The sequence below is a fragment of the Marinobacter iranensis genome, from assembly GCF_029207565.1.
Lineage (GTDB): Bacteria > Pseudomonadota > Gammaproteobacteria > Pseudomonadales > Oleiphilaceae > Marinobacter > Marinobacter iranensis.
This window is the reverse complement of record NZ_JANCMW010000002.1, coordinates 401,545-458,927: the sequence shown is the minus strand read 5'-3', so window position 1 is coordinate 458,927 and position 57,383 is coordinate 401,545. Positions and strand designations below refer to the sequence as shown.

General features: G+C 56.5%; 52 protein-coding genes and 3 pseudogenes (2 of these 55 only partly in view). 12 read left to right on the top strand and 43 right to left on the bottom strand.

Annotated features, from left to right (window positions below):
* The 4 genes from catC to NLU14_RS05340 form a co-directional block, all read right to left on the bottom strand.
* Positions 1-267, bottom strand: partial view of a muconolactone Delta-isomerase gene (gene catC / locus NLU14_RS05355; RefSeq protein WP_275705141.1) — the 5' portion only. The gene continues 15 nt to the left of window position 1, outside the view; 267 of the gene's 282 nt are visible here — the first part of the coding sequence; the start codon lies at positions 265-267; its stop codon lies beyond the left edge, outside the window.
* Between the two features lie 2 nt (positions 268-269).
* Positions 270-938 carry a 3-oxoacid CoA-transferase subunit B gene (locus tag NLU14_RS05350; RefSeq protein WP_275705140.1) on the bottom strand — a complete coding sequence of 223 codons (669 nt, stop codon included), beginning with the start codon at positions 936-938 and terminating at the stop codon, positions 270-272.
* 35 nt (positions 939-973) lie between these two features.
* Positions 974-1,636, bottom strand: coding sequence for a 3-oxoacid CoA-transferase subunit A (locus NLU14_RS05345; protein ID WP_275705139.1), 663 nt, complete (start codon positions 1,634-1,636; stop codon positions 974-976).
* A 200-nt stretch (positions 1,637-1,836) separates the two neighbouring features.
* Complete coding sequence (locus NLU14_RS05340) at positions 1,837-2,727, bottom strand: MBL fold metallo-hydrolase (RefSeq protein WP_275705138.1); 891 nt, start codon at positions 2,725-2,727, stop codon at positions 1,837-1,839.
* A gap of 377 nt (positions 2,728-3,104) precedes the next feature.
* Between NLU14_RS05340 and NLU14_RS05335 the strand changes: the two genes are divergently transcribed.
* Positions 3,105-4,001, top strand: coding sequence for a LysR family transcriptional regulator (locus NLU14_RS05335; protein ID WP_275705136.1), 897 nt, complete (start codon positions 3,105-3,107; stop codon positions 3,999-4,001).
* A 19-nt stretch (positions 4,002-4,020) separates the two neighbouring features.
* On the opposite strand, the gene NLU14_RS05330 is transcribed toward NLU14_RS05335, so the two are convergent.
* Genes NLU14_RS05330 through NLU14_RS05305 form a run of 6 tightly spaced genes read right to left on the bottom strand, consistent with a single transcriptional unit; the run spans position 4,021 to position 10,050 of the window.
* Positions 4,021-5,619 carry an AMP-binding protein gene (locus NLU14_RS05330; RefSeq protein ID WP_275705135.1) on the bottom strand — a complete coding sequence of 533 codons (1,599 nt, stop codon included), beginning with the start codon at positions 5,617-5,619 and terminating at the stop codon, positions 4,021-4,023.
* Positions 5,619-6,329, bottom strand: coding sequence for an ABC transporter ATP-binding protein (locus NLU14_RS05325; RefSeq protein WP_275705134.1), 711 nt, complete (start codon positions 6,327-6,329; stop codon positions 5,619-5,621). The genes NLU14_RS05330 and NLU14_RS05325 overlap by 1 nt, the downstream gene beginning before the upstream one ends.
* A 2-nt stretch (positions 6,330-6,331) precedes the next feature.
* A complete protein-coding gene (locus tag NLU14_RS05320) occupies positions 6,332-7,150 on the bottom strand; it encodes an ABC transporter ATP-binding protein (RefSeq protein WP_275705133.1) in 819 nt (272 codons plus the stop codon).
* On the bottom strand, positions 7,147-8,028 hold the full coding sequence (locus NLU14_RS05315) for a branched-chain amino acid ABC transporter permease (RefSeq protein WP_275705132.1): 882 nt from the start codon (positions 8,026-8,028) through the stop codon (positions 7,147-7,149). The genes NLU14_RS05320 and NLU14_RS05315 overlap by 4 nt, the downstream gene beginning before the upstream one ends.
* Positions 8,029-8,037: 9 nt before the next feature.
* Positions 8,038-8,910, bottom strand: coding sequence for a branched-chain amino acid ABC transporter permease (locus NLU14_RS05310; RefSeq protein WP_275705131.1), 873 nt, complete (start codon positions 8,908-8,910; stop codon positions 8,038-8,040).
* A 9-nt stretch (positions 8,911-8,919) separates the two neighbouring features.
* Entirely contained in the window at positions 8,920-10,050 is a 1,131-nt protein-coding gene (locus NLU14_RS05305) for an ABC transporter substrate-binding protein (RefSeq protein ID WP_275705130.1), read from the bottom strand.
* A 168-nt stretch (positions 10,051-10,218) separates the two neighbouring features.
* On the opposite strand from NLU14_RS05305, the gene NLU14_RS05300 reads away from it, so the two are divergent.
* Positions 10,219-11,202: an aldo/keto reductase gene (locus tag NLU14_RS05300; RefSeq protein ID WP_275705128.1), complete on the top strand. Its 984-nt coding sequence runs from the start codon at positions 10,219-10,221 to the stop codon at positions 11,200-11,202.
* A gap of 44 nt (positions 11,203-11,246) precedes the next feature.
* Here the strand turns inward: NLU14_RS05300 and NLU14_RS05295 are convergent, their stop codons facing one another.
* The 5 genes and pseudogenes from NLU14_RS05295 to NLU14_RS05275 all read right to left on the bottom strand — a co-directional run bounded on the left by NLU14_RS05295 (position 11,247) and on the right by NLU14_RS05275 (position 16,343).
* On the bottom strand, positions 11,247-12,578 hold the full coding sequence (locus NLU14_RS05295; RefSeq protein ID WP_275705127.1) for a hypothetical protein: 1,332 nt from the start codon (positions 12,576-12,578) through the stop codon (positions 11,247-11,249).
* 70 nt (positions 12,579-12,648) lie between these two features.
* Positions 12,649-12,822 (bottom strand): annotated as a pseudogene (locus NLU14_RS05290) (CoA-transferase); the annotation flags it as partial.
* Positions 12,823-12,837: 15 nt separating this feature from the next.
* Positions 12,838-13,056 (bottom strand): annotated as a pseudogene (locus tag NLU14_RS05285) (CoA-transferase); the annotation flags it as partial.
* Positions 13,057-13,151: 95 nt separating this feature from the next.
* Positions 13,152-15,008, bottom strand: coding sequence for a TRAP transporter permease (locus NLU14_RS05280; protein WP_275705368.1), 1,857 nt, complete (start codon positions 15,006-15,008; stop codon positions 13,152-13,154).
* 180 nt (positions 15,009-15,188) lie between these two features.
* Positions 15,189-16,343, bottom strand: coding sequence for a TAXI family TRAP transporter solute-binding subunit (locus NLU14_RS05275; RefSeq protein WP_275705126.1), 1,155 nt, complete (start codon positions 16,341-16,343; stop codon positions 15,189-15,191).
* 399 nt (positions 16,344-16,742) lie between these two features.
* Here NLU14_RS05275 and NLU14_RS05270 point away from each other — a divergent pair, with 399 nt between their 5' ends.
* From NLU14_RS05270 to NLU14_RS05260, 3 genes are read left to right on the top strand one after another with little or no spacing between them, the layout of a single operon-like run.
* The gene (locus NLU14_RS05270) at positions 16,743-17,426 is read left to right on the top strand and encodes a nitroreductase (RefSeq protein ID WP_275705125.1); all 684 of its coding nucleotides are present in this window, start codon (positions 16,743-16,745) and stop codon (positions 17,424-17,426) included.
* Between the two features lie 15 nt (positions 17,427-17,441).
* A complete protein-coding gene (locus NLU14_RS05265; RefSeq protein ID WP_275705124.1) occupies positions 17,442-18,869 on the top strand; it encodes a hypothetical protein in 1,428 nt (475 codons plus the stop codon).
* A gap of 35 nt (positions 18,870-18,904) precedes the next feature.
* On the top strand, positions 18,905-19,873 hold the full coding sequence (locus NLU14_RS05260; RefSeq protein ID WP_275705123.1) for an NAD(P)H-dependent flavin oxidoreductase: 969 nt from the start codon (positions 18,905-18,907) through the stop codon (positions 19,871-19,873).
* 48 nt (positions 19,874-19,921) lie between these two features.
* On the opposite strand, the gene NLU14_RS05255 is transcribed toward NLU14_RS05260, so the two are convergent.
* The 9 genes from NLU14_RS05255 to NLU14_RS05215 all read right to left on the bottom strand — a co-directional run bounded on the left by NLU14_RS05255 (position 19,922) and on the right by NLU14_RS05215 (position 29,613).
* Positions 19,922-20,704: an enoyl-CoA hydratase/isomerase family protein gene (locus NLU14_RS05255; RefSeq protein ID WP_275705122.1), complete on the bottom strand. Its 783-nt coding sequence runs from the start codon at positions 20,702-20,704 to the stop codon at positions 19,922-19,924.
* Positions 20,705-20,722: 18 nt separating this feature from the next.
* On the bottom strand, positions 20,723-21,805 hold the full coding sequence (locus NLU14_RS05250) for an acyl-CoA dehydrogenase family protein (RefSeq protein ID WP_275705121.1): 1,083 nt from the start codon (positions 21,803-21,805) through the stop codon (positions 20,723-20,725).
* Positions 21,806-21,855: 50 nt separating this feature from the next.
* Positions 21,856-23,016 (bottom strand): acyl-CoA dehydrogenase family protein, encoded by a 1,161-nt coding sequence (locus tag NLU14_RS05245; RefSeq protein ID WP_275705120.1) that lies wholly within the window; start codon positions 23,014-23,016, stop codon positions 21,856-21,858.
* Between the two features lie 43 nt (positions 23,017-23,059).
* Positions 23,060-24,631, bottom strand: a complete 1,572-nt coding sequence (locus tag NLU14_RS05240; protein WP_275705119.1) for an acyl-CoA synthetase — start codon at positions 24,629-24,631, stop codon at positions 23,060-23,062.
* 47 nt (positions 24,632-24,678) lie between these two features.
* The gene (locus NLU14_RS05235; RefSeq protein WP_275705118.1) at positions 24,679-26,025 is read right to left on the bottom strand and encodes a TRAP transporter large permease; all 1,347 of its coding nucleotides are present in this window, start codon (positions 26,023-26,025) and stop codon (positions 24,679-24,681) included.
* A complete protein-coding gene (locus NLU14_RS05230) occupies positions 26,025-26,624 on the bottom strand; it encodes a TRAP transporter small permease (RefSeq protein WP_275705117.1) in 600 nt (199 codons plus the stop codon). The genes NLU14_RS05235 and NLU14_RS05230 overlap by 1 nt, the downstream gene beginning before the upstream one ends.
* Positions 26,625-26,766: 142 nt before the next feature.
* The gene (locus tag NLU14_RS05225) at positions 26,767-27,843 is read right to left on the bottom strand and encodes a C4-dicarboxylate TRAP transporter substrate-binding protein (RefSeq protein WP_275705116.1); all 1,077 of its coding nucleotides are present in this window, start codon (positions 27,841-27,843) and stop codon (positions 26,767-26,769) included.
* A 108-nt stretch (positions 27,844-27,951) separates the two neighbouring features.
* Positions 27,952-29,019, bottom strand: a complete 1,068-nt coding sequence (locus NLU14_RS05220; RefSeq protein WP_275705115.1) for a C4-dicarboxylate TRAP transporter substrate-binding protein — start codon at positions 29,017-29,019, stop codon at positions 27,952-27,954.
* 147 nt (positions 29,020-29,166) lie between these two features.
* Positions 29,167-29,613, bottom strand: a complete 447-nt coding sequence (locus NLU14_RS05215) for a PaaI family thioesterase (protein WP_275705114.1) — start codon at positions 29,611-29,613, stop codon at positions 29,167-29,169.
* Positions 29,614-29,899: 286 nt separating this feature from the next.
* Here NLU14_RS05215 and NLU14_RS05210 point away from each other — a divergent pair, with 286 nt between their 5' ends.
* Complete coding sequence (locus tag NLU14_RS05210) at positions 29,900-30,679, top strand: enoyl-CoA hydratase/isomerase family protein (RefSeq protein WP_275705113.1); 780 nt, start codon at positions 29,900-29,902, stop codon at positions 30,677-30,679.
* A gap of 60 nt (positions 30,680-30,739) precedes the next feature.
* Here the strand turns inward: NLU14_RS05210 and NLU14_RS05205 are convergent, their stop codons facing one another.
* The 10 genes from NLU14_RS05205 to NLU14_RS05160 form a co-directional block, all read right to left on the bottom strand.
* Positions 30,740-32,293: an acyl-CoA synthetase gene (locus tag NLU14_RS05205; RefSeq protein ID WP_275705112.1), complete on the bottom strand. Its 1,554-nt coding sequence runs from the start codon at positions 32,291-32,293 to the stop codon at positions 30,740-30,742.
* Positions 32,294-32,333: 40 nt separating this feature from the next.
* Positions 32,334-33,128 carry an enoyl-CoA hydratase/isomerase family protein gene (locus tag NLU14_RS05200; RefSeq protein ID WP_275705111.1) on the bottom strand — a complete coding sequence of 265 codons (795 nt, stop codon included), beginning with the start codon at positions 33,126-33,128 and terminating at the stop codon, positions 32,334-32,336.
* Between the two features lie 45 nt (positions 33,129-33,173).
* Positions 33,174-34,304 carry a CaiB/BaiF CoA transferase family protein gene (locus NLU14_RS05195; RefSeq protein WP_275705110.1) on the bottom strand — a complete coding sequence of 377 codons (1,131 nt, stop codon included), beginning with the start codon at positions 34,302-34,304 and terminating at the stop codon, positions 33,174-33,176.
* Between the two features lie 55 nt (positions 34,305-34,359).
* Positions 34,360-35,583: a CoA transferase gene (locus NLU14_RS05190; protein ID WP_275705109.1), complete on the bottom strand. Its 1,224-nt coding sequence runs from the start codon at positions 35,581-35,583 to the stop codon at positions 34,360-34,362.
* Positions 35,583-36,440 (bottom strand): MaoC/PaaZ C-terminal domain-containing protein, encoded by an 858-nt coding sequence (locus tag NLU14_RS05185; RefSeq protein ID WP_275705108.1) that lies wholly within the window; start codon positions 36,438-36,440, stop codon positions 35,583-35,585. Before NLU14_RS05185 ends, NLU14_RS05190 begins: the two co-directional genes overlap by 1 nt.
* Positions 36,441-36,524: 84 nt before the next feature.
* Complete coding sequence (locus NLU14_RS05180) at positions 36,525-37,445, bottom strand: SDR family NAD(P)-dependent oxidoreductase (RefSeq protein ID WP_275705107.1); 921 nt, start codon at positions 37,443-37,445, stop codon at positions 36,525-36,527.
* A 62-nt stretch (positions 37,446-37,507) separates the two neighbouring features.
* Positions 37,508-39,175, bottom strand: coding sequence for an acyl-CoA dehydrogenase family protein (locus NLU14_RS05175; RefSeq protein ID WP_275705106.1), 1,668 nt, complete (start codon positions 39,173-39,175; stop codon positions 37,508-37,510).
* Positions 39,176-39,264: 89 nt separating this feature from the next.
* Positions 39,265-40,464, bottom strand: a complete 1,200-nt coding sequence (locus NLU14_RS05170) for an acetyl-CoA acetyltransferase (protein ID WP_275705105.1) — start codon at positions 40,462-40,464, stop codon at positions 39,265-39,267.
* Positions 40,465-40,492: 28 nt separating this feature from the next.
* A complete protein-coding gene (locus tag NLU14_RS05165) occupies positions 40,493-41,941 on the bottom strand; it encodes a 3-oxoacyl-[acyl-carrier-protein] synthase III C-terminal domain-containing protein (protein ID WP_275705104.1) in 1,449 nt (482 codons plus the stop codon).
* Positions 41,942-42,009: 68 nt separating this feature from the next.
* On the bottom strand, positions 42,010-43,149 hold the full coding sequence (locus NLU14_RS05160; protein WP_275705103.1) for an acyl-CoA dehydrogenase family protein: 1,140 nt from the start codon (positions 43,147-43,149) through the stop codon (positions 42,010-42,012).
* 202 nt (positions 43,150-43,351) lie between these two features.
* Between NLU14_RS05160 and NLU14_RS05155 the strand changes: the two genes are divergently transcribed.
* From NLU14_RS05155 to NLU14_RS05130, 5 genes and pseudogenes are all read left to right on the top strand, one after another.
* A complete protein-coding gene (locus NLU14_RS05155; RefSeq protein ID WP_275705102.1) occupies positions 43,352-44,353 on the top strand; it encodes a LysR family transcriptional regulator in 1,002 nt (333 codons plus the stop codon).
* A gap of 220 nt (positions 44,354-44,573) precedes the next feature.
* Positions 44,574-45,722 carry a DcaP family trimeric outer membrane transporter gene (locus NLU14_RS05150; protein WP_275705101.1) on the top strand — a complete coding sequence of 383 codons (1,149 nt, stop codon included), beginning with the start codon at positions 44,574-44,576 and terminating at the stop codon, positions 45,720-45,722.
* Between the two features lie 216 nt (positions 45,723-45,938).
* Positions 45,939-46,688 carry an electron transfer flavoprotein subunit beta/FixA family protein gene (locus tag NLU14_RS05145; RefSeq protein WP_275705100.1) on the top strand — a complete coding sequence of 250 codons (750 nt, stop codon included), beginning with the start codon at positions 45,939-45,941 and terminating at the stop codon, positions 46,686-46,688.
* On the top strand, positions 46,689-47,630 hold the full coding sequence (locus NLU14_RS05140; RefSeq protein ID WP_275705099.1) for an electron transfer flavoprotein subunit alpha/FixB family protein: 942 nt from the start codon (positions 46,689-46,691) through the stop codon (positions 47,628-47,630). It abuts the gene before it with no gap.
* A 329-nt stretch (positions 47,631-47,959) separates the two neighbouring features.
* Positions 47,960-48,028: pseudogene (locus NLU14_RS05130) on the top strand (4Fe-4S dicluster domain-containing protein); the annotation flags it as partial.
* Between the two features lie 38 nt (positions 48,029-48,066).
* On the opposite strand, the gene NLU14_RS05125 reads toward NLU14_RS05130, so the two are convergent.
* Together NLU14_RS05125 and NLU14_RS05120 are read right to left on the bottom strand one after the other, a co-directional pair.
* Positions 48,067-48,813, bottom strand: a complete 747-nt coding sequence (locus tag NLU14_RS05125) for an NYN domain-containing protein (protein WP_275705098.1) — start codon at positions 48,811-48,813, stop codon at positions 48,067-48,069.
* Between the two features lie 87 nt (positions 48,814-48,900).
* A complete protein-coding gene (locus NLU14_RS05120; protein WP_275705097.1) occupies positions 48,901-49,056 on the bottom strand; it encodes a hypothetical protein in 156 nt (51 codons plus the stop codon).
* 188 nt (positions 49,057-49,244) lie between these two features.
* On the opposite strand from NLU14_RS05120, the gene NLU14_RS05115 reads away from it, so the two are divergent.
* Entirely contained in the window at positions 49,245-50,213 is a 969-nt protein-coding gene (locus NLU14_RS05115; RefSeq protein ID WP_275705096.1) for a calcium/sodium antiporter, read from the top strand.
* 20 nt (positions 50,214-50,233) lie between these two features.
* Here NLU14_RS05115 and NLU14_RS05110 read toward each other — a convergent pair whose 3' ends face one another.
* The 7 genes from NLU14_RS05110 to NLU14_RS05080 all read right to left on the bottom strand — a co-directional run.
* Entirely contained in the window at positions 50,234-50,683 is a 450-nt protein-coding gene (locus NLU14_RS05110) for a DUF4124 domain-containing protein (protein ID WP_275705095.1), read from the bottom strand.
* Between the two features lie 82 nt (positions 50,684-50,765).
* Positions 50,766-51,974, bottom strand: a complete 1,209-nt coding sequence (gene glcF / locus NLU14_RS05105; RefSeq protein WP_275705094.1) for a glycolate oxidase subunit GlcF — start codon at positions 51,972-51,974, stop codon at positions 50,766-50,768.
* A 307-nt stretch (positions 51,975-52,281) separates the two neighbouring features.
* Entirely contained in the window at positions 52,282-53,346 is a 1,065-nt protein-coding gene (gene glcE / locus NLU14_RS05100; protein ID WP_275705093.1) for a glycolate oxidase subunit GlcE, read from the bottom strand.
* The gene (locus NLU14_RS05095; RefSeq protein WP_275705092.1) at positions 53,339-54,811 is read right to left on the bottom strand and encodes an FAD-linked oxidase C-terminal domain-containing protein; all 1,473 of its coding nucleotides are present in this window, start codon (positions 54,809-54,811) and stop codon (positions 53,339-53,341) included. Before NLU14_RS05095 ends, glcE begins: the two co-directional genes overlap by 8 nt.
* 39 nt (positions 54,812-54,850) lie before the next feature.
* The gene (locus NLU14_RS05090) at positions 54,851-55,276 is read right to left on the bottom strand and encodes a GlcG/HbpS family heme-binding protein (RefSeq protein WP_275705091.1); all 426 of its coding nucleotides are present in this window, start codon (positions 55,274-55,276) and stop codon (positions 54,851-54,853) included.
* Positions 55,277-55,296: 20 nt separating this feature from the next.
* Positions 55,297-56,835 carry a TRAP transporter large permease gene (locus NLU14_RS05085; RefSeq protein ID WP_275705090.1) on the bottom strand — a complete coding sequence of 513 codons (1,539 nt, stop codon included), beginning with the start codon at positions 56,833-56,835 and terminating at the stop codon, positions 55,297-55,299.
* Positions 56,832-57,383 carry the 3' portion of a TRAP transporter small permease subunit gene (locus tag NLU14_RS05080; RefSeq protein WP_275705088.1) on the bottom strand. It continues 162 nt past the right edge of the window, so the window shows 552 of its 714 coding nt (coding positions 163-714); its start codon lies off the right edge, out of view; the stop codon is at positions 56,832-56,834. The genes NLU14_RS05085 and NLU14_RS05080 overlap by 4 nt, the downstream gene beginning before the upstream one ends.

The window sequence follows — 57,383 nt, the reverse complement described above, 5'->3', positions numbered from 1 at the left end:
GCTTGGGTGCGTATTCATCGGAGTGACGCTCACCTCCATAAAGGGAAAGAGTGGCAGAGACGTCAACAGGTCGTGAAGCTCCTGGTTCGAGTCCACATCAAATACGCTTACGTTGGAATATTTGCCGGTTACCCGCCACAGGTGGGGCCACTTCCCCTGGCGTTGGATCTCCAAAGCGCGCTGCTTTTCTTCTTCCTTAATCCGCGCAAACTCGTCCGGAGCCAGGTGGGTGGGTGGGTTCACTTTCATCTGGACAAGAAATAGCATGGTTACTCTCCATGGGTTTTGTTGAGGGAGAAATCGATCTCGACTCCGGTCTGCCGCTGAACTTGCTCCTGGGTCAGCCCCGGAGCGATGTACAGAGCCTTCACTTTGCTTCCGTCCGGACTGGTTTCAAACGTTCCAATGTTGGTGTAGATGCGGGTCACACAGCCCAGCCCCGTCGGTGGATAGGTCAGCTCAGATACGATCTTGGGATTACCCTCCCGATCCACGTGATCCATCATCACGAAAGTCTGTCGGGCTCCGATGGCCAGATCCATGGCGCCACCAACCGCCGGCACTGCCTGGGGGTCACCGGTATGCCAGTTGGCCAGATCGCCACTGGCAGAAACCTGAAATGCTCCAAGTACACAAATGTCGAGATGACCACCACGCATCATCGAGAAGGAGTCTGCGTGGTGGAAAAAGGCCGCCCCGGGCAATAATTTGATGGGCACCTTGCCTGCATTAATCAAATCCGGATCCTGCTCACCTTCCGGCGCGTCTGTCCAGCGGCCCAGCACGCCATTTTCTGTGTGCAGTATGACCTCCTTCTCCTCGCCACCCAGGTGGTTGGCCACCAACGTGGGCAAACCGATACCCAGGTTCAGATAAGCACCTTCCGGTACGTCCGCAGCCACTCGCCCGGCCAGCGCCATTTTCTCTTCTGTATTCATTATTCACACCTTATACCGCTAACATGAAAGCGAGCTCAGACTTTGAAGAAATGATCCACATAGATACCCGGGGTCACGACAGCTTCCGGGTCCAGTTCACCTGCCGCCACCACATCACTGACTTCAACAATGGTGATATCCGCAGCCATGGCCATGACCGGTCCGAAGTTGCGAGCGGTCTTGTTGTAGGTGAGGTTACCGAATCGGTCTGCGGCCTTGGCCTTGATCAGGGCCACATCGACCTTTATCGGATGTTCCAGCACATAGTGAACACCCTCGATCTCGCGGGTTTCCTTTCCTTCGGCCAGGACTGTCCCATAACCAGTCGGAGTGAAAAATGCACCAATACCCGCACCTCTGGCGCGCAACCGTTCTGCCAGATTACCCTGAGGAACCAGTTCCAGTTCCAGCTTGCCACGACGATAGAGTTCCTCGAAAACCCAGGCATTCTTCATGCGGGGAAACGAGCAGACAATTTTGCTTACCTTGCCTGCCTTCAACAGCGCAGCAATGCCCTCTTCGTTCTGACCCGCATTGTTGCTGACTATCGTGAGGTTTTTTGCGTCACTGCGGGTAATCAGCGTATCGATCAGTACATTCGGAGAACCGGCCCCGCCAAAGCCCCCGATGGCTATGGTATTGCCATCCTTGATCCGGGAAATCGCTTCCCCCGGATCACTAATCTGTTTATTGATCATTGGTTGTCCTTTTCATTTCAAATAACAAATATTCAATTCAGAAGATTTATTTACTCAATTAACACTTAATTAACGATGTCAAAATGGTGCACAATCAACTCAGGGGCAGTTCAGGTATTTTACCGGGCCGCGAATATTGGCATACGCACTCAAAGTGGTGGCCCTATCCTGTTATTCAGGTTGGGTAATCCAGCGAGCGACTACCAGGTCGCCGGCTCAAACAGGAAGCCGTCACCCTGGCGACGTGCGTATCCGCAATACGGCGCGCCAAAGTGAACCGGCAGCAGCAGTGCAGACTGGTCAGCCGCTTCATTCAGCATTTTCAGACGGACTTCCCGTGCCTTTTCCGGCCAGATGCAATAACCAGAGTTGAATTCGGGCCGCATGATCTGCAGTGGGCTATGAAAAATATCACCACAAAATATTCCCACCTCACCCTTGGATTCCAGGCGGAAGGTTACCTGGCCCGGGCTATGACCTTCGGCAGGGTGCACTGTCAGACAGTCGGCGATTTCCTCGCCTGGACGCATCATTTTTGCCAGCCCCGCATCCACAACTGGCATTACGCTATCGAAAAAGGAGTCGCCAAACACGTCAATAACGCCTGGCTCTTTGTTCTTTCCTTCCTTGCAAAAGTTGAAATCATCCAGGGGAAAATAATAGGTCGCGTTTGGGAATGTGGGTACCCAGCGACCGTCCTGCCAAGTAGTGTTCCAGCCCACATGATCTGCATGCAGGTGGGTAATCACCACATGAGTGACCTCTTCAGGCGCTGCACCTGCCGCAACCAGCCACTCACGAACGAGGCCATTAAGCATATGCATGCGGGGGATACTTTCCCGGGGCTTGAAGTTACCTACGCCGGTATCGATTACAATAATGCTTGTGCCGGTCTGAACGATCCAGAATTGAATGGTGACTATCAGTTTACCCATATGGGGCACCCAATGGTTGGGCGCCATTTCACTCTCCAGCCGGTCGATATCGGCACGCTCTGCTTCTGGAAACAGAAAGGCTGGATCGTGGGTGGGACCTGAATACTCGATAACGTTGGTAACTTTGGCGTCACCGATCTTTCGAGTCTGAATCATAACTGTCACCTTTCATATTACTTGTAATAGTTATTTCAGTCGCTTAATTGAAATAACCACGAACATTCAATTAACGCTCAATATCTTTCAGCGGCAACAATTATGTCAATGCAAAAAAACCAAACCCACCCTTAACAATCCCTTAAAACGCCGACATTATGTCTTCAACATAATGCTATTAACCAAACATTAAAACTCACTAAACATATTATAAATAGACCACACCAGAAACTCTGATATTTTACTTTCGGTATCCCTCTACGAGGTCCAAACCTGAGCATCGGCACTTTCAACCCAGGGCCACGAGGACATTTTATGGCCAAACCCATCGAAATCCTTTAGCTTAACAATTGTGATTTCCGATAACCGGGGTAAAAATGGCTATAAAGTATGACCTGACGGATTTTCGGCTGTTCATCAAGATCGCCGAGTCCGAGAGCCTCTCCAGGGGCGCCGAGCAATGCCACATGTCTGTCCCCGCAGCCAGCAACCGCATCCGTAACCTGGAAGATCATCTCGGACTGAAGCTGCTACAACGAAATCCCCAGGGAGTGAAGCTTACCAACGAGGGTAAGGTCTACCTGCATCATGCGCGCAAAATCACCTCACAACTGGAAGTACTCAGTGGAGATCTCCAGGAATTTGCCCACGGCATCACCGGGCAGCTCAGGCTTCTCGCCAACACCACGGCCATCACCGAGTTGCTACCCAATATCCTGGGCGAGTACCTGCAGTCGCATCCCAACGTGCATGTTGAAATGAAAGAAAAGCTCAGCGAAGAGATCGTTCGTACGGTCAGGGAAGGCGGTGCAGATCTTGGCATTGTTTCAGGTAACGTTATAACCGCCGGCTTGCAAACCCTGCCTTTCGCCAGGAGCCGTCTGGTGGTGATCTGCCCAATGGATCATCCCATTGCCAAGTTCGACAATATTTGTTTTGAAGAATGCCTGCCCTATCCTCTGATCTCGCTACTGGAAGGCTCAGCCATTCACCAATTTCTGATGAAAGAAGCAGAAAAACTGCATGCAACGCTAAACATTCGTGTTCAGGTAGCGAGCTACGACGCCATCTATCGCATGGTGGCCGCCAACGTGGGTGTCGCGATTATTCCTGAGCTGGGATTTGCCCGCCACAAAGGCACCCGCAATATCAAACAGATCAAATTAACCGATAATTGGGCAGAGCGTAATTTCCAGCTCTGCGCGGAAAATTTCGAAGCCCTTCCAACTTTCGCCCGCGAATTCTGTGAAATCCTGCAGTCGCGATATCTGTAGACTGACGTTCAACATCAGATTAAGTGTTCACACTCCGGTCACGCCGGGCAGCCATTTCTCTCAGCTTCGCCCGTTGAATCTTGACGCCGTTGGCACTTTCAGTGACTGGGAAGGCGTCCAGGAACCAGATTCGTGCTGGCACCTTGAACGGGGCGATGATGTTCTTGAGCCAGGCAAGGACACCGTCAGCATCCACATTGCTATCCGGTTCAGCAATCACAAACGCCACACAGGACTGCACGCCGTCCACGTCCGACCCAATTACCTGAGCTTCGACAACACCCGGGCAGCCCCTCAACACATCTTCGATTTCTGACGGGTTTACCAGAAATCCACTCAGGCGGATCGCATCTCCCTGTCGGGTCTGGTAGACAAATGAACCATCTGTTCGCAGGTAGCCAATATCTCCGGTAGAGAAGAAACCATCCTGGTCGATGACCCCGGAGGTGGCACCCGGATCATTGAAATACCCCGAGAAATTACCTGTTGCGAGGATTTCCAGAATACCGTTCTGTTCCGATGCCAGTAACTCACCGGATTCGGTATCGCGAACCCTTAACTGTGCGTTCGGGTCGGCAGGAAATCCTCCCCCCCTGCACCGCTCCTGCGCGCTCTCTTGCCAAGCCTGTATTGAAAACAGGGCCTGTACCTCACTGGAGCCGTAGACACCTGCCAACGGGATGCCCCGGGCGTCTGCCAATCTGACAAGATCCTCTGCCCCCGTCTGGAACGCAGCAAAGCCACACACCTGGAGACTATCCAGCCTGGAGTCTTCAGGCATGGCATCAAGAATGCGCCGATACACCTCATCACTGCCAAACAAGTGGGTCAGTTGGTGTTTTCGGATAAGTTCAACGGCAGGTTTCGCTTCAAAGGTCTCCATTACCGCGATGGGTATGCCTGCCGCCAGCGCAGTAATCACCGGTACCAGCCCGAAGGTTCCGCAGAATGGCAGGGGAGCGAGCAGGCCAGCGCCGGGCTGATCGAACCGGAATGCCCGGGCCACGCAGTCAGCGTGGCTGGCAAGGGAACGCTGGGTGTGCATCACCAGTTTTGGCAGTTTCGTGGTGCCCGAGGTGGTGAACAGCATAGCCAGGTCGTTCTCGCTGGAGCTGTCAGCCATATCGGGCGCATTGGAGTCGTCCAGATCCGGGAACGGCAGCGTTGAACATCCGGCCAACTGCGGCATCTCTGCAGCTGGTTCAAGGACTGCAATGGCTTCGAGATCTGGTACGTCGCCCGACTCAACATCTTCCAGCAGGGTCTGAAAATCGATCTTCCGAAAGCGGGACTGCATGATCAGCATACGGGCTCCGGAAGCGGACAGGATATGCTGCAGTTCCGCCGTGCGGTAACGGGTATTCACCGCCACCAGTACCGCGCCGATGCGGGACAAACCCAGCATCAGCGCCAACCACTCCGGGCGGTTGACGAGCCATACTGCCACCCGGTCGCCTTGGCTAATCCCCTGCCCACGCAGCCAGGCAGCCGCTGAGCGCGCCATCCGATCCAACTCGGCATAGCTAATGTGACGATCACCCACCACCAGGGCACAAGCGTCTGGCGCCTGCTCCAGTTGCGTCGTCGTCAACGCGGTCAATGTCAGCTTCTTCGACATCAGTAGAGTTCCATCAGTTTCTTGTTGTCGCTCAGCTCATCCGGCAGGCCTTCCCACGTCATCTGCCCGGATTTCATCACCACTACCCGGTCGGAGATTTTCAGGGCTTCCTTGACGTTCTGTTCCACCAGCAGGATCGACATCCCGGTTTTCTGCTGCAGTTCGCGGATCGGACCGCAGAGATCCTGGAACAGCTTTGGCGCCAGGCCGATGGATGGCTCGTCCATCAACAAACAGCGAGGGCGACTGAGCAGCGCCCGGCCAATAGAGACCATCTGCTGCTGGCCACCCGACAAATTGCCGGCTCGGGTCCGATAAAACTTTTTCATAACCGGCAAAATCGACAGCACCCAATCGATTCTGTCCGTCCGATCTTTTTCCGGAACCCCGGCTGCCCACATGCCCAGGCTCATAGTTTCCTCCACGGTCATGTCGGGGAACACACCACGGCCTTCCGGCACCAGGGACATACCGGCCATGGTCATGGCCCGGGGCTCCGTGACTGCCGCCTTACCATTGAACACAATACGACCACCTTCGTGGGGCACCAGACCAAAAATGGATTTGAGCAGCGTGGATTTGCCCGCACCATTGTGACCGATCAGGCACAGCACTTCGTTGGCGTTGAGGTTAACATTGATGCCCGTCAGAACGGGGCGACCACCATAACCGACCACCAGATTCTCAACCTCGAGTATTTTGTCTGTCATGGTTATCTCTCCCCGAAGTAAATCGCGGCCAGAGCCGGGTCGTTCAGGATGGTTTCCGGCTCGCCATCCGCCAGCAATTTGCCCTGGTCGAGGAAAGCAATGCGGTCCGAAATGTTCACCACAATGTCCAGATTGTGCTCGATGATGCAGACGGTAATACCCTCTTTGACTTCTTCGCGAAGCAACCTCAGGAACAGGTTATAGGAGTTGGGATCAAGCCCGGATGCCGGCTCGTCCAGCAGCCACAAACGGGAATCCGTCGCCATGATCCGGGCAAGGCTCAGGAACTTGCGCTCCGCGTAGGCCAGGTCAAGCGCACGGGTGTGGCGCTTGTCAGTCAGCCCGGTTCTCTCGAGAATCTGGCTCACTTTGTCGTATCGCCTGGCCTTGCGGGATTTTCCACCCGGTTGCCAGAGCCAGGAACCCGGCTCCATCACGGTCAGGATGTTTTCTTCCACCGTCATGTGGGTAAACAGCCGAAGATCCTGAAAGGTCCTGGCAATCCCTTGCCTGGCAATTTTCCAGGGCGCCTTGCCAATGACCGATTCGCCCTGCCAGTGCACATTGCCTTCAGTGGGGGGGATATGCCCGGTAATCATATTGAACAGGGTGGTTTTACCGGCTCCGTTTGGGCCGACCAGAGTGGTGATGATGCCCGCCCGCAGATTCAGGGAAACATCATTAATTGCTTGCAGACCACCAAAGTTCTTACTCAGGTTACTGATCTCCAGCAACACATCCTGGTCATCCGTAGACCCTATAAAGCCGGAACCGGGAACAGGCTTTGCGGTCTCCTGAGCTATATTTAACTGCGTGCTCATTTGCTACCTCCCGGGTGTGAACTCACAATGCCGCCAGGGCGGAAAATCATCAGCAACACCATGGCCATGCCGTAAACCATCTGCTGAATGGACCCGATTTCGGTCTGAGGCAGGAATGACAAGTAAGTCAGGGCGCTGGGAATGAGCATCAGCAACGCCGCGCCCAACAGCGGACCTAGAATGGTGGCGGTGCCTCCAATAATGACCATAGCCATCACCAGCACCGAGGTATCCAGCATGAAGCTCTCGACATTGATAAAGCTCATGTAAAAGGCATAGAGTGCACCGGCAGCCGCTGCCAGCGACGAAGACAGTACAACGGAGAGAGTTTTGATCACCGTTATGTTCTTGCCAGACGCTAATGCGGCCGATTCACTGTCCCGCAATGCTTTGAGACTGCGGCCGAAGCTGGTGTGCACCAGAGTTCGGGTAATAACGATAATAGTTGCCAGGCAAATCAGGGACATCAGCAGGAACTGCCAGGGCTTATAAACCGGATAGCCAAACAGCTCCACAGCGGGAATCCCGATGACTCCACCAATACCCCCGGTAAAACTCTTCCATTCAGAGAACAGGGTGACGGCCAGCACCTGCAGCCCCAGGGAGGCTGCCACAAAGTATTCGCCCCGTACCCGCAGAGCGGGTAGCGCCAGCAGCAGGGACGTTACAGCGGCAGCACCCATGGCAACGGGTACTGCCACAAAAAACTCCGGGGTCACATTCATTGCCACCAGGGCTGCGGTATAGCCACCAATTCCAAAGAACACCGCATGCGCCAGAGAGAAGATACCGGCGTAGCCGATTATAAAATTCAGTGTGGTCGAAAGGATCGCGTAAACCGAGATCAGGACCAGCAAGTTCAGTATATAAGCCGTCATGTCAGCGCCTCACGAAACCGTCGCCCGCCCAAAGAAACCGGACGGTTTGAAAATGATGAAGAAGAACAGGATCGCGAAGGTCATGGCTTCGCTCCACTGGGTGCCCAGCTTCCACAACGCCAGGTTCTCTGCCACACCGATCAGCAGGCCGGCACAGGCAGCGCCACGGAGGCTGCCAATACCGCCTACAATGGTCGCGGCCAGGCTGATCAACATGACATGGTGGCCAACAGCCGGATTGATACCGGTACCAGCAGCCGTGAAGATGGCACCAGGCACCACCAGCAGGGAGCCAAGGGCAAAGGCGTAAGTGGACAGCCGACGGGGACTGAGCCCGAACATACGCACCAGCTCCGGATTCTCGCTCAGGGCTCGCAACCCCTTGCCCACAAAGGTACGGGTCAGGAAGAAATGCAGCGCCGCGAAGCAGACAATGGCAGACACGATGGCCAGCCCGTTGAGCGGCGACAGGTAGAGCCCCGGCATGACCTCCACAGAGTTGCTCAGGGGTGTGGCAACAGACATGAAGCCTCGCCCGAACACACTACCCAGCAGATTTTGCACCACAATACCGATACCAAAGGAGGCCACGAACACAGTGAAGAATGAACCTTCGTGGCGCTGAATCGGCGCGTACATCAAGCGATCCAGCAGCACACCGAACAGCACCGCACTGAATGCTGCCACCGCGACCGCAAAGGTCCAGTGCAAACCCAGCCCGGCCAACGCGAAGTGGAACAGGTACGCGGCAATAGCGAACGTGGCACCGTGGGCAAAATGGAATATCTTGGTAGAACCAAAGATCAGCGAAAAGCCGGCTGCTGTGAGGGCGTAGATCGCCCCCACCTGCAAACCGTTGGCAAGGAGTTGCAGAAACAGCATGACAGCCCCTTAGTCCGCAGCCTTGACAGAAACCACTTTCCCGCTGCCGGAGCCGTCCACCTTGAGCACCTGAATCGGTGCCAACAGGGTGCCATTCTCCTGGAAGGAAACCTCGCCACCGACCAGCTCAAAGGTATCTGTCGCCTTGCGCTGGGCCAGCAGATTGGCGCCCGTAATCTCTTTGCCCTGCTCCTCCAGAGCCTGAGCAAGAAGAGCAAACACTCTTACGGCGTTGTAGTAGTTGGCAATATAGGAGGTCGGGTTCTTGTTATGCTCCGCCCGGTAATCGTCTACAAAGCGTTTGGTGACCGGGTCTTCAGAGTCCCAGTCAATGCTCTGGGTCGTAAACAACGCCCCCTGGGCTTCTGCTTGCGCTTGCAGCTCAGGAACCGAGAACGCTGAGTAACTGGCAATCCGCGCCTTTACACCATTATCCCGCAACTGTTTAACGATCTGCAGTTGCTGGGATCCGTAGGAAGCCACATAGACCACATCCGGATTGCTGCTGCGAACCCGTGCCGCCACCCCGCTAAACTGTTGAGCTGAAGCAGCAATGGAATGAGACTCGACTAGCTCGGCACCCAGTGGAGGCAAGGTTTTTTCCAATTCGTTGAGAATCGACTCCCCAAGGGGATCGTCGACATACACCAGAGTAAACCGTTTATGACCCAGGTCTTCCACCGCATACCTGGCCAAGGCCCCCACTTCGTTGTTCGCCAGGGGAATAACGTTCCAGAAATAGTCACCCAACTCCGCCAGATCAGGGCCAACTCCACCACCATTTACCGCCACCGTCTGGCTGCGCCGGGCCAACGTGGAAATTGCCTTGGAGACCCCGGTGAAAGCCGAAAGCACATAGGGAACGCCCTCAACATTGACCAGCTTGTTCATCGCGACAACGCCCTGTTGGGGCAAGGCCTGGCTGTCCTCGTAAAGAATGTTCAGGTCACCTGTCAACACTCCGTCTTCGTTGACATGCCTGGCCGCCAACTCTGCGCCAGACATAAAAATGTCGCCGTAAGTGGCGTTAGGTCCACTGAGCGGAAAGACTGCACCTATTTCGATGCCATCTGCCTGAACTGACACAGCGGAAGCAAGCCCTATAGCGAAAGTAATGGAAAAAAGTGTCTTACGTAACATAAGCTGTCCTCGGAATTGTTGTTGTCCTGATCAAACCTACCACTGATTCAGCAACGCACAATTCGCCATTTATTAAGACCCCGTTAAGGCAATACAAATATGGGGCGGGCCCCAGTATCGACGCTTTCAGTTACTCTTGTCCGGGTCAGCTATTAAAGGAGCCAAATCATGAACTACCATCGCCTTGGAACCACTGGCATGAACGTCTCTGCACTGTGTCTCGGCACCATGACCTACGGCTCGCCGAAGTGGCGGGAATGGGTGTTGGACGAACAGGCCAGCCGGCCGTTTATAAAGCAGGCCCTGGATGCTGGCATCAACTTTTTTGATACCGCTGACATGTATTCGTTGGGGGAATCGGAGCGTGTTGTAGGCAAGGCATTACTGGATTACGCGTCGCGCGAAGACGTGGTTATTGCCACCAAGGTATTCAATCCCATGGGGAAAGGTCCTAACAACCGGGGCCTGTCGAGAAAACACATCATGGCCGCCATTGATAATTCACTGCAGCGCCTGGGAACCGACCACGTTGACCTCTATCAGATCCACCGCTGGGACTACCACACCCCCATCGAGGAAACCATGGAGGCGCTTCACGATATTGTGAAAGCTGGCAAGGCACGTTACATCGGCGCATCGTCCATGTTTGCCTGGCAATTTGCCAAGGCGCAGTTCACTGCCGAGAAGCATGGCTGGACCCGCTTTGTAACCATGCAGCCGATGTACAACCTGATCTATAGGGAAGAGGAGCGGGAAATGTTGCCGCAATGTGCCGACCAGGGCATCGGAGTGATTCCCTGGAGTCCGCTGGCCCGGGGTGTCCTGGCCGGAAAAACCGTCCAGGGCAAGGGCGGTAAAACCGCACGGGCGCGCACGGATGAGAATACCCGCAAATGGCACCTTGGCAGTGATGTTGACCAACCTGTCATCGCCGCCCTCCGTGAAGTGGCCGACAACCGCGGCACGTCCATGGCGCAGGTTGCGTTGGCGTGGGTACTAGCCAATCCCGTGGTCACTGCCCCCATCATCGGAGCCAGCACGCCGGGCCATATTGAAGAGGCACTTTCCGCTCTGGAACTGAAACTGAGCAAGGAAGAAAAAGCCTCTCTGGAGGCCCATTATGTGCCCCACAAGGTGGCCGGGCACGTCTGAAATAACGGCAAAGGCGGGAAATCCGAGTTCCCGTCGTCAGGCCATCACAACGGCAGCGTCAAAACCGCGCATACCAGACTGCTGGTCATCAGCGCCACCAGCGAGAACCTCAGGCTCCAGCCGTAGGACACCGTGTGAGCGTTGTAGCCCGTGCAACGCTCCAACAGCAGGGAGTTGGCGGAATACGGGGTGCCGGCAACGGTAATTCCCCAGCCGGTGACCATGCCCAGACCTAACCCCAACAACCCGTACACAGGCCAGATAGGCCCGAGAATGCTCCCTGACAAGGTTCCGGAAATAATAGGGTTAACGCCGATCGCACCACCGATAAAAAACAGCCAGGGTACGGCGATGGCTACCAACGGATAGGCCCAGACGGGCAGGCTGAAATCCATACCCAACCAGCTCAGGGCAAACGTCCCGATGATCCCACCCAGAAAAGACGAGCCTCCCATAATCACCAGCTCGTTATTCATGCCCGCCAGTGATGGCAATGACACCACACCATCGGCAACCCTGCGATAGAACAGACCAATGATGACGGCTGTCAGACAACTCAGAGTCACTGACTGGGAGTAGACCAGCCCCACCTTCGCGCTGAGCACAAACGCTCCCGCGCAGATCAGTGCAATAATGGCTACAAATCTGAACCAGGGAAACAACGCGGATTGTTCTGCCGTCGGAGCTATTGCCACATCCTCCAGGGGCGGTTCCTCCTCCCTAGTCAGGACACCGCTCACCAGGAACAAAATGGCGATTGGCAACCCCGCGGCGATCAACTTCCAGCTCGACAGGTCCGGCAAAAAGGTGACGGTCATCACAATGGATATCGACAGCGGTGAGGCCATGGGCGACGCACCGAAACCACGCACCACCGCACGTGCAGCATTACGAGCCAGGGCACTGTCGCCCTGCTCCTTAACCTGAACGCCGACCATGGTCGCCACCACCCCAACCGCCCCGAAGTTCAGTGGAACCGACAGCAATGCCGTACCGAAGGTCATACCCAGATAGCGAAACAGTGATTTACCGGCAAACAGGCTGCGGGAGATAACTTTCAGATCATTGGACTGCCCCAGAACGGCGGACAACAGCATCACCGTAATAATCAGGGCACCGATTCGTGCCATGTTGCCCGCGGCCTTGGGTAAAGCAGCAGGCTCATAAGACAAGGCCAACAGGGTAAAAACCAGGATCAAGAAGAACAACACCCGCCCTACGGCCCTCAGGTTTCCCCAGCCCAGCACAATCGAGAGACAGGCAAAAATGGTTGCTACAGCCGCATTGCCCGGAACGACGGTTGCTATACCGGTAAACAGAGTCAGATAGGCGAGAACGGAGCGCGATTGACTGTAACTGTCTGGATGGATAATCATGGGCGTTCAGGCTGGTGGCAACAACCGGGCACCAGTGAGCGCCTGCACGTCCGCAAAGGCGTTGTCTCTAGGTGGCATGGCGCATCACGACAAACAGCTTTCTGACGCCAACCGCGAGATCCATGGCGCCACCGACTGCAGGCGGGAACTTTTCATTGTCCGTCGCCCAATTGGCGATATCCCCGCCTGAAGAAACCTGGAAAGCACCCAGCACGACAATATCCAGATGACCGCCGCGCATCATCCCGACCTCGGCAATGGTTGTCTTCGCGGCCGACGCCATCATCGGATTAAAGTTCCTCGCCGCCGTGTTATAGGTCAGGTTCCCCCACGGATCCGCATATTCTGCCCGCACCAGTGCAAAATCAGCGTGCAACGGCATTTCAAGAACATAGCCCTTGCCATCAATAACCCGGGTTTCCTTCCCTTCTGCCAGGCTGGTGCCGTAACCGGTCGGCGTCAGGAACCCGCCGATCATAACGCTCACTCCATGCGGGATATCCGCAACAGCATCCCGGAAAGACGCTACCCGTTTATCAATCATCTTCACTCATCCTTTTACGGCTTTCAGGCTCAGTTCTTGTAAACGGGCGCCTTAGATGCTCCGAGAAAATGTTTGCCAAGATACATCACCGCTACCAACCCAAAACCAAGGACTTCAGTGACGATGTCCGGATAAATCATCAGTCCACCCGCAGCAAGTGCCATGATCCTCAAGGGCCAGCCAATAATTCCGACCCGATAAAGATAGCCTTCCATCGACGATGCAATTAACCAGATTGCAGCAATCGCGGTTCCTGCCGATAAGAGAATTCGCTCAATATCGCCTTGTAGAATAAGAGAAGGATTTACAACAAAGAGGAATGGCAGAATAAAAAGAATGCCCCCCAGCCGCATGGAATAGATGCCGGTCTTGGTCGCGTTGGAACCGGCCACCCCCGCAGCGGTTATAGCGGCAAGGGATACTGGTGGAGTGATATACGACAACATGCCCCAGTAAAGAATGAACAGGTGGCTGGCAATCGGGTTCAGGCCGGCTTCAACCAGAGCCGGTGCTAAAAGGATCGACAGGAAAATATAACAGGCACTAACAGTCATACCCATCCCAAGTATAAAGCTAGTGACTGCACCGGCAATCAACATCAGCGGTATACTGCCATCAGCGTAGAGCAGCAGCTCCCGCGAGAATGCGCCCGCCACTCCGGTGTAAGACAGCCCGCCAACAACCAACCCAATACCCGCCAGAATCGCCACCAGATTGGAAACATTGGTGGTCAAATCCCTAATAAAAGCTTTGGCACGAGTCCAGTTCAGGCGGTAGTCTCGCTTGAACAAGGCAACCCCGAACAGAACCAGCGAGGCATAGTAAGGCGCGTAGGCTTCAAGCCGCATCACCAGCAGCATATAGATCAGCATTATCAACGACAGTAGATAGGGCCAGCCCTCCTTCAGAGTTTCCTTAAGGGAAGGAATCTCGGATTCCGGCAAGCCCTTGAGGCCCCGGCGGGCGGCATAGTTATCGACCTGGAACAGTAGTGCCAGGTAAAAAAGCAAAGCCGGGAGGAAGGCTGCGATCATGATTTCCGCATAGGCCACACCAAGGAACGACGCCATGATAAAGGCAACCGCACCCATCACTGGCGGCATCAGAGTTCCCCCGGTGGATGCACACGCCTCCACCGCACCGGCATAGTGTGCCGGATAGCCGGTTTTTTTCATCGTCGGAATCGTGATGGGGCCGGTGGTAAGGATATTGGAAATAACACTGCCGGACAGACTGCCCAGAATGCCGCTGGACAACACCGATACCTTGGCCGGGCCGCCCCGGCTGCGTCCCATCAGCGCGGTAGCAAATTTCATGAAGAAGTCGCCTCCGCCGGTAATGGTGAGCATGGAGCCAAACACCACGAAGCCAATGACCAACTGCGCAACCACCTGCATGGGAATACCAATAATACTTTCCACGCCAATGACGTGAGCACGAAGAAGCTCCGGCAGCTCATACTGATTGCCCCAAAGAAAGCCGGGCATACTGTCTGCGTATAACGGATAGCTTCCAAAGAACAAAGACACGGCCAGCAGTGGCCACCCCCCGCAGCGACGCACCCCTTCAAGCACTAGCACCAGCAGAATGCCGGAGAATATCGTGGCTTCTATCGGTGCAAAATACTCCCAACCCATATTGATCATGGTCAGGCCGTGGTAGCCCAGATAGCCACAGGAGACCAGTGCCAACGTTGCAAGTCCCCAGTCGTACCAGGAGATCCGATTTCGGGCACCGGACCAAGCCGGAAAACAGAGGAAAGCCGCAGCCAGAAATATCCCGATCAGGTAATAAAGGTAGGAGTTTCCCAGTGGCTGGAAACCCAGAAACTTGAGATTAAAGGTCTGGTTGATCGCCATGAGCAACCCGATAGACCCAAGAGCCATTACTATCCAATATCCAACCCCACGCAGACGCCCCTTGCCAGAGCTTTGGGGTTGAGGAGTATTGTTTCGGGTATCAGCGCCTTGCGGAGAAGTCATGTTAGAAAATGCTCCGGAATTAAAATCGTGGGCAGCGGCACCTGCAAGGCACCGCCGCCCAAGTCATAACAAACAGCTAAACGATCAGAGCGCTCCGAGCGCTTTCTGGCGATGCTTTTCCCAGATCTTGGCAAACTCCTCGTCGCTCTTGCCTTCCCCTTCGGCAACGGCCTTCGGCCAAGCTTCCAGCAGCGCATTCAGGCGAGCAGTACGGGCATCGTTCCAGGCTTGATGCTCCTCCGTCCAGATGCCCTTCTCCTTCAGATAACGAATCGCACCCTCGTGGAAAGGCACATCAATGGCAGGAACACCCGACAGGTTGATATCCCAGCGAGGCATTGCCGCAGTGGCATCCTTGTACATCGGATAAGTCTCATCCACCGCCTTGAGCATGTTATACGCCTCATCGGCGGTAGTGTCGGCACGAACGGCGAGGACCGGATAACGGTAGGCCACGATGTTCACCGGGTTCTCCTTGCTAATGCCCGCACCGATGGTCTCGGTATAGGAGGCCATGAAGGGCGCCACTTCGCTGATTTTTTCCCAGGCTTCCTTGTCGTTCGGGTCCATGTTCAGCCAGCGAATCCCCCGCGGCGACTCGGCCAGCTCATAGACATGGCTCGGCGTGGTGGTGGTGCAGGAGGCGTCGGCCTCGTTTCGCGCCAGGGAGCTCATGGCGCTGGCGTAAGTGGGGAACATCACCGCATCCACGTCGTCCCGGGTCAGGCCGGCAAACGACAGGATGGCATCGCACTTCACGTTGATGGAGGGGTTACCCGCCACATAGGCGAAGCGGTGGCCTTTCAGTTCCTCCAGCGAATTGATATTGGCATCCTCGGCGGTAAAAATGCCGATGGACGAAGGCCGTCCGGCGATTGCCCGAAGGTTCTGCGGCCCCCAGCGGCGAGTCGAGAAATCATGCACCCCTTCCGCCGCAAAGAACGTTTCAGTCGCAAGAAAACCAACACTAGCACGGCCACTGAGCAAAGGCTGCAAGCGCCCTATCGCCGAACCGGAAGGCTGGATACGAATACGGGTGCCATACTCCTTGCCAAACGCATCCGCAATCGCAGAGGCTTCGGCATAACCGGCGGACCCGACATCATATGAGGACCAGGTCATGGTATCCGGAAGCTGGACATCAGCCGCATGAACAGAGGCGCTCACTCCTAATGCGAGAGCGGCGGAACACAGAGAAGCCGTCAGGGGCCGCACGAGACTTGCTGGACGAAAAATCATAGATGTCTCCCGATGTTATTGTTGTTTCGACGTTAACCTGCCAACACAAAAAAGCATCGACAGATGAGCTGCTATAAAAAATATATGCAGTTCGCATCAACCTAAACCCTCAACCAGAACAGGTCAACGATTTCCCTATTTGCTAGTAAACCATTATTTTATTGATGGTATGCCGTTTTTAGATACCTAGATTTGGCTAGGGTTTAGCGCCACCTGCTTCAGGAAACATACATCTTCATCCAATATTCGGCCCCCAATCAGATCCCCACTCCGAAGCGGTGTCGCACTGCAACCCTATACAATTAAGGTATAGATTCAATAGAAAATATGCTTTTCCATAAGAAGCACTAACTTGCTAACGTAGGCGCTCTACCGTTCAAGCGCTTTCCGGAGAACACCATGGTCCCTGCTAAACCTTCCATACCGCTGATCGACGCCGTCACCTCACGACGCTCTATCAGAGGCTTTCTTCCTGAGCCGGTGCCCAGGGAAATTCTTGAACATGTATTCGAGATAGCCCAGCAGGCTCCCTCGAACTGCAATACGCAACCCTGGAAGGCGTTTGTGGCTTCCGGCGAAACGAAAGAGAAGCTCCGCCAGAAATTTCTTGAACGTCAGAAAGACGCCGTTCCCGGCAACCCCGATTTCAGTTACGTTTCCCGCTTTGAAGGCGAGTACCGTACACGCCAGGTTGAATGCGCTGTTGCCCTGTATAACGAAATGGGCATCGCCAGGGACGACAAGGCGGGCCGGTTGCGGGCCGTCAGACGCAACTTCGAGCTCTTTGACGCTCCCCATATCGTCTTTCTCGGCATGGACCGGCAATTTGGCTCAACCATCGCACTGGATGTTGGCATTTACGCTCAGACCCTGATGCTCACCATGCAGGCATTCGGGATCAGCTCCTGCGCCATGGGCAGCATGCGCGCCTACCCTGACCTGGTGCGCGAAGCCTTTGAACTCGATGACCAGACGGGCATTCTGCTTGGCATCAGCTTCGGTTACGAAGACCCTGAGGTAGACGCCAACCGGACACGCACGACGCGGGAACTGATGGAAAATACCGTCACTTTTCGCGAGTAATCCGGAAGGATAACCGTGAGCACCATCGCGCTGAGTCGCCCCAGAACCACTGACATCACCCTGGTGAGCCGGAATCTGGCCACTGTGAGCCTGCTTACCATTTCGGCGTGCGCGATCATCAGGGAGCTATCTCCGGTTCAGTGGTCCAGCCCGGTGGCGGGTATCGCATTACTGTTGTTCGTGGTGCTGCAGTGGCCCCGGATCAACCTCACCTATCGGATATTTGCAATTCTCGCCCCGGCGCTCGCCACCAGTCTCTGGCTCGCGGAGATGATTGATGGCGCGACCGTGGCGGCGGGTTTGGACCGTGCGGCCTTTTTCACCTTCTTCCTGACCTCCCTGGCGGTATTGCGTGAATCAGCCAAGTCATCGTCTCTGGTTCGTCGTTGTGGCAGGGTACTGGTCAATCAGCCCCCGGGACGCCGATACCTGCTGATGTCCTTCGGCTCCCATCTGTTCAGTGTCATGTTGAACATCGGTGCCCTGAATGTGCTGGGCACGATGATTCGCCGTGCAATACGTCCGTCGTCCGACCCGGAAACCCAACGGATCGGAGGCATCCGCCGCCGCCGAATGCTTACGGCTACTCTGAGAGGTTTCTGCGGCGTTCCCTTGTGGGCTCCGACCTCTGTCACCATGCTGCTGGTCCTGTCCGGTATCCCCGACCTGACCTGGGAGCAATACGCTCCGCTGGGGTTACTCTGGACCCTGTTATTCATCCTCTGGGGAGCCATTCTTGACCGTTTCTCTTACCCCAAACCAAAGACTCACAGGGTCAGTGGCGGGGGGTTGGGTCAGCTGATCCCCCTGGTGTTCCTGGTGGCGCTGATTCCCGGGCTGGCCTATGTGCTGGCACAGATCACCGGCCTGCAGCTTTTCTCGACTCTGCTCATGTGCGCACCGGTTATCGGCATCATCTGGATCTGGGTCCAGTACCGGGGGCTCAGGACCAGGGTGAAAGGCGGGTTGCTGCTGCGTCGGGTGCGACGTTCCTTCCCGGAAACGTTTACCAACCAGCGCAATGAGGTTGTGCTGTTCACCTCCTCCGGTTTTATCGGGGTGATTCTGATTCCGTTAATTGATCCGGAAGCTGCCAGTGCTTTCCTCGTACAGGCGGACATCAGCAACGCCACACTGATGGTCTGCATATCCCTGATCATGCTTACGTTTTCGTTTATCGGCATCAATGCGATCATCACCGTTACGCTGATGCTCGGGGCACTCCAGCAGATACCCAATCTGGATATTTCCCCGTTGGTACAGGCATCCGTTATCGCCATTACCTGGGCCATTTTTGCGGGCGCCTCTCCGTTTACCGCGTCACTGCGTTTCATTTCCAGTTTCTCGGATGTCTCACCGATACGGTTTGGCATCGAATGGAATGGATGGTTCAGCGCCAGCGCGCTGGCCATCATGTATATAACCCTCTACGCCTTGCTATAACCCGGTGTGGACACAACATTCAGGAGCAATTTTCCATGGGTCTTCCAGACAACATCAAAGATAAGCTGACATTGCCAGTCCTGTGCTCTCCCATGTTCATTATCTCCAATCCGAAAATGGTGATCGAACAGTGCAAAAGCGGCGTTATCGGATCCTTCCCGGCACTGAATGCCCGCCCGGCCGAAAAGCTGGACGAGTGGCTAACGCAGATTGATGAGGAGCTGGCCGCGTACAAGGCCGCCAATCCCGACGCCAAGGTGGCGCCCTATGCGGTCAACCAGATTGCCCACCCCACCAATGACCGCCTTGAGCACGACACTCAGGTCTGCGTGAAACACAAGGTACCCATTATCATCACCAGCCTGCAGGCCAACCCGATGGTGATAGAAGCCGTTCACAGCTATGGCGGCCTGGTGTTCCACGACGTCACCAACATTCGTCACGCGAAAAAGGCCCTGAGCCTCGGCGTCGATGGCCTGATCCTGGTTACTGCCGGGGCCGGCGGGCACGCCGGCACCCTCAGTCCGTTCGCGCTGCTCTCGGAAATCCGCACCTTCTTCGACGGTCCGGTGATACTCGGCGGCGCCATTACCAAAGGCAACCATGTCCTCAGTGCCGAGGTCATGGGAGCGGACATGGCTTATATGGGGACTCGTTTCATCGCCACCGAAGAAGCCAATGCCGAGCCCTCCTACAAAGACATGATCCTCGAGTCATCCGCCTCCGACATCGTCTACACCAACCTCTTTACCGGGGTTCATGGCAACTACCTTCGCGGCAGCATAAAAAAGGCAGGGCTGGACCCTGATAACCTGCCCTCCTCAGACAAAAGCAAGATGAGCTTTGGCTCCGGAGGCGGCAGCAAGAGTAAAGCCTGGAAGGATATCTGGGGCGCAGGCCAGGGTGTTGGCGGGATTACCCAGTTAATGTCCGTGGCGGACACAGTCGGCAGGTTGCGTGATGAATACGAATCGGCCAAGGCACGGGTGACTGGAGAACAGTAAGCAGTTGGTTTGTCGGATTAGGCGAAGTCGTAATCCGACACCTAAAACTCAGGACCGCGTGAAGTTGCCCTCGCGGCGCTCTGTGACCGCTGCCATCCCTTCTTTATGGTCGTTGGTCCGGGCTAACCAGACTTGCTCGGCAAACTCGTGCTCCAGCCGGCTCTTGAGTTCCTCCACCAGCCCATGCCGCAGTGTTGCCCTGGTGGATTCCACCGCAAGGGGAGCACACTGGGCGATTTCTGTGGCCAGTGCGATGGCCTCCTCCCGCACCTGGTCCGCCGGTACCAGTAGGTCGGCCAGGCCGTACTCCAGCGCCTCCTCACCTTTGATCCGGCGACCGGTCAGCAGCATCAGATTGGCCCGTTGCTGGCCAATCAACCGAGGCAACACCAGGCTAATACCAAAGCCCGGGTGAATACCGAGTTTGACGAAGTTGGCAGCGAACCGTGTCTCCGGGCAAACCACACGAAAATCCGGCACCAGTGAAAGCCCCAGACCACCGCCAATCGCGGCGCCATGGATGGCACCCACCACCGGTTTTTTGCAAGCGTAAAGCCGCGCTGCGGCCTTATACAAAGTGATCGCACTGTTATCCGAATCCGCCTTGAACAGATCACTGCCGCTTGACGAAAAATCGGCGCCTGCGCAGAACGCTTTCCCCTGGGCTGCCAACACTATTGCACGGCATTGGCTGTCCTGCTCCAGAGACTCGAAGCATTCCGCAATGTGCTCTATCAGGCGGACATCAAAAAAATTCAAAGGTGGCCGGCGAATTTCCACCACGGCGACGTGGTCGTGCCACTCAATCGCAACATCATCAAACGATTTCATCGGTTCTCCCTGTCGTTTCTAACGGGACACAATATCCCAGACCTGACCAGCTTCCGCACGGCCATGACAGATGTCATTGGCCACACTCATGCCGATGCGTTCGGACCAGTAGAACTCCGACCCGTATTCCTCACGCCAGCTCCAGATGCGGCGGCTGTATTGCTGCAGCGGGTATTCAAAGCTGAAGCCCATGGCACCGTGGGACTGATGCGCCAATCGGGACACCGTAGCAGCGCCTTCAGAGGTCACCACCTTGGCGGTCGCCACTGGCAGAAAAGCCACGTTATCACCACTGAACGGTTCGTGGTGTTCCGACAGCATCCGGATCGCCTGCTCAACGGCGGCATTGGCCAGAGCGCATTCACCGGCGATGTCCGCCACTTTGTGCTGAATCGCCTGGAACTTGCCCAGGGGGCGACCAAACTGCTGCCGTTCCTTGACATACCCCACCGTCAACCCGGTTATCTTTTCAAAAGCGCCGGCGATCTGACTGGCTCGTACCAGGGCACAGAATTGCCTGAGTCCGTCTTCAGTCATGCCATCAACAACCGGGGAAAGCTGTACCGGGCTCGCACCCTCCATCGTCACCCTGGCCCGGGCCTCGCCTGCAAGGCTCTCACTTTCTTCTATGGCCAGATTATCGAAAGCAAACGTGGCAACCCTGACCAGCCCCTGGTCGGAAACGGGAACCACCAGCAGTGATCCGCTAACCACTCCCGGCGCATTGTTAACCACACCAGTGACAGTCCCGTTATCAACGACCGGCAGTTGACCACCGTCAAACACCAGGGCAGCCCAGGTGTCCGCTACCTCAAGCCCACTCTCGGCAAGCACAAGGTTGGCAACCATGGTGTCCACCAGCGGCACCGGAACGGCAAAGCTGGCAGCCTGACGAATCAGATTAAACCCCAGGGCGAGAGAGCCGCCCACACCACCGGCTTTCTCCGGTACCCAGGCCAATGGGAGGCCTGCCGCCATCACCGCATCATGCAATTTTCCCGGGGGCTCACCGATCTCCGCCTGGTTGACCACTTCGGCCCCACAATGATCGGAAAACAGCCTGTAGGCCGTATCAAGAATCAGTTGGTCTGTTTGCTCCATATCACATCCTCTGATTGATCATCAGTCATTCGGATTTTACGCAGGGTGGCTTACCTCAACCCCATGCCCCGGGCGACAATGCCCTTGAGCACCTCATTGGTTCCCCCGCGCAGGGTGAATGACGGTTGGCGCAACAGGCTATCGGAGAGGAGATACTGCAGCTCGTCACCGAAGTTCTGTTTTAGCTGGATTGGCCAGAACTCACGTAAACGCTCGATAATGTCCTGCTCCAGACGCGTCCCCAGGTCTTTCACCAGGGCCGCCTCCACATCGGGGGATTGCCCCTGCCCGAGCAAGGCCGCCACACCCAGTGACATTGCACGCAGTGCCCGGATACGGGCCAGTATGCTGCCGACAACCCTGGCCTGATGCCCTTCCATCGACGCAGCACCCTGCTGAATCGACTTTTCAAGGGCAACAAAGGTGCTCAGGAAACGTTCCGGCCCCGACCGTTCCAGCGCCAGTTCGCTGGTAATCTGCTTCCAGCCCTCACCGACCGAACCGAGTACGGCATCGTCGGCGACGAACACCTTCTCGAAATGACTTTCATTGAAGTGTTCCACGCCACTCATGTCGCGGATGCCGCGAACCGTTACTCCCGGGGAGTCCAACGGAACCAGGAATTGCGTCAGCCCCTCGTGACGCTTCTTTTCGTTCCGCTCTCCGGTGCGCGCCAATACCGTCATGTACTGGCAACTCTGGGCGCCGGAGGACCAGAGTTTGGTTCCCGTAATTTCCCAGCCACCTTCAACACGATGGGCACGGGTTCTAACCGAGGCGAGATCCGAACCGGATTCCGGCTCACTGAGCCCCAGTGCCACGAAACATTCGCCAGCGGCAATACGAGGCAGTATGGTCTGCTTCATTTCCTCGCTACCCGTTGCCAGGATCAGCGGACCGCTCTGACGATCGGCAATCCAGTGCGCATGGACCGGCGCGCCAGCAACCAGCAGCTCCTCGGTAATCACGTAACGGTGCAGTGCACTGAGTTCACGGCCACCATACTGTTTTGGCCATGTCACACCAATCCAGCCACGTTCTCCGAGTTTACGGCTGAATTCCGGATCGATACCCGCACACCAGCAGTCCGTGCCGGGGCGAAAGCTGCCATTGCGAATCTCTTCCTGCAGGAAAGAGCGGACATCCATACGAAGGCTATCGACACTGTCATCGATCGCGGGGGCGGGAAAGTTGAAACGGATACTGTCCATAATCACCACTCAGTTCACAGGAAATACGTCTTGAGAAGAAAGGTCACTCTGCGTCACCGGAAATCATTGTCCTGAGTTCCGATTTAAGGATCTTGTTGACTGCGGATACCGGGAGCGGCTGCTCCATAAAAGTCACGCCCGTGGGGCACTTGTAGTGGGCAATGCGCTCCCGGCAGTAACTGATAATATCGTCCTCACTCACCACCACATCATCGGTCAGCCTTACCACAGCGTGAACAGACTCCCCCCACTTTTCATGGGGCACACCGATAACGGCACATTCCCGGACATCAGGATGACGAGACAAGACATTCTCGATTTCTATCGGATAGACATTTTCCCCTCCGCTGACAATCATGTCCTTGATGCGGCCCACCAGGAACAAATAGCCGTCCTCATCCAGGTAACCACTGTCCCCGGTGTAGTACCAGCCATCCTGCAACACCGCCGCCGTCAACTCCGGCGCTCGCCAGTACCCTTTCATGATATTGGCGCCTTTTACGGCTATTTCTCCGACTTCACCCACACCGAGGGTCTGACGTTCCGCGTTTACGATCCGGACATGGTTATGGAAAACAGGCCGCCCGACGGACTCCAACCGTGGCAAACGGGTAGCCTCCAGGGAATGGTCATCACCGTTGAGCACCGTGACCACCGGAGAGGCTTCCGTCATACCATAGGACTGGGCGAAAGACACTCCGGGCAACCGCTTGAGCGCCCGCTCCAGTAGCGCTACCGGCATCGGCGCCGCACCGTAGGTGATCATCCGCAGGCTGGACAGATCGAACTCCGCAAATTGCGGGTGATCAACCATGAGTTGCAGCGTGGTGGGCACCAACTGCATGGTATTGATGCGGTATTGCTCCACCAACCCCATCATCTCCAGCACATCGAATTTGGAGAGGATGACCGTGTGGGTCCCCATCATGGTCGCGGTATAGACCCGCGAGCCGGCGGCAGTATGAAACATGGGGCCCGCGAGTAGATGCGTCTCCCTTTCAACCGTTTCATAGAGGGAAAGACCACCGAGCGCATTGGTGAACAGATTAATATGCGTCAGCATCACGCCCTTGGAACGCCCGGTCGTGCCGCCGGTGTAGAAGAGAATCAACGTATCGTCATTGCCACTGGGCTGCAGATCCGTCTTTTCTGAACTTGTCAGCAGGTCTTCATAGGACAGAAAACCATTCGGTGCATTGCCCTCTCCCGCATAGACAACGGCTTTCAACCAGGGACATTCCCGACTGATAGCCCTGGCCTGCTCAATGTGGTCACGGTCTGCCAACAGCACCGTTGGTTCTGCATCCTGAATACAATCGACCATCTCATCCACGGACAGGCGGAAGTTCACCGGCACCGTAATCGCACCGGCCATGGGGGAGGCGAAAAACAGCTCAAAGCACCAGTGGGAATTGAAACCAAGATAGGCCACCCGATGCCCCACACCGACACCCAAGCTTGCCAATGCCCAGGCCAGACACTGGCAACGTTTTTCAGTTTGTTCCCAGGTAAACGTCTGCCCTTCGTCAGTTACCGATGGACTGTCGGGCCACCGACCCGAAGCCTTCTCCAGCAGGCTTACCACGGACACCGCGTGGGCACTCTCAGATATCATAGTTCCACTTCCATTCATTCGTTGAAGACGAAACCGGTCAACCCTCATTACCCCATGCTGTTGGGAATCAGCAGGGAAATAATGGGGAACGAGACAAGCAGCCCCAGCACGATGAGATCCGCGACCAGGAACTTCATCACGCCGAAGAAAATGGTGTGAACCTTGATCTCCCTCGTCACCACGCTATTGATCACGAAGACATTCATACCCAGAGGCGGTGTCACCAGACCAATTTCCAGCAACTTGACCACAACCACGCCAAACCAGATCAGGTCCATACCCATGCCTTCCACCAGGGGGATCACAAAGGGCAGGGTCAGCAGCATGGTGCCAATGGAATCCAGGAACATGCCCAGTACCACATAAAGCAGCACGATGAAGAAGAGCACCATCCAGTTTTCCAGCCCGAGGCTCGCAACAAAGCCGACAAAGGCCCCGGTCACACCGGTAAGGGAGACAAAGGAGACAAAGATCTTGGCGCCAATGGCGATGAAGAACAGTGACGCGGACTGGAACGCCGTTTCCTTCATTGAGTTCAGGAAATCAGACCAGGTCAGGCGGCGTGACAGTACGCCAAACGACAGCGCAAACACCAGGCAAACCGCGGCTGCCTCAGTGGCGGTGAAAAAGCCGCCGTAGATACCACCGATGATGATGGTCATCAGCATCAGTGCCGGCCAGGCCTTGATTGCAGCTTTCAGCCGGTCACGACCGGTAAAGTTCAGATCTTTCGGGGCCGGGGCATCACCCGGTTTCAGCATGGCCCAGATAACGACCACAACAATAAAACCTGTAATCGTCAGGATGCCAGGCAAGACACCGGCCAGGAACAGCTTGTTTACCGACTGCTCCGTAAACATGCCATACAGAATAAACAGGACACTCGGAGGAATCAGGGAGCCCAAGGTGCCGCCCATGGCAACGGTTGAGGTTGCCAGTTGCTTGTTGTACCCAAAGCGCAGCATTTCAGGCACACAGATCCGTCCCATGGACGACGCGCAGGCAAGACTCGACCCGGTAATCGCGGAGAACCCGCCGCAACCAAACAATGACGCAATGGCCAGCCCTCCAGGCATTTTCGCCAGCCACACCCGGACCGCCTCATAAATATCGGTGGTAATTCTAGAGTGATAGGCAATGTGGCCGGCCGCAATAAAGAGCGGGATCATGCTCAGGGAGTAAGAGTGGATAAAGTCAAAGGCGTTGGACTCGATCAACGCCATCGCCGGGCGCAAACCGCGCTCGAGCATGAACTCACCACCGGGCCGCCAGGCATAGGCAATCAGCGAACACACGGAGGCCACACCAACCAGCACGTAGGCGATCGGCACCCGCATGATCATGAGACACAGTGCGGCAGCAAACCCCCAGCCACCGATTACGGATGCTTCCATCAGTCAGATACCTCATCAGTCATAACGATACGCCGGCTTTTGATCACCCCCAGGGCCTCGAGGGAATCGTAGATCGCCAGGTCAATCAGCCGGATGAAAAACAGGAAATACCCCAGGAAAAACATCGTATGTCCCGGCCATTTAGGCAGCTCCATCAAGCCGAAGAAATAGGCCCCTGATTCAAAGGCATCCACCATCGACAGGTATCCGGCATAGGTAATCGGGGCGACAGCAACCAGGCCGACCACTGCGGTTAATACATTAAGGATCTGCTGGAATTTAGGGCCAAGCCTCTGGGTAAAAATCTCCACCGAGATGAATCCACGACTGGCGGCGACAAACGCCAATGGCAGGATCAGCGCGCCTATCATCATTTCACCGACGATCACCACCTCATCCGGGATACCGGAAGTGGAGAACGTGCGTAACAGGACACTCGTGGTGATGATTGCGCACAGACCAAGAATGCAGATCACGCCGAACAGCAGGAATGCGTTTTCCAGCCAGGCCAGCGAACCTCTCGCGTAGCCCAGTGCCTTCCAGGAAACAGAAGACTGGTCGTGAAATGGCGTTCGTACAGTGCGCTCAGTGACGACCATGTACACCTCCGATAGGATTCCGCCCGTATCCGGGACAAATCCGTCTGATCAATGGGTTATTGTTGTTATCAGTTGAATTCAGGGGCAGGCACCTGCCGGCAGGCATGCTGACGGCAGGTTGCTCGCGGCCAATGTTGTGACATCAGCCCTTTTGCCAGGGATAGCCTTCCTCGTTGACTCTGGTTTGATATTTCTCCAGCAATCCCTGATATTCATCCCAGATAGCCTGGCCATCAAAGCCCGCTTTGTTCATATCCTCAATCCAGGCCTGGATATGCTTATCCGACTGGTCAAAGAGTTTGGCTCTCTCCTCATCGGACCACTCGATCACTTCCACCTTATTGCCCAGTTCCCCGGTGGGTAGCTTTTCAATCACTTCCTGACTTTCACTGATCACCGCCTGGGCATAGAAGTCGATCATGTTCGACCCGACCTGCCGGATCATGCTCTGCTGGTCAGCAGAAAGGTCATCCCACGTCCATTTATTCATGACCATCGCAAAGCCAGAAATCTGCCCCCAGTTCATCAGGGCGACACTGCTGGTGACCTCGGGGGTCTTGAATGCCTTCATGGCGTACAGATATCCGCCAGAGCAACTCACCAACCCTGTATCCAGCGCCTGATAAACCTCCGAGTAGGTGAAATTCACCAGATTGGCGCCGACATCATCGAGAATCTTCGCGTAGATCGCCGAAGCGCGAACTCTTTCCCCCTCGAAATCTTCCAGGGATTCCAGGCGCACGCCCTCAGTACACTCGAATTGCATCGGCGTGGTCGTGTAGTTTGTGATATACACAACGTCATTGTCAGAGAACGCCTGCTGTAGCTGCTGGTTAGTGGTCATCAGCTCGTACATGGCTCGCATGCCCACCCAGGGATCCGACTCAGGTACCGGGATGTCACCAACGCTCAACGCACGCATTTTCTGTGGTGCATAAGCTGCAAGCACGGTCCCCATATCCGCCGTACCGGCGGACACCCCGCCAAGAATGGCACTGTATTTCAGAAGTGCCCCACCCCAGTGAATGTCCAATGACATATCACCACCGGATGTCTCTTTCAGCTGATCGGCAAAATATTGCAACGCCTCGGCACGGGAACCACGGTTAGGCGTTGCCTCTGCGTACCGGAATGACATCTCGGCCACTGCCTGGCCGGCGGTCGCCAGCGAGAGCAGAGATCCAAAAGCGAAAGACTTCAGCATCTTGTTTACAAACATTTTATGTATCCTCTTTGCCTGCGCCGGGGTGACAGGGCCACCCTAGCGCTATCTACTGCAGCTGGGCACCGGAAGGTTCGACCAGATGCACCCCATATCCGAATCCGGTCAGCCCTCCCAGGGATAACCGCCTGTTTTGAGTTCATCCTGGTACTGTTTCAGCAACTCAATATATCTGGACCAGATCCTCTCACCGGAAAGCCCCATCTCATTTGCCTCGGCAATCCAGCTGTCGCGATACTTGAGTGTTGTATCCAGAATCTTCTGACGCTCTTCCTCAGCCATGCGGGTCACCGGGACCGTTTTGCCAAAGCTACCGTCGTTCAGTTTTCCCGCAACGTCATCGGATTCGGCAATCATGAGACGGGCGAAGTGATTGATCATATTGGAGCCGGCCTGCAGCATGATGTCCTGCTGCTCCTCGTTCAGTTCAGACCAGGTGTATTCATTCATTACGATGGCAAAGCCAAGGAGCTGCCCCCAGTCGACACGGGTGACTGTCTCAACCACTTCATAGGTCTTGTAGGCGCGCATGGTGTAGAAATAGCTGCCAAGACAATCCAGAAGCCCGGTATCGAGCCCCTGGTAGACCTCGCCAAAGGTCATTCCCACCATGTTGCCCCCGAGGTCCGCCAGCACATTGCTGTAGGTACCGGTGGCCCGAATACGCTTGCCCTCAATGTCATCAACCGTGCGGATCTGATTGCCCTCAGTGCATTCAAACTGAACGCCGGTGGTGCTGAAGTTACTCAGATAGACCAGGGATTTATCGGCGAGGGATTGTTTGAGCTCCGATTGGGTAGTCATCAGGTCGTACATCGCCCGCATGCCAACCCAGGGGTCGGAGTATTCGAGGGGAATATCACCGATGCCGAGCGCCTTGAGCTCCTGCGGCTCATAGGAAGACAGCACAGTGCCCAGATCGGCGCTGCCAGCGGACACGCCGTCCATCACGCCGCTCCATTTCAACAGAGCGCCGCCCCAGTGGATATCAATCTTGAGTTCACCAGAGGACAGCCGTTCGACTTCATCGGCAAAGAACTGGACAGCTGCCGCACGGGTGCCACGATTAGGCCCGCCCTCGGCGTATCGGAGTGTGATGTCGGCAGAGACTTGGGCGATACCAGCGAAGGTAAGAACTGATGCCGCCAGAAGTGACTTGATTGTAGATATCATTACATTGCTTCCCTATCCGGGTATTTGTTTTTGTTGGATTCAGCAACAGCAGCTGATTACCACAGCCCCAAACTAGCACCGGAAAGCAATATCAACAACGACCTATATTTTATACAACCTATACCCCAAATATATACCATGAAGCAGTCAGTCAGCTGGTACGCCCTCTTCCTTATCACCACCGAGCACATAACGAAGAGCACCCTGCCCAGTCGCTACAAGTCCCTCATCAGAGCTGATCCTGGCCTCTACAAAAAACATTTTCCGGCCGCGGCTGACCAGGTTGGCCTCAACCCTCAAACGCCCCTCTTTCACCGGGCTGATGAAGTGCGTGTTCATGGAAACCGTGATGCAACGTCGAACGTTGCCGGGAACCGAACAGTAAGTCCCGCACAGTCCCGCGGCGCTGTCCAGCAGAGACATGAAAACCCCACCGTGGACAAAACCATTACGGTTGAGATGTTTCTCGGTCATTTCCACATGAAGCACAGCCTTGTTGGGAGCCCATTCCGTCACGGTAAAACCAAGCACCTCACGGAAGCCGTTTATGCTTTCTGCTTCAAATTTCAGATTCTGGTTGTTGTTCGTAGTCATCAGCGCACCTGATCAGTCAAAGACATCTTTGGGCGGGATATTTCACCCTTTTATATACATTTGTTCATTCTGATAGTGATGGAGAATAGCAAACTAACCATCAGCCTACCGTGAACCCTCAAACTAACACCACGGATCTTTTGTAGCCTTTATATTTTGTCGATAGGCCCCATGCCGATCGGATATAAGGCATTTATGCAATCCATGGATATCCTGACAGTACCGCAGGCCAGCCCCAGACAGGGCCGGTTCTCTCAAGCCATCATTGTCAATAACGGGAATATCCATGGCGGACTTAATAAGTGAAATAACAAACCATGTTCTGATCATCACCCTGAATCGGCCAGACAAGCTGAACGCACTCAGCCCTGACATGCGTGAAGGACTCATCGGGTTACTTCAGGAACAGACGGACAATCCGTCCTGCCGGGCCGTTCTGATTCGTGGTAACGGTCGGGGCTTTTGCACCGGAGCCGATGTACAGCCGGAACAGATCCTCAAACGTCGCGAGCACATTGGTGAGGAGGTAGAAGCAGGGATTAATCGGATCATTCGTTTGATCACCAACCTTCCGGTACCGGTCATTGCAGCAGTGAACGGGCCAGCAGCGGGAGCCGGTGTCAGTCTTGCCCTGGCGGCAGACCTGATGCTGGTTAACCGGGACGCACGCTTCCATCTGTCGTTCGCCCGGATCGGCGCTGTCATGGACGGTGGTAGTTCGTGGTTTCTGACCCGCACCATTGGTGCCCGGCGAACAGCCTCCCTGGCCCTCACCGGAGGTAATTTCAATGCTGAACAGGCGCTGGAGTGGGGGCTGGCTTACCAGGTGGTGGATAATGATGAGCTACTGGACACAGCAACCACCCTGGCGCTGAAGCTGGCCTCCGGCCCGACTACAGCTCTGGCTCTGATCAAACACCAGATAGCGCAGGCGGAAACCCAGGATCTGGACAACACCCTCACTCTCGAGGCCCGATGCCAGCAGACTGCTTTCAATACGGATGACTTCGTTGAAGGCATCAGTGCACACCAGGAAAAGCGCAAGGCCAACTTTTGCGGCAATTGATCCCACTCCCCAAGGCAGGCCTTTTATGGGGCCTGCCTTGGGGGATCGAATGCTGGACAGTCAAATCTTTCGGCCCGCTTCCTGCCAATATTTATCACGCAGGCGACGCTTGAATATCTTGCCGGAGTCCTCCCGTGGCAGGTCTGAGCCGATTTCTATGGTTTTGGGCACCTTGAAGCCCGCCAGATGCTCACGGAGGTAGACCTTGACTTCCTCCACACAGATACCGTTAGCGCCTTCCGCTTCAACCACCGCCATCACCGATTCGCCAAACTCCTCGTCGGGAATCCCGAAGACCGCGCAATCCTTGATCCCAGGGTAGTTGTGCAGCACCGATTCGATTTCCGCCGGATAGATATTCACGCCACCGGAAATCACCATATCCTTGACCCGGTCGGCGATGAACAGGAAACCATCCTCATCCAGATAGCCCATGTCGCCCGAGGTAATGAAGCCATCCCGGTCGATTTCTGCCCGGGCTTCGGGTTTGCCGTGATAGGTGAAATCCAGCAACGGGAACCGGGAGTAGATCTCCCCCACGGTATTGGGGGGCAGGCGGTTGCCCTCTTCATCCAGTATCCGGATTTCCGCCTCCGGGACCGTCTTGCCCACACTGCCCGGTTTCGCGAGTGCTTGCTCAGAGTTACAGGCAACAACCGCACTGGATTCGGTGGAACCATAGAACTCGTTGATCACCGGCCCGAACCACTCGATCATCCTGCGTTTCACATCCGCCGGACAGGGCGCCGCCGCATGGATAATGAATTCCAGGGAGGACAGGTCATACCGGTTGCGCACCGTTTCAGGCAGTTTCAGCATGCGAATGAACATGATGGGGACCATAATGCCAGCCGTCAGTTTGTACTCCTCGATCAGCCCCAACACGCCCTCGGCGTCAAAGCGGGGAACGATCACTAACAGGTCACTGATCTTTGAAGCCTGCATGCTGTATCCGTTCGGTGCGCTGTGATAAAGCGGACCAGGCACCATACAGCGGGCGCTTGGCGCACAGCCGTAGACCCTGGAGCGAAAATCACGCATCTGTGCCGCGCCTTCCTGATCCAGCGTAACACGGCGCACGCCCTTGGGATGTCCAGTTGTGCCTGAGGTATACAGCATGGACGACGGCCCGGCCTGTGCCGGCTCGGCAATGGGCTCCTCGGCATCCAGCCAGGTCTGCCAGTCAGTCACGCCTTCCGGTACAGAGCACACGTCCGGTTCCAGACCAAACGCAGTCCGGATATCTTCGGGAGTTTCTACCACCAGGCACTGGACCTCACCAGGTATGGCATCATGGATCCGGCGCCACAGGTCGGCGTGGATCACGATCACCCTGGCACCGCAATCTTTGAGGATATATTCCAGCTCTTCCCCGGCCAGGTGCCAGTTAATAGGCACTCCGTAGGCTCCAACATAATTGGCTGCATGATTTGCCGTCAGGAAGGGAATATCATTGCGCATGAAAATGCCCACACAATCGCCCGGCTGCACGCCCATACGCTTGAAACCGTTGGCTGCCTGACGGATGTTGTGCTGGAACTGTTCATGAGTCAGGTGCCTGCTGCCGCAGACAATGCCTTTGAACGACGCCTTATCGATTGTTGTATTTGTCACTGCGTGTCTCCTGTGAACTTACTCGCTCCCCTTACCCGGCTCAGCGCCCGGTAAACTTCGGGGGTCTCTTTTCGTTGAATGCCCTGACACCCTCGACCCAGTCCTCGGCCATTGTGCTGTCGCCAAAGGTTTCGGCCTCCGACTGCAATTGTTCTTCCAGGGAATTGTCCGACGACTCCAGAATCAGCTTTTTGATGTTGCCGTAGGCCCGGGTAGGCCCCCTGGCCAGGCGCTCTGCCAGAGCCCGGGTTTCGGATTGCAGCTCTTCGGTAGCAACGACCCGGTTGATCAGGCCCATATCCAGGGCCTGCCCGGAGGTGAACCGGTCCCCGAGCAGCGCAATTTCCATAGCCTTCTTGGTGCCGACCAAACGTGGCAGATAATAGGAGGCGCCACCATCGGGACTACTGGCGATGTGGGAATAAGCCAGAGTAAAAAACGCATCCTCGGCGGCCACCACCAGATCACAACACAGCGCCAGGCTGACGCCGGCGCCGGCCGCCGCCCCGCGAACACTGGCAATAATGGGTTTGCGCAGGCGCCGCATGGTATACATGATGGCGTTGAGACCATGGATACGATTCACGAAGGTGAGTCGCCGCTCTTCCGGGGTAAGTTCGGTAAACCCCATGAACGATTTCACATCGCCACCGGCCAGGAAATGGTCACCAGCCCCCCGGAGGACCACGCAGCGCACATTGGTATCCGCCTCCATGGCCTGGAGCGTTTCAAGCAGTTGCTGCCGCATCTCGATCGAGAGCGCATTCCGGGCTTCCGGACGGTTCATGGTCAGATAGGCAACGTTGTTTTCTACTTCGTAGAGCAAGTGGGTCATTTTGTTATTGTCCTCCTGAGCAGGCTTTCCCGGTCCGACGGATCATCAACCGCACGCCGACTGCGCCCGCATTTCGTCAAGTTGATCAGAGCTGTACCCCACTTCGGCCAGTACCGTATCGGTATCGGCGCCGTAAGGTCGGGCAGCATGCTGAACAGCGGGAGCTGTGCGGCTGAACCTGGGCGCTGGCGCCGGCTGTTTGATACCGCCTACCTCCACGTAGGTCTGCCGCGCCAGGTTGTGGGGGTGATTCTGGGCTTCCTTCAGGTCAAGGACCGGTGCGAAGCAGATATCGGTCCCCTCCATCAGCTCACACCACTCATCCCGGGTTTTCTGCAGGAACACTTCCGCAATGGCCTGCTTGAGTTCGGGCCAGCGTGATCGGTCCATCTGCTGTGCAAACTCCTCACGTGGCAGTTCTGCCACTTCAAGCAGCTGATTGTAGAACTGGGGCTCGATGGATCCGATGGAGATGTATTTGCCGTCGCGGGTTTCATAGGTGTCGTAAAAGTGGGCGCCACCATCAAGACGGTTAGTGCCTCGCTCAAGGGAGTGGCGCCCCATCTCATAGGCCGTATTGAACATCGACATCAGCACGGCTGAGCCGTCGGTCATGGCGGCGTCGATGACCTGGCCCTTGCCCGAGGTCCTGGCTTCAAGTATCCCCGACACGATGCCCAATGCCAGGAACATACCGCCACCACCAAAGTCACCGACCAGATTAAGTGGCGGCACCGGCTTCTCTCCCGGACGGCCTATGGCGTGAAGCGCTCCGGTGAGGGAGATGTAGTTGATATCATGCCCGGCCGCCTGCGACATCGGGCCATACTGCCCCCACCCGGTCATCCGCCCGAATATCAGCTTCGGGTTACGCTCCAGGCACTGCTCGGGACCGATACCCAGTTTCTCGACCACCCCGGGGCGGAATCCTTCTAACAGGGCATCGGCACTTTCCACCAGTTTCAACAGGGCCTCGACACCGGCCTTGCTCTTGAGATTGAGGGAAATGGATCGTTTCCCCCTGCGACTGCAGTCCAGTGCAGGCTTTTCCGCTTTGGCACCCATACGTTCCACGCTGATGACTTCAGCGCCCAGATCTGCCAACACCATGCCGCAGAACGGACCAGGGCCGATGCCGGCCAATTCAATAATACGGACTCCATGTAGCGGTCCCATACAACACCTCCCACGCCACCCCCGGCAACCATGCCGGTCGATGATCTTGTTATGTTTAGTCAGACCCGGCCACAACCTTCTGGTCAAACAGCTTCGCGATCTCCGGCGCGGACAGGCCCAGGGTGTCGGCAAGAATTTCTTCAGTATGTTCACCCAGTTTTGGAGCCCGGCGTACCGGCTCCCGCTCCAGTGAGGTGAAATTCAGCGGGTGATCCGGCATCAGGTACTCCCCGATACCTGGCTGCTCCACCATCTGGAACAAAGGGTTGTCCGTCGAACAGTCAATATCCGATTCCACGGCTTCCTTGATGCTCTGGTACTTACCCCAACACGCACCGGCATTGTCCAGTTCATTTGCCACCTGACTGAATGGACGCTGTGCAAACCAGGGCTGGAACAGCTTGGTAATCTGCTCCCGCCCCTGATAACGGTCCCCTTCCTTGCGGAAATCGAGCCCCATCCGGGTTTGCAGTTCGTTGATTTCAGTTGCGGTGCCGGTCACCTCGACAAGCGCATGCCACTGGTTCGGGCTCACCCCGACCACCATCACCCGGTCGCCATCCTGACAGGCGAAATCGTGACCATAGGTACCGTAGATATCGTTGCCGATAGCGTCACGCTCGGTTCCATTGATCATCGCCTCGGCGATGTAACCGAGGTTGCCCAGCGTTGCCAGGGCAACATCCGCCAGGGCGATCGTCACCAACTGCCCCTCTCCGGTTTTCAGCCGATGACGCTCAGCCGTCAACAACCCCAGGGCAATCTGCTGTCCTGTGATCACGTCCCAGGCCGGCAATGGATTGTTCAACGGGGGAATCGACTTGCTCTTGCCCACACCGGTGATGGATGGAAAGCCCACCTTGCAGTTGACGGTATAATCCAAGGCCCCCTTCCCGTGACGGTCTCCCTTCAGGTTCAGGTAAATCAGATCATCCCGATAAGCCTTCAACCGCTCATAGGACAACCACCCCTTGGCCGGAAAGTTGGTCAGGAACATGCCAGCGTCTTCCCCCGGGGCGGTAATCAGCCGGGTCAATATTTCCTGGCCTTCCGGACGCCGGAAGTCCACGGCAATGGAACGTTTACCTTTATTCAGGCTGTGCCAGTAAAGACTTTTCTGGTCAGCGGTCACCGGCCAGCGGTTATAGTCAATGCCGCCACCAATAGGGTCGAAGCGGATGACATCGGCCCCCAGCTGTGCCAGCGTCATCCCACCTGATGGGGCTGCAACAAACGCGCTGCCTTCAACAACGCGGAATCCTGAAAGTATGCTCTGCATCAGCTGACCTCGGCATAGCCATTGTTGATCACCACCACATCGCGCTCGACGACACGACAGCGGAAGGCCACCTCATCACCGTTGCGCCAGATTTCCGTGCGAATGGTTTCACCGGGATAGACCGGTGATGAAAAACGCAGGCGGATGCGATGGAACCTGGCCGGATCGTAATCGCACAACGTCTTGAGAATGGCGTGTGTTGCTACACCGAAGGTACACAGGCCATGCAGTATGGGCGCCTTGAATCCGGCAGCCCTGGCCACTTCGGGTGAAGCATGCAAGGGGTTAAAGTCGCCGGATAATCGATAGATCAGTGCGGCCTGGGCGAGCGTGGGCAGCTCACACACCCGGTCTGGCTCTCGCTCGGGAATCGGGTCCGGCTTGGGAGATGCAACCGCCGGGCCGCCAAAACCGCCATCGCCACGGGCCAGGGTCGTGCTGACCAGCGTGCAAAGATCCTCTCCGGTGGCACTGTCACGCACCGTGCGCTCGGAAATGATCAACGCGCCCTTGCCTTCACCCTTGTCAATAATATCGGTGATTTTGGTGGTTGCCTCTACCTGCCCTGAGGCTGGCAGCGGCTTGTGCATGATCATTTCCTGACCGGCGTGCAGGATCTTGACCCAGTCAATACCGGTATCCGGTTCCTTCGCCCAGAACCCCGGATACGCCAACACATTGGCCTGGCTGGGAAGTGCCTTGAGGCCATCTTCATAAACAAATTTCAGGCAATCCTCATCCAGGGGATCAATACCCAGACCCACACCCAGTGCATAGAGAATCGTGTCCTTCTCGGTGTACTGATGCTTGAGGCATTCAAACTTACGATTCATCAGTTTGTCGTAATCAATGGCCACCGTTGCTCTCCTTTCCTGTTGCTATCGTTCCGCCCCTGCTCCAATCGGCAGATCAGAACAGGGTCTCTGGCGAGTTCAGCCGGATCAGAACGGATCCCAGTTGAAGACATCAGCGGAACGGCTCAATGGATAGAAATCGGCTTCAAAGGCCGGCAGCACACGATCCAGAACAGTTTCCGGAGTCCACCCCTCGGAGGTGTGGGCGGAACGGAACGGGCGCGGCTGACTGAACAGGAAGATCTCGTTGTTGCGAACACCAAAGATCTGGCCGGTAACGTTCTTCGCCTGGTCGCTGCACAGGGACACAGCCAGGGTAGCGATCTTGTCCGGAGTCATCTGCTGAATCTTGGCCACCCGGGCTTTCTGCTCTTCGCTGTCGGTCGGGATACTGCCGATCAGACGGCTCCAGGCAAAAGGTGCGATGCAGTTGGAGGTCACACCAAAACGCTGCATGTCCAGCGCCATGGATTTGGACAGGCCAACAACGCCCATCTTGGCCGCTGCATAGTTAGCCTGGCCGAAGTTACCGATCAGCCCGGAGGTGGAGGTCATATTGACGAAGGTACCACTGCCCTGCTCACGGAAGATTGGCGCCGCGGCGCGGCTGACGTTGAAAGTGCCCTTAAGGTGCACGGCCAGGACCGCATCGAAGTCTTCCTCGGTCATCTTGTGGAAGATCACGTCGCGGAGGTTACCGGCGTTGTTGATCACACCGTCAATGCGACCAAACGTATCAATGGCGGACTGGATGATCTTCTGACCGCCTTCCCATTCGGTCACACTGTCAAAGTTGGCGACCGCATCACCGCCAGCCGCCTTGATTTCGTCGACCACTTCCTGAGCCGGTGCGGCATCGTTACCGGAACCGTCAGCACTGCCGCCGATGTCGTTAACCACAACCTTCGCCCCGCTTTGCGCCAGCATCAGCGACGTTGCACGCCCAATACCACGGCCCGCGCCGGTGACGACGATGACTTTCCCTTCCAGAAGTTTACTGTTGCTCATGACACCCTCCTACAGGTCTCTTGTTTGATTCATCAATGTTGTTAAATACAATTTGCCGGCGTTCAGGCGTTAGCCACCAGGTTCCTGGCAATGACTTTCAGGGCCAGGGTCTCCTCCGCACCTTCGAAAATCGACAGCACGCGGGCATCCACGAAATAACGGCTGACGTCCGATTCTTCCGCGTACCCCATGCCGCCGTGAATCTGCATGGCTTCCCGGGTCACCCATTCCGCAGCCCGGCAGGTGAACAGCTTCACCAGACTGGCCTCCATCTGGCCCGCCCCTTCATCCATCATCCGAGCCACCGAGTAACTGAACTGGCGTGAGGCCGTCAGCGTGGCCATCATGCGACCCAGCTTCACCCGGGTCAGCTGGTAGTCACCCACGGCGTTTCCAAAGACCTTGCGCTCTCGGGAATAATCCAGAGCCTTCTCGAACGCGGCCTGCATCACCCCCGTGGCCCGGGCGGCGGTCTGGATGCGTCCGCCGGCAAAACCGGCCATGGTGAAATAGAAGCCCTTGCCCCGGCCCGCTTCCTCGCCAATCAGGTGATCGGACGGCACGAAGTAGTCCTCGAAGAACACGTCGTAGGAATGCATACCGCGGTAACCCAGAGTGGCAATGGCCTTGCCCGAGATGGTGCCGCCTCCGGGCTGGCGATGATCAAACCGGTGGCCCGGCGTTGCGGGCTTTTCCACCAGGAACAGACTCAGCCCCTTGTGCCCCAATGCCGGGTCGGGCTCGGTGCGAGCCATGGTGACCAACAGGCTGGCTTTGCCGGCGAAGGTGCACCAGGTCTTGCTGCCATTGAGAACCCAGCCACCATCGACCGGCGTCGCTTTCAGACCCAGCGAGGCCACATCGGACCCGTAGTTGGGCTCGGTAATGGCAATGGCGCAGAGTGTCTCGCCGGAGGCGATTCGGGGAAGCCAGGTCCCCTGCTGGGCCTGGGTACCCCCCTGCAGCAGGGCCTTGGCGGCAATTTCCGGGCGGGTGATCAGAGAACCGGCGCCACCCAGGGAGGCCTTGGACAACTCCTCCGTCACCACGATCATGCCGAGGCTGTCATCCCGGTCGTCCGGCTGCAGGCCGCCAAACCGTTCCGGAATGCTGATTCCGAAACAGCCCAGTTCAGCCGCTTGGTGGAGGATTTCATCCGGGATATCCAGGTCTTCCCGGTGGATTTTCTCGGCCAGGGGCGCAACAACGTCCGCACCAAAGCGGGCGAACATGTCACGCACCATTTCCTTGTCTTCGTTGAGCAGGGTCGGCAAGCGGGTGCTGCGGCGTTCGATGACCGTGGCGCCCACCGATGCCAGGAACTCGCCACTGCCATACACAGAGCGCAGTTCACGGATGTCGCTGTCAGCGTAGAGTGCCGACAGTTCCGCGATTTCCAGCCCCATATCGCCGGCACGGGCGATCAGCCGCTGGATCACGGAACTGACCGCTTCCGCGGAAAAGGCCAGCGCGGTGCTGACGGCAAACTCGTCTTCAGTCGCCGCGTCCGCTGCATAGCGGCACACCGCATCGGAAGCAGCGAGTTCCGCGGTACAGAAAGCCAGCTCGTAGCAGCTCAACTGGTGCTTATCCAACAGGTCGGAATCCAGCTTGCCGTTAACCATGGAAAACGACTTGAGGTTCTTCAGGCCCTGCTGAACATACGCCCGAACCTGACTGACACATCGGCCCGTCTGCTCCAGAGCTGCAACCTGTTCACTGACACTCATTACGACACCTTTCCGAATCTGGTTATTGAGGGACTGATCAAAGGGGCTCACCGGTGTGACCGGACACCCGGCCACACACCGGCACCTGCTTATTCGTAGCGACCTATGATGGAAATGCTGCAAATGTTCTGGTGAGGAAAGCCACCCAGGTTATGGTTCAGGGCAAGTCGGGGATCCTTGAGCTGACGGTCTCCGGCCCGACCCTGGAACTGCAGGTAGTTCTCATAGATCATTCGCATGCCCGAGGCGCCGATGGGGTGACCAAAGCATTTCAGGCCACCGTCAATCTGGCAGGGAATCCGGCCGTCGGCATCGAAGTCACCGTTAAGGACATCCCGAACTGCCTGTCCCTCATCGGACAATTGCAGATCTTCCATGGTGACCAGCTCGGTGATGGAGAAGCAGTCATGCACTTCGGTCATGCTGATTTCTTCCCGGGGCTTCCTGATACCCGCCTCGTCGTAGGCGCGCTGGGCCGCGATGCGCGTGGTCTTGATGTGCGAGCCGTCCCAGGTTTTGAAACCGGCTTCCTCGCCATTGGACACCGCCAATTGCAGGGCCTTGACCGACACCAGGTCTGCCTTGCCCAGGCGTTTGGCGATCTCCGGCGTGGTCACGATGGCGCAGGCAGCACCGTCACTGACGCCACAGCAATCGAACAGACCGATGGGCTCGGCAATATACGGCGCATTAATGGCCTGCTCTTCGGTGATCTCGCGCTGCAGGTGGGCCTTGGGGTTCTTGGCGCCATTGGCATGACTTTTCACGGAAACATGCGCCATGGCACGCTTCAGGTCAGCCTTGTCGACACCGTGCTTGGCGCGGTAACCGCTGGCCAGTTGGGCGAATGCCCCGGGTGCGGACAGGTTCGGCCAGTACATGTCGTTCTCAACACCGCGAGTACGCTGTGGCAGGCCGCCGTAACCCACGTCCTTGAGCTTCTCGACACCCAGCGCCAGCGCAATGTCACAGGCTCCGGAAGCGACCGCATAAACCGCACCACGAAAGGCTTCGGTACCGGTAGCGCACATATTCTCCACTTTAGTAGCGGGGATATTCGGCAACCGCAGGGCGATCGACAGCGGCATGGCGCTGGAGCCAACGTTGAATGCATCAATACCGGCGCCAAACCAGGCCATCTGGATCTGGTTTTTGTCGATGCCCGCGTCTGCCAGACCTTCCTCAAATGCCTCAACCATCAGATCCGCAGGGCTTGTGTCCCAGCGCTCACCGAACTTGCTGCAGCCCATTCCAAGGATCGCTACTTTATCTTTGATTCCACTAGCCATTGTCATTCACCTGTCTTAGCTGCGTAAGTTATTGCTGGACCGGAGTGGCTTTCCAGAAGTACTTCCGGAAGCCCCGCTGGTTATCGAACTGACGGATACGGAAATGCATCGACACCGGTACGCCGGTATCGATAGAGCCCGGCTCCACCTCGGTGAAGTCCATCATCAGACGACCACCGCCCTCGAACTCAACCAGGCCGAAATACGCAGGTGGGTTCCAGTCAAACGTCAGACGGTCAGCGGTCCAGGTCTTGACGCGGCCCTGTACGGCAGACATTGGATAATCGTCCTGACTGTCCAGTTCGCCGCATTCGGGGTTAACGCAATAGTTTTCCTTGGGGATCTGAATGGTGCCGCAGCTACGACATTGGCCACCCACGAAGCCAGTCAGCAAATCCTTGCGGCGGTACATGGCAGCGAGGTAGCTTTGCTTGTCCGTCTCACCACGCTTGCCGACCTCACGCTCTACCAGGTTGTTAAAGCTCAGGAAGCGGTTGTAGTTGGCGTCTTCACGGCGACGCGCCAGGGCGCCGGCAAAGCCGGTCTTCGGCTGTTTGTCTTTGATCTTGTCGGTGGCACGGAACAGAACCGCGTCGGTGCCCTGACCAAACCCGGTCACCAGGATAAGATCACCGGCAGCCGCTTTTTCCAGCGCGGCGGCCAGCAACAGGATCGGGTGAGCCACACCGGATACCCCCACGCTACCGATATGGTTGTCCACCAACGCTTCGGCAGAGATCCCCATCTTTTTGGCAACAGCGGCCGGCGTTTTGGCCTGATCCGACGCCAACACAAAGTGAGCAATGTCGGCGGTTTTCACACCCGTCTTTTCAAGCAGGCGGGACACCGCCTGGGGTACGCTCTTCATGTAACCTTCATCACGAATCCAGCGCTCTTCCCATTCATAATCGAGGGTCGAGTCCTCACCGCGGTAATGGTCGACGAAGTCAGTCACATAGGTTTCGCTGCCCAGGTATTCGGCAATAACTTCCTCGGCACCAACACCGAGTGCTGCAGCGCCATCACCCCAGAGCATTTCGGCACGCGAACCGCATTTGCTGCGCCGATGCTCCGACGCCACCAACAGCGCATTGCCGCTACCGCTGGCACCGGACTCCAGCATCGAGATCAACGCCGAGGTTCCCGCTCTCTGGGAGGCGGCAACATCCATCGTACGAAGCTGATCACCCAGATTCAGAGCCTGACTCACAACCACCGAGTTCTGGCGATCCAGGAACGGCAGAGTGGTAGACGCCAGGTACAGCGTATTGACGGATCCGGCATCCAGCGTTGACAGGCAGTCCTGACCAGCCTCGACAGCCATGGTGATGGTGTCCTCATCCCAGTTACAGACGCTGCGCTCGCCCTTGGCAAGGCCGCGAAGGCTGGGGTCAAACCAGTCGTTGGCATCGGCAATAGCCGCCTTGGACAAGCGGGTTCTGGGAATGTAGGCACCGTAGGCGGTTATACCAAACATGTGAATTCCTTCCTTTAGTTGTGCAATCTCAACAATCGTTGGTGGTGATCAAGAAGCTCTGCTGGCCGTTAAAGCGAGCGCCCGATCACCAGCTTCATGATTTCGGAGGTGCCGCCATAGATCCGACGGACGCGGGCATCCACAAACATGCGGGAAATCGGGTATTCGCGCATGTAGCCGTAGCCACCGAACAACTGCAGGCACTTATCGACAACCACCCCTTCGTTTTCGGTGGTCCAGAGCTTTGCCATGGCCCCCTCTTCCGGGGTCAACACACCTTCGTCACACTTCTTGATGCACTGATCGAGGTAGGCCCAACCCACTTCCAGATTGGTTTTCATATCGGCGAGCGTGAACTGGGTGTTCTGGAACTCGAAAATCGCCTTTCCGAACGCCTTGCGCTCCTTGACATAGCCCGTGGTGATGTCGAAAGCACGCTGGGCTTCGGCCTGTGCGCGACAGGCAATGGTGATTCGCTCACGGGGCAATTCCCGCATCATGATCCTGAAACCCTCACCTTCCTCGCCCACCAGGTTGCTGATGGGAACACGCACATCCTGGAAGAACATTTCAGAGGTATCGGCCGCCTTCTGACCGATCTTGTCGAGGTTGCGACCGCGGGAGAAACCGGCGCGGTCCGTTTCGACGATAATCAGGCTGATGCCACGGCCACCGGCACTGGGGTCCGTGGTACAGGCCACCAGGACAAAGTCACAGTTCTGGCCGTTGGTGATAAAGGTCTTCTGACCATTGATGACGTATTCATCGCCATCCCTGACGGCCGTGGTGCGAAGATTCTTCAGGTCGCTGCCAACTCCGGGCTCGGTCATACCGATGGCAGCAATTTTCTCCGCTGTCACCATCTTCGGCAGCCAGTACTTTTTCTGCTCTTCCGCACCGGCGCTCATCAAGTAATAGGCAACAATATCGGCCTGAACGGAGAAGCCGACACTGGCACCACCAACGGCGTAACCAGTTTCCTCGGAAAGCACCATGTTGTAGAGAAAGTCCGCACCCGGACCGCCGTACTCCTCCGGCACGCCACAACACAGAAAGCCGTTCTCCGCAGCCTTCTCCCAGAGACTGCGTGGCACCACACCCTCTTCTTCCCATTGCTCGATGTTGGGCTCCAGCTCAGCACGGAAAAAGCGGCGGACATTGTCACGAAACAGCTCATGGTCGCTGTTGTAGATTGATCGGTTCTGCATAATTTTATCCTCTTGGTGCAACAGGAAACCGTTGATGCAACCAACCGTAGCAGCAAGGGAAAACTACAACAATTATATACTTTTTATATGAGCCATCTTATAAAGGCATAGCTATAGTTAAAGGATAGCCACCAAGACTATTCCACAAATGTGGTATAGAGTATGACCAAGAGATACTTAATTGTTATGGAAGAGGGATAGCATGCCTTTCAACCTGAATATTGACTTGCGTCAACTGAATACCTTTCTTACGGTCGCCGACACTGGGAGTTTCAGCCGCGCATCCGAGAAGCTTTTCGTGGCACAACCAGCGCTGAGCCGACAGATCAGAATGCTCGAGGAGGCGCTGAACGTTGAGGTATTTGTCCGACACGGTCGGGGCGTGGTATTGACCGCCGCCGGCGAGCTACTTTACGAACGAGCCCGTGCCCTGCTGCAGAGCCTGGAAAGAACTCAGGCTGATGTGACTGCAGTAGCCGGCGAGGTTACCGGCCAGGTGACACTGGGGCTTTTGCCCACCGTGGCCCATACTTTTTCCGGGGCCACCATTGAGGAGTATCGCAAACGCTTCCCCCAGGTCACTCTTGCTGTAAAATCCGCCATGAGTGGCACACTGCAACAGATGGTGATGCAACACCGACTCAATCTTGCCATTACCTACAGCCACCACGGCAGCCAGAAGAATCTGCGCTACAGACCGTTGATCGAAGAGCGCTTCTACCTGATCTCCCCGCCTGACACCAAAGTCTCCAAACTCTCCGAGATCACGCTGGATGAGGTGATGGATCTGCCACTCGTGCTACCGGAGGAAAAACATGGATTGCGCGTACGAATGGAAAAAGAAGCGGCGGAGCGAAACAAAACCCTGAACCTGGCACTGGAAGTCAGCGCCTGGCCTATGCTGACGGATATGGTGAGGCGGGGACTGGGCTACACCATCCTTTCTTCAGCTGCGGTACACGACATGACAGAAAGATCCGAAGTCGTCGCTATCCCCATCACCTCCCCGGAGATCAGCAGAACCCTGGCGATCGTTACTCCAATGGATCTTCCCTCTTCCGTGGCCACTCTCAAGCTGGCGGAGATCATCATGCAGCAAGTGGCCATACAGGTGCAGACCGGAATCTGGAACGGAAAGTTGTTATTCGATCCAAAGGAGATTGGCAACACCCATAAAAGCCCGATACTGCAGGAGGATAGATAGAAAAACTGGATAGATAGAGCCTGACAATATCAGAACCCAGACAACAAGAATACAAAAAAGGCATAGGTAATATCGAATATAGATAATTGTTGAAGCGAATATCTACTGTTACTTTTCAAGCGCTACCTGACGTACAAGGATAATTTCAAGAAGGCGTCTGTCAGGGTACGCCTGTGTAGAACGTCGATATTCCAACAATAATCTTTGGAGATGAAGCCCTATGCCCAATAACAAATTATTCACAGCCATCAAACTGACTACAGCCACTGTAGCGCTGGGTGTCGCCGGACAAGCGGCCGCCATCGGATTTAACGCTGGCGATACAACCGTCGATATTTACGGCTATGCACGGCTCAACGCCTCCTACGATATTGATGAAGATATCAGCCGATCTAGTGGCACCCGTTCAGGTGATTTCAGTAAAGTGAACACTGGAGCAGCAGAGGACGATGAAGTTTCCGGCCATTTCGGCGCCGATGCCGTGCAGTCACGGCTGGGTGTTCGTACCACGCTCCCAAATGATTTAAAAATCACCGTTGAAGGTGATTTCCGGACCAGTACCAGCACTGTTCGCTTGCGCCATGCCTTCGGCCAGTACAAGAACTGGATTCTGGGTCAGACCTGGTCGAACCACACAGCCTTTACGGGTGCCACCTCAGTGTTGGAATTTGACGGCGTGGCAGGTAACGCAGGCCTTTACAGCCGCTCTACCCAGGTACGTTACACTACTGGCGGTTTGTCACTGTCAGCCGAAGACTCCAAGGCAAGCATTACTGACGGTACTGCGGCTGTAGGGACCAAACAAAGCATTCCGACCTTTACCGCACGCTACACTGGCAAGTCCGGGCCTCTGGCCTTTTCCACATCTGCCCTTATGCAGCAGGTTGGTTATGATACAGGAACCGAAGACGACGCGGCCATGGGCTTTGCTGTCTTCGGTTCCGCCAAATTCAATGTCACCGATACGGTCAGCATTCAGGGCAACGTCAACTATACCGACGGCGCCAACGGCTACCTGTGGCGCTCAGGCACCAACTACTATGGTGAAGATGCCTACCTGGACGCCGATGGCAATGTAGAAACCATTACCGGCTACAGTGCCAACCTGGGCACCAGCATCAAGGCCGGTCCGGGTACATTTAACGCTGTTTATGGCATGACCACCATGGACTGGGATGATGCAGTCGATGATGGCCTGGCCGTGGGTGACAAGCACGAAACCAACACCAACGCTTTCGTTAACTACCAGTGGAGCCCGGTGCAAAGCGTCAATCTTGGCGTTCAGTATGGGTACTTCGAAGTGGAGAAAGTAAACGGTGACGAAGGCGATGCAAGCCGGGTAATGTTCGCGGCCCAGTACAACTTCTGAGCAAGTAGCTGAAGAGAAACCACCCGGGCCCGACGGACCCGGGTACTGCAAACGCTGTACGGTTACCGGTCCCTCCGCAGTCCGAATTCCCCCTGACGTTACTGGAACCCGATTTATACCGTCAGTCGCAATGGCCGACCGCTTGAGTCTGCATCCGTACGGGAGCTCACCTGACTCTCTGCACACGAAACCGGCACCTGAAAACTGGAGAATTGGATGAAAGTTCTGGTCGCTGTAAAACGAGTTATCGACTACAACGTAAAGGTGCGCGTCAAGCCGGACAATACCGGCGTTGATCTCGCCAACGTCAAAATGGCAATGAACCCATTCTGCGAAATCGCTGTTGAAGAAGCGGTTCGTCTGAAGGAGAAGGGCGTTGCCAGTGAAATCGTGGTGGTCTCCATCGGCCCGAAGGCCTGCCAGGAGCAAATCCGTACAGCCCTGGCACTGGGTGCCGACCGTGGTATCCACATCGAAACCGACGAAGAGGTTCAGTCTCTCGAAGCGGCCAAGCTGCTCAAGAGCGTGGTCGAGAAGGAAGAGCCCAAGCTGGTCATTCTCGGCAAACAGTCCATCGATTCCGACAACAACCAGACCGGCCAGATGCTGGCTGCGCTGACTGGCATGGGCCAGGGCACCTTCGCTTCCGAGGTGGTTGTTGAGGGCGACAAGGTTAACGTGACCCGCGAAGTCGACGGCGGCCTGATGACCGTGGCCCTGAACCTGCCGGCGGTGGTGACCACCGACCTTCGCCTGAACGAGCCGCGTTACGCTTCTCTGCCAAACATCATGAAGGCCAAGAAGAAGCAGTTGGACTCCATGACCCCGGCTGACCTGGGTGTTGAGCTGGCTCCGCGCCTTTCTACCCTGAAGGTAGAGGCCCCGGCCTCTCGCCAGGCGGGCGTGAAGGTTGCTGATGTAGCTGAGCTGGTCGACAAACTGAAGAACGAAGCGAAGGTGATCTAAATGAGCATCCTTGTAATTGCTGAACATGACAACAGCGAGCTGAAGCAGGCCACCCTGAACGTTGTGGCCGCTGCCAAGGCCATCGGTGGCGACATCGACGTACTGGTTGCCGGCGAAAACTGCGGTGCCGTAGGCGAAGCAGCGGCGAAGGCCGAAGGTGTGAACAAGGTACTGGTTGCCGACAACGCCGTATATGGCCACTTCCTGGGTGAGAACCTGGGTGAGCTGGTTGCCGAGGTAGGTAAGAGCTATAGCCATATCCTGGCCGCCGCCGGCACCGTGGGTAAAGACTTCATGCCGCGCGTTGCTGCGCTGCTGGACGTTGCCCAGGTATCCGACATCATGCGTGTGGAGTCCGAAGACACCTTCGTTCGCCCGATCTACGCCGGTAACGCCATTGCCACGGTGAAATCCACCGACAGCATCAAGGTGATCACGGTTCGCCCGACGGCCTTTGATCCGGTGGCCGGTGAAGGCGGCTCCGCTGCGGTTGAGCAGTTGGACGTGGTCAAGGACGCGGGCCTGTCCGCCTTCGTGAACGAAGAGCTGGCCAAGTCTGACCGTCCGGACCTGGGAAGCGCGGGTATCGTGGTTTCCGGTGGTCGCGGTATGCAGAACGGCGACAACTTCAAGATGCTGGAGCAGGTGGCTGATCTGCTGGGTGCCGCTGTGGGTGCCTCCCGTGCCGCTGTCGATGCCGGCTTCGTGCCCAACGACATGCAGGTTGGCCAAACCGGTAAGATCGTTGCACCGCAACTGTACATCGCTGTTGGCATCTCCGGTGCCATCCAGCACCTGGCCGGTATGTCTGACTCCAAGGTGATCGTTGCGATCAACAAGGATGAGGAAGCGCCAATCTTCCAGGTGGCCGATTACGGCCTGGTTGCGGACCTGTTTGAAGCGGTTCCGCAGCTTGAGGAAGAGCTTCGAAAGGTCAAATAGCTGCTACCGATGCTAGATAGTGTTGTCGCTGCACAATTGTACGTCTGAGTTGACTCCACTGGTCACTCATTGTTGTGACCCCTTGGCCCTCTTCATCGAGGGCATTTTTTTAGTAGGAGTATTTGTTATGGAACGCGAATCGATGGAATTTGATGTTCTGACCGTCCGCGTCGCTGAGAAAGGTCCCGAACGCCTTTATGCCGAAGAACATGCACAACCACGGCAACTACATCATCAGCCTGGGCAAGCGCCTGATCCAGGATTTCAAGCTGGACGAAGGCAAGGATCCCCAGCACTACGGCATCGGCATCAAGAAACTGTGGGACATCGACCCGGCCCAGAACATTACCTGGGTAACGCCGGAAGGTGGCGGTGGTCCGAATTATCCGAATATGTAAATTTCCGCGGACACGATTAGAACTCTGTTATTGCCGCCCTACTTTTGCTCCACCGGCTTATAAGCCCGATACCCCTGCCCGCTTGCCCCCTTCTTCACCGTAAAATACTCAGACCTGTCGACCAGTAAATCAGAGAATTTCTTGGCCCCATAAGTTCTCGGATCAAAATCCGGGCGTGTGCGCTTGAGGAATGAGCCTGCGGCGGAGAAGGTTGCCCATCCCTGGTCGTCCTGGGTTTGCTCCCAGGCCCGTTTTAACAGTGCTACTTCCTCGGGGAGCTTTTCCTGCCTTTTCCGTGGGGTTTCAGATTTAGCGACCTCATCGGGCACGACTTCTTCCGGGTACTCCAGGTTCTCGGTAAACAGAAAATCGTCACAGGCGCTTCTAAACGAAACCGGCGTCTTTTTCTCGCCGAACCCGAATACGTATATCTCGGCCTCCCTGAGCCGGGAGGCCAGTTTGGTGAAGTCGCTGTCGCTGGAGACCAGGGCGAACGCATCGAACTTGGAAGAATAAAGCAGGTCCATCGCATCAATAATCATTGATGCATCAGTGGCGTTCTTGCCTTTGGTATAGGCAAATTGCTGGATGGGCTGGATCGCCAGTTCGTTGAGAACGGTTTTCCAGTTTTTGAGGCTGTCTATGGACCAGTCACCGTAGGCCCGCTTTACAACCACGTGGCCATGGGAAGAGAGCTCTTCAATGATAAGCGGCAACTTTGATAACTGGGCGTTGTCCGCATCGATCAATACCGCAATCTTCTTGTGTTGCTCAAGATCCTTCATGCAATTCGTCCCTGTCTACCAGCAAGTTTTGTGGGAAACATGGTATGCCCCGTGACCGGAAACCGAAGACTTCCGCAAAACAACCCTTCAGGCAGCCTTGCGGAAGTCCTCGATTCGTACCGCCTTATCACGCTTGCGCTTGTACTTGCTTTTGTCCTCCACTACCCGCATCTGGTATTTCGGGGTTTTCAGTTCACGCTGAACTGTGCTGTGTTGTGTGGGCTTCGCCCGTTTCTTAGCCATGTTGGATAACTCCCGGATTGGCTGGTTGTATGTTCGATAACTATACCATCTCCCCCAATGCTGTTCCCGGCACATCCGCACAACTGCTGAGATAACAACTTCCGCATTTGCGTCTAATATCCTCCCGAACCAGAATGACTTACATCATTAACCGCTGCCAACAGCACCACACATTCAGGGAACTACCCATGCTTCTTTCGTTTCTGGCTATCGCAGTCGGCCTGGCGCTTCTGGTGTGGAGTGCCGGCAAGTTTGTTGAGGGTTCGGCAGCAACAGCCGGGCACTTTGGCATGCCGCCGCTGTTGATCGGCATGGTGGTGGTTGGTTTCGGCACCTCGGCGCCGGAGATGGTGGTGTCCGCCCTGGCGGCTTCCCAGGGCAATCCGGGCCTGGCGTTGGGTAATGCCTATGGCTCGAACATTACCAACATCGCCCTGATCCTCGGTATCACCGCCCTGATGAGCCCGATCGCGGTACACTCTCAGGTGATGCGCAAGGAGCTGCCAATCCTTACGGCGGTGACGGCACTGGCTGCCTGGCAGTTGTGGGATGGCGAGTTGACGTTCGTGGATGCCCTGGTGCTGCTGGGTGTGTTTGTCCTCCTGATGGCCTGGTCCATCCGCCAGGGCATGACCCAGAAATCCGATGCCCTGGGCGCGGAGATTGCGGAGGAGATGATCCAGCGTTCCATGCCGCTTCGCAACGCGGTGCTTTGGCTGATTGCCGGCCTGTTGGTGCTGGTTGTCAGTTCGCGGATTCTGGTGTGGGGCGCGGTTGAGATTGCCCACGGCTTTGGGGTCAGCGACCTGATTATCGGCCTGACCATTGTGGCGGTGGGCACGTCCCTGCCGGAACTGGCGTCGTCTGTGATCGCCGCCCGCAAGGGTGAGCACGATATTGCCCTGGGCAATATTCTGGGCTCCAACCTGTTCAATACCCTGGCGGTTGTGGGCATTGCCGGCACCATCAGCCCGATGGTGGTGGCGCCGGAGGTGTTCTACCGGGATATCGCGGTGATGTCCGCCCTGACGTTGTCGCTATTCTTACTCGGCTACGGCTTCCGTGGTCCAGGGCGGATCAACCGCCTTGAAGGTGGCTTCCTGCTGGCCTGTTTCGTGGGTTACACGGCCTATCTGATCTCCACCACGTTCGCCTGACAGGCGAGCTCGCTGGGCGCTCAGCCAAGTATGCACTTTCGTGACAGCTTCTGGCTGACTTCCCGGCGCTGGCGCCGCAGGCGGTTGCCCTGGTCGTTGGAGTAGCCGGCTCGCAGTTGCTTCTGGATTCGTTCCAGCTTTTCCCGGTAATCCTCGCAGCGGGCGTCTTTGCGCTCGCGTTCACGGGCTTCCTGCTGGTCGGACATCGTCCGCTGGCCGGCATTGCTGCCTTCAAGGCTGCGACTCACTTGCTGGTTGATTTTGCTTACCCGCTTGCCCCGGGTGATGTTCTCCCGCATGGGGATCAGTGAGGGGTTCCTCAGTTCCACGCGTTTGTGTTCGCGTTCACTGGGTTTTATGTCGGTAAAATGAGCAACGCCCTGGTCGTCAATCCAGGTGTACATTTTCTCGGCTGCTGAAACGGCGGGGATGACGAGAAATATAAAGGCTACGGCCTGCCTCCATGGCATCGGTTTCCACTCCCTGTGGTTTGTTTAATGGCGCGGGCATTATAAACAAAACCACAGGCGAGTGAGAGGCCCGGGCCACAGATCAGGCGTCCAGTAGTTCAATCCAGTGCTGGACCGGTACCTGAGCCTTGGTTTCCAGGTGCATCTGGCAGCCGATGTTGGCGGTTACAATTCTGTCCGGGTTGTCCACGGTCAGTGCCTTGAGCTTGTTGTTCAGCAGGCGTTGGCTGAGCTCGGGCTGAAGGATGGAGTAAGTGCCCGCTGAACCGCAACACAGGTGCTTTTCCTTGGTTTCCGCCAGATCGATACCGGCCTTGCGCAGTACCTGGTCTACCACGCCGTTCTGCTGCATGGCATGTTGCAGGGTGCAGGGGCAGTGGAAGGCGACCTTGCCAGCGCCCTTGGGGACGTTCAGTTTTTCCAGGTCCTGTTTGAGCAGGAAGGCGCCAAGATCAATCGTCATGTCGCTGACCTTTTGCGCCTTGGCGGCGTAGACAGGGTCACTTTTCAATAGATGGCCATACTCCTGAACCATGGCGCCACAACCGGAGGCGGTCATGATGATGGCTTCGGCGCCGGCCTCAATGGCGGGCCACCAGGCGTCGATGTTGCGGCGCATGGCGTCCAGGGCCTTTTCGTGTTCGGAGAGGTGATGGTTCACCGCGCCGCAGCAGCCGGCTTCCGGTGCTTCCACCATGGTGATGCCAAGCCGGTCGAGTACCCTTGCGGCGGCGGCGTTGGTGTTGGGCGTGGCGGAGGGCTGAACGCAGCCGGCCAGGGCCAGTACGATGCGGTCGTGGCTGGCCGTCGGCCAGGGACTGGCCTGTTTCCTGGGCGGCACTTTGGTGCGCAGTACCGTCGGCAATACCGGGCGGAAGAACTGGCCCATGCGCAGCAGCAGGCCGAACAGCTGGCGGTTGGGGAGCACGCGCGCCAGTGACCAGCGTATCCAGCGTTCTTTGGGGGGCCGTGGCATTTCCTGTTCCATCAGGCCACGGCTGATGTCGATCAGGCGGCCGTATTTTACGCCGGAGGGGCAGGTGGTTTCGCAGCTGCGGCAGGTGAGGCAGCGGTCGAGATGTTCGCGGGATTTTTCGGTGATTTCTTCGCCTTCCAGGAACATTTTCATCAGGTAGATGCGGCCTCTTGGGCCGTCGCGTTCGTCGTTCAGTTCCTGGTACGTTGGGCAGGTGGCGGTGCAGAAGCCGCAGTGTACGCAGGCTCGCAGGATGGATTCGGCTTCCTGGCCTTCTGGGGTGTTGGCGAATCGTTGGACTAGGTTGGTTTGCATTGTTTACCTGCTATCAAACTTTGTGCATGAGCGGGTGAGGTAGGGGTATCTGAAATACGCTCAAGCCCTCCATGGGCGCTTGGGCTCCGCCATCCCTGGCTCCGCACAATTTCAGATACCCCTACCCCACCCGCTTTCAGATTTTGTGCTGGCCGCCTGACTGGAGTTCCGATGCGGAGCAGCTGGGACACCCCTTCCGAAACTGTGCGTAGCCATGGATGGCGGAGCCCAAGCGTCACATGGATGTGCCGAAGGAGCGGGTTTCGGAAGGGGTGTCCCAGCCGCTCTGCCAACTCCGAAATCACTATCATAGCCAGCTGTACAGTCGCCCGGGGTTAAAAATACCGTCCGGGTCGAATGACTTTTTCAGTCGTTGCTGGATTTCTTTTAGCGCCCGTGGCTGGTGGTGCATGACTTCATCCGTGCGGTCACCGCCCCGGAACAGGCTTACCTGGCCGCCGGCGCGTTTGGCCATGGTTTCCAGCCGGGCAATGTCGGCTTCGCCGCGGTACCAGCGCTGAGAGCCCGCCCAGTCGATCAACCAGGGGCCGTCGAGGTCCGGGTTGGCAGCGGTGGAGCCGACGGAGAAGCGCCACAATGGTTCATCACCGGCAAAGAAGTCGTGCTGCATGTGTTGTAGCTGTTGCCAGAACTGGTCGCCCTGCTCCATCACTTCGCCGGTCCATTTTTTGGCGGTGGCTTCCACGGCGGATTTGGCGCCGGCCAGGCGCAGGTAGACTTTGCCGTCTACCCAGGCGGCGCCTGTGATGGGTTTGGGTTCCTTCGCGCGGCTGTTCATGTAGTGGATGACGTCGTCCATCGGCATGTCCTGCACCAGGGTCAGGGACATGGCCGGTTTGGGCATGACTTTCAAGCTGATTTCGGTGATGGCGCCCAATGTGCCCATGGCGCCGGCCTGTAGCCGGGAGGTGTCGTAGCCGGCGACGTTTTTCATCACCTGGCCGCCGAAGCGCAGATGTTCGCCCCTGCCGTTAAGCAGGCGGATGCCCAGTACCTGGTCCCTCACCGAGCCGGACCATGGCCGTGCGGGGCCGGAGAGGTTGCAGGCCAGGGTACCACCGAGGGTGGAACCGTCACCGAACCTTGGGGGCTCGAAATGCAGGCACTGGCCTTCTTCGGCCAGGGTGGCTTCGATTTCCGCCAGGGAGGTGCCGGCGCGGGCGGTTAATATAAGCTCTACCGGGTGGTATTCGACGATGCCGGTGTGCTCAGCCAGTTTCAGGGTGCCGGCGTCTGTATCGGCGGCGCGGCCCATGAAGGCTTTGGTGCCACCACCTTCGATGTTGAGTTTCTGGCCCGTTTGTCGGGCCTGGAGAATCTGCTCCTTCAGCGTCTGCGAAATATCAGCCATGCGCAGCGTCCACCGTGTCGTGTTTGTGTTGCTTATATTCAAGCGAGCGGTATTCCTGGCAGAACCGCAGGGCGGGAACGCCCTTGCCGGGGTTGAGGATGCCGGCAGGGTCGAAGGCGGCCTTTACGTCGTGGAATTGCTGCAGCTCCTCGTCGTTGAACTGCACGGCCATCTGGCGGATTTTTTCCACACCAACGCCGTGCTCACCGGTGATACAGCCGCCCACTTCCACACATAGATTAAGGATGCTGCTGCCAAAGGCTTCGGTACGTTCGAACTCGCCGGGCACGTTGGCATCAAACAGGATCAGCGGGTGCAGGTTGCCATCGCCGGCGTGGAACACGTTGGCCACACGCAGATCGAATTCTTTCGACATTTTTTCCATTTCCAGCAGCACATGAGCCAGGTGCCGGCGGGGGATGGTGCCGTCCATGCAGTAGTAATCCGGGGAGATGCGGCCAACCGCCGGGAAGGCGGATTTGCGGCCCTTCCAGAGCAGCGCCCTCTCCTCCTCGCTCTGGGAGGTTTTTACCGAGGTGGCGCCCAGTTTGCGGAAGACGTTCTCGGCCTGCTCAATGTGCTCGTGTACCTCTTCTTCGGTGCCGTCCACTTCACACAATAGCAGCGCCTTGGCTTCACGCGGGTAACCAGCCTGTGCGAAATCGTCGGCCGCAATAATGGCGTAGCCGTCCATCATTTCCAGGCCGCCGGGAATAATGCCGTGGGAGATGATGCCACCCACGGCATCACCGGCTTTCTGCACACTGTCGAAGCCGGCCATCACCACCTGGGCAATTTCCGGTTTCGGCAGCAGTTTTACGGTCACCTCGGTGACAATTCCGAGCAAGCCCTCGGAACCGGTCATCAGCGCCAGAAGATCCATGCCACAGACGTCCAGGCCATCACTGCCAATGGTTACCCGCTCGCCCTCGGCGGTAATCATCTCAACGCTGAGGATGTTGTGAACCGTCAAACCGTATTTCAGGCAATGCACGCCGCCGGAATTTTCCGCCACGTTGCCGCCGATGGTGCAGGCAATCTGCGATGAGGGGTCCGGTCCGTAATAGAGACCGAACTGGGCAACCTCTTCACTAATGGCCAGATTACGAACACCCGGTTGCAGCCGCGCCGTCCGTGCTAATGGATCGATGTCCAGGATGCGGTTGAACTTGGCCAGGGACAGCACCACGCCTTCCTTGTGGGGCATGGCACCAGCGCTGAGGCCCGTTCCGGCACCGCGGGCAACCACAGGCACTTCGTGCTCGTTACAGATGCGCATCACCCGCTGCACCTGTTCGGCGGTTTCCGGAAGCACTACGAGCATGGGCATCTCGCAATACATGGACATGCCATCGCATTCGTAGGGCTTCATGGTTTCGTCATCGGTGATGACAAAGTCCGGGTCGATAAACGCGCGGAACTGTTCCGCCAGCTCCGCTCTGCTGATTTTCGGCTTGGTGGTCATAACGTTCTCATGAATGGATGGCTTCCTGTGTGACAGCCATCAACCACGTTTGGTTTCAAAGTAATCAATCCCCGCCTGGGCACAGTCCATGTCCTGCTGAGGCGTGCCCGAGCTGATACCAATACCGCCCACAACTTCACCATCGACGATCACCGGCAGGCCGCCGCCAACAGAACTGATACGCCCACCCACTTCGGTATGGATGCCGAATGCCAGCTTGCCGGGCACGTTGACGGCGTTGTAGTCGTGGGTCGCCTTCTTCGCGGCCGATGCGGTGAACGACTTGTCCTGGGCAATGGTCACGCTGGTGATCTTGCCGCCGTCCATGCGCTCAAACGCGATCAGGTTGCCAGACTCATCCGTGATGGCGATGCACATGGGCACGCCTATTTCCCGCGCCTTTTCCGCTGCGCCTTCAATCAATATTCTGGCGTCCGCCAGATCAAGCCGTTTAACCGTCAACATAAGTCATTACTCCTCATTTTTTAGCCATAAACCAGATTGGGTAGCCAGGTAACAACTCCCGGGATGAGCACACAGATAAACAACCCGAACGCCTGGATCGCCAAGAATACCAGAGACGATTTAAAGATAGTGCCCATGGTGATATCCGGCGGGCACACGCCCCGAATGTAAAACAGCGCGTAGCCGAAAGGCGGGCTGAGGAACGACATCTGCATGTTCACCAGGTAGAGCACACCAAACCACAGCACCACATCCTCACCCGGCACCGCCGGGAAGCCCAGCAGGCCGGGGAACTCCAGCGCCTCGACAATCGGGATGAAAATCGGCACCGCCAGCAGCAGGATACCAACCCAGTCAAGAAACATACCCAACACCACCAGCAGGACCATCAACAGCAGAAGGACAGCGTAGGGCGACAGGCCAATGCCCAGAATGGTTTCAGTGATGAAGTCCTGGCCGCCCTGCAGGATATAGAAGCCAACAAAGACCGACGCACCGAACATGATCCACAGCACCATGGCTGATGCCTTGGCGGTAGTTACCGATGCATCACGCAGTGTGGCAACAGAGAACACCTTGTGTTTCATGGCTACCAGGATCGCCCCGAAGGAGCCAATACCGGCAGCCTCCACCGGAGTGGCGACACCCCCGAACAGCAGGCCAAGCACCAGGAAGACCAGGAACAGCGGAGCGATCAGGTCTTTCAACAGCAGCAGCTTGTCTTTCAGCCCAATCCGCTCTTCCTCTGGTACTGGCGGCCCCAGCTTGGGGTTCAGCCAGGAACGGACGCCTACATAGGTCACATAGAGACTGGAGAGGATCAGGCCGGGAATGACCGAGCCCAGGTACAGCTCACCTACTGATTGCTGGGCCACCACCGCGTAAAGGATAGCCAGAATCGATGGCGGAATCAGGATGCCCAGCGTACCGCCAGCCATAATCGACCCGAGGGCGATCTGTTGGTCATACCCGCGTTTCAACATCGCCGGCAGTGCGATGATGCCCATGGTAACAACGGCCGCGCCGATAACACCGACCATTGCCGCCAGAATGGTGGAAGCAATGATGGTGGCAATAGCCAGGCCGCCGCCAAGGCCGCCCATCCATTTGTAGACCACGTTAAACATCTCTTCGATAAGGCCTGCCCGTTCCAGCATTGAGGCCATGAAGATGAACAGCGGTATTGCTGCCAAGTCCGAATTGGTCATCATCGGAAAGATCCGGCTGGGGATGATGTTCAGCATCATCGAATCGCCCACCAGATAGATGAACATTACGCCAAGGCCACCTGTGACGAACGCCAGGGGCAAGCCCATCATCAGCAGCACGGCCAGAGACCCGAACATGATGTAGGTCAGCGGGCCGATCTTCACATCCGACAACATCCCCGAGAGTTTGAACAGGAATTTCTCATCGCTGAAAGGGTCATAGAACAGGATGTTTATGACTTCCACCAGCATCACGAACGTAAGGGCAACCGTGGCAATGATCATCAGCCAGGTGCCAAGCTTTCCAGTCAGGGAGCCACGCCCCTGGTTGACCATGGTATCCGTGCTCATGCGTGTTGCTCCCGGCCAAGTTTGATAAATACCGCGATGTCCTTGATCAGTTTGGACAGACCAGCCAGGAACAGCAGTAACGATCCCAGCAGCATCACGCCTTTCACCGGCCAGTACTGAATGCCCCAGGTTTCAACAGTTCGTTCATCCATCGAGTAGGAGTTCTCGAAAAAGGTCCAGGAGGTGATCATTAACGCAATCGCGAACATGAAGAAGAATGTCGACGTGAAAATATCCATGCCCACACGACCCCGTACCGGCAGGAAGTTGTAAACCACGTCAACCCGCACATGGGCGCCATGGAGCAGCGCAAACGCACCGGCCAGCAGGTATTGCATGCCGAACAGCAGAAAGCTGGCTTCGTGTACCCAGATCGTAGGCTGGTTGAACAGGTAGCGCATGACCACTTCAAAGAAATAGAACACCACCGCGTTTACGGTCCAGAAGGAAATAAAGACACCGGATTTCTCGCTGATCCAGTCCACCGCCTTGGTGAACCAGTTACTGACGTCGCTGTAATCAACGCTTTTCTTCAGTTCCGCTTCAAT

Excerpts from the sequence above, each read along its gene's own strand:
- NLU14_RS05320 (WP_275705133.1), bottom strand. The coding sequence starts at position 7,150 with ATGAGCACGCAGTTAAATATAGCTCAGGAGACCGCAAAGCCTGTTCCC.
- NLU14_RS05350 (WP_275705140.1), bottom strand. The coding sequence starts at position 938 with ATGAATACAGAAGAGAAAATGGCGCTGGCCGGGCGAGTGGCTGCGGAC.
- NLU14_RS05260 (WP_275705123.1), top strand. The coding sequence starts at position 18,905 with ATGGGTCTTCCAGACAACATCAAAGATAAGCTGACATTGCCAGTCCTG.
- NLU14_RS05345 (WP_275705139.1), bottom strand. The coding sequence starts at position 1,636 with ATGATCAATAAACAGATTAGTGATCCGGGGGAAGCGATTTCCCGGATC.
- NLU14_RS05225 (WP_275705116.1), bottom strand. The coding sequence starts at position 27,843 with ATGTTTGTAAACAAGATGCTGAAGTCTTTCGCTTTTGGATCTCTGCTC.
- NLU14_RS05145 (WP_275705100.1), top strand. The coding sequence starts at position 45,939 with ATGAAAGTTCTGGTCGCTGTAAAACGAGTTATCGACTACAACGTAAAG.
- NLU14_RS05165 (WP_275705104.1), bottom strand. The coding sequence starts at position 41,941 with ATGTTTGGTATAACCGCCTACGGTGCCTACATTCCCAGAACCCGCTTG.
- NLU14_RS05330 (WP_275705135.1), bottom strand. The coding sequence starts at position 5,619 with ATGTCGAAGAAGCTGACATTGACCGCGTTGACGACGACGCAACTGGAG.
- NLU14_RS05215 (WP_275705114.1), bottom strand. The coding sequence starts at position 29,613 with ATGACTACGAACAACAACCAGAATCTGAAATTTGAAGCAGAAAGCATA.
- NLU14_RS05195 (WP_275705110.1), bottom strand. The coding sequence starts at position 34,304 with ATGGGACCGCTACATGGAGTCCGTATTATTGAATTGGCCGGCATCGGC.
- NLU14_RS05280 (WP_275705368.1), bottom strand. The coding sequence starts at position 15,008 with ATGGCTCTTGGGTCTATCGGGTTGCTCATGGCGATCAACCAGACCTTT.
- NLU14_RS05240 (WP_275705119.1), bottom strand. The coding sequence starts at position 24,631 with ATGATATCTGAGAGTGCCCACGCGGTGTCCGTGGTAAGCCTGCTGGAG.
- NLU14_RS05120 (WP_275705097.1), bottom strand. The coding sequence starts at position 49,056 with ATGGCTAAGAAACGGGCGAAGCCCACACAACACAGCACAGTTCAGCGT.
- NLU14_RS05160 (WP_275705103.1), bottom strand. The coding sequence starts at position 43,149 with ATGCAGAACCGATCAATCTACAACAGCGACCATGAGCTGTTTCGTGAC.
- NLU14_RS05270 (WP_275705125.1), top strand. The coding sequence starts at position 16,743 with ATGGTCCCTGCTAAACCTTCCATACCGCTGATCGACGCCGTCACCTCA.
- NLU14_RS05180 (WP_275705107.1), bottom strand. The coding sequence starts at position 37,445 with ATGAGCAACAGTAAACTTCTGGAAGGGAAAGTCATCGTCGTCACCGGC.
- NLU14_RS05220 (WP_275705115.1), bottom strand. The coding sequence starts at position 29,019 with ATGATATCTACAATCAAGTCACTTCTGGCGGCATCAGTTCTTACCTTC.
- NLU14_RS05340 (WP_275705138.1), bottom strand. The coding sequence starts at position 2,727 with ATGATTCAGACTCGAAAGATCGGTGACGCCAAAGTTACCAACGTTATC.
- NLU14_RS05085 (WP_275705090.1), bottom strand. The coding sequence starts at position 56,835 with ATGAGCACGGATACCATGGTCAACCAGGGGCGTGGCTCCCTGACTGGA.
- NLU14_RS05090 (WP_275705091.1), bottom strand. The coding sequence starts at position 55,276 with ATGTTGACGGTTAAACGGCTTGATCTGGCGGACGCCAGAATATTGATT.
- NLU14_RS05235 (WP_275705118.1), bottom strand. The coding sequence starts at position 26,025 with ATGGAAGCATCCGTAATCGGTGGCTGGGGGTTTGCTGCCGCACTGTGT.
- NLU14_RS05335 (WP_275705136.1), top strand. The coding sequence starts at position 3,105 with ATGGCTATAAAGTATGACCTGACGGATTTTCGGCTGTTCATCAAGATC.
- NLU14_RS05230 (WP_275705117.1), bottom strand. The coding sequence starts at position 26,624 with ATGGTCGTCACTGAGCGCACTGTACGAACGCCATTTCACGACCAGTCT.
- NLU14_RS05110 (WP_275705095.1), bottom strand. The coding sequence starts at position 50,683 with ATGCCATGGAGGCAGGCCGTAGCCTTTATATTTCTCGTCATCCCCGCC.
- NLU14_RS05140 (WP_275705099.1), top strand. The coding sequence starts at position 46,689 with ATGAGCATCCTTGTAATTGCTGAACATGACAACAGCGAGCTGAAGCAG.
- NLU14_RS05310 (WP_275705131.1), bottom strand. The coding sequence starts at position 8,910 with ATGCTGTTTCTGCAACTCCTTGCCAACGGTTTGCAGGTGGGGGCGATC.
- NLU14_RS05255 (WP_275705122.1), bottom strand. The coding sequence starts at position 20,704 with ATGAAATCGTTTGATGATGTTGCGATTGAGTGGCACGACCACGTCGCC.
- NLU14_RS05115 (WP_275705096.1), top strand. The coding sequence starts at position 49,245 with ATGCTTCTTTCGTTTCTGGCTATCGCAGTCGGCCTGGCGCTTCTGGTG.
- NLU14_RS05325 (WP_275705134.1), bottom strand. The coding sequence starts at position 6,329 with ATGACAGACAAAATACTCGAGGTTGAGAATCTGGTGGTCGGTTATGGT.
- NLU14_RS05245 (WP_275705120.1), bottom strand. The coding sequence starts at position 23,016 with ATGGACAGTATCCGTTTCAACTTTCCCGCCCCCGCGATCGATGACAGT.
- glcE (WP_275705093.1), bottom strand. The coding sequence starts at position 53,346 with ATGGCTGATATTTCGCAGACGCTGAAGGAGCAGATTCTCCAGGCCCGA.
- NLU14_RS05095 (WP_275705092.1), bottom strand. The coding sequence starts at position 54,811 with ATGACCACCAAGCCGAAAATCAGCAGAGCGGAGCTGGCGGAACAGTTC.
- NLU14_RS05250 (WP_275705121.1), bottom strand. The coding sequence starts at position 21,805 with ATGGAGCAAACAGACCAACTGATTCTTGATACGGCCTACAGGCTGTTT.
- NLU14_RS05125 (WP_275705098.1), bottom strand. The coding sequence starts at position 48,813 with ATGAAGGATCTTGAGCAACACAAGAAGATTGCGGTATTGATCGATGCG.
- NLU14_RS05190 (WP_275705109.1), bottom strand. The coding sequence starts at position 35,583 with ATGCAGAGCATACTTTCAGGATTCCGCGTTGTTGAAGGCAGCGCGTTT.
- NLU14_RS05295 (WP_275705127.1), bottom strand. The coding sequence starts at position 12,578 with ATGATTATCCATCCAGACAGTTACAGTCAATCGCGCTCCGTTCTCGCC.
- NLU14_RS05170 (WP_275705105.1), bottom strand. The coding sequence starts at position 40,464 with ATGGCTAGTGGAATCAAAGATAAAGTAGCGATCCTTGGAATGGGCTGC.
- NLU14_RS05200 (WP_275705111.1), bottom strand. The coding sequence starts at position 33,128 with ATGACCCACTTGCTCTACGAAGTAGAAAACAACGTTGCCTATCTGACC.
- NLU14_RS05305 (WP_275705130.1), bottom strand. The coding sequence starts at position 10,050 with ATGTTACGTAAGACACTTTTTTCCATTACTTTCGCTATAGGGCTTGCT.
- NLU14_RS05300 (WP_275705128.1), top strand. The coding sequence starts at position 10,219 with ATGAACTACCATCGCCTTGGAACCACTGGCATGAACGTCTCTGCACTG.
- NLU14_RS05150 (WP_275705101.1), top strand. The coding sequence starts at position 44,574 with ATGCCCAATAACAAATTATTCACAGCCATCAAACTGACTACAGCCACT.
- NLU14_RS05210 (WP_275705113.1), top strand. The coding sequence starts at position 29,900 with ATGGCGGACTTAATAAGTGAAATAACAAACCATGTTCTGATCATCACC.
- NLU14_RS05315 (WP_275705132.1), bottom strand. The coding sequence starts at position 8,028 with ATGACGGCTTATATACTGAACTTGCTGGTCCTGATCTCGGTTTACGCG.
- NLU14_RS05275 (WP_275705126.1), bottom strand. The coding sequence starts at position 16,343 with ATGATTTTTCGTCCAGCAAGTCTCGTGCGGCCCCTGACGGCTTCTCTG.
- NLU14_RS05175 (WP_275705106.1), bottom strand. The coding sequence starts at position 39,175 with ATGAGTGTCAGTGAACAGGTTGCAGCTCTGGAGCAGACGGGCCGATGT.
- glcF (WP_275705094.1), bottom strand. The coding sequence starts at position 51,974 with ATGCAAACCAACCTAGTCCAACGATTCGCCAACACCCCAGAAGGCCAG.
- NLU14_RS05155 (WP_275705102.1), top strand. The coding sequence starts at position 43,352 with ATGCCTTTCAACCTGAATATTGACTTGCGTCAACTGAATACCTTTCTT.